Raw genomic sequence first — 56968 nt, forward strand, 5'->3', positions numbered from 1 at the left:
GAGGGTTTGGCAAAGGCGCCGCACCGGGTAATCCGTCGAGTGCTTCTTGATGAAGGCGTACTTCAGCCGCACTCCTTTGCAAAGTACGCGGCGGCCTTCTTTAAGATGTCTCGCTCTTCCGTCACGCGCTTAAGTTCGGCGCGCAGCTTGCGCAGTTCGGCTTGCTGGTCATCGTCTTGCTGACGCTGCTCTTGGGGTTTGCTGTAGAGCTTGATCCAGGCGTAGAGGCTGTGAACGGACATGCCCAAGCGCTGGGCGACATCGGCGACAGGCTTGCCTTTTTCGATCACTTGCTTGACCGCTTCGATCTTGAATTCTTCGGGATAACGCTGACGACTCATGGCACCTCCTATTTGGACCTCATTATGAGGCTTGGAGGTGTCTACGAAACCAGGGGCGATTCAGTGGGAACATCTTCCCAAGAATAGGATTTAAGCTCAAAACCCGCTTCCAGCGCACCTTTGTAACTCCAGCCTCGCAGTGAACTTCCGTCGGGTATTTCATACGTTTCGTCCATTGCCTGCCTCCGTGATTGGTCTGCTTATAGAAGCTGTGCACCGACATTCCCATGGGGGGGGTGACTGCCGCCAAACGAATTGGATGAACTTCACAATGCCCGACCGATACAGGAAGACGAGGCAGGACCGGATGCCAGAGACTCACAGTTAACGCTTACCATAGAACCCTGCGATCTCAACAATCTGGGAAAAAACACCACGAAACCCTGAAAAATCAATGTTTGAATACGGCGGGGCACCACTCACGATGTAATCGGCAAACTTATTTTTTGGAAGAGCAACGTTTCGTCGCTCGACCATGTCAATCACGTTATCATCATATATAAGCGACTGTTTATTAATTCGGCAAAAGAGATGTGCCTCCCCTTTGAAGCAGCCGAGCGAGTCGAACTCATCCTTTGAATATAAACGCCGACCTTGAGCGTCGGGAATATATAGCTGTGAGTCATTATAGAGATGCTCGATGCAAATAATATCAGAGTCTCTGAAATCTGGCACCGGGATGATTAGGCTAAAAACGTTGTTGGTGTGATCGCGATAATTTCCAGGAGACCCACCCATTTCGGTTATGATTGGGCGCTCGTCGCGGTCGAATATACAGATTGTCAGATGCTTTTGAGGAGCCTCACTTAAATGCTCGCAGAGCGCTTTAAGCACAGAGCTCCCAGGCTTACGAGTATTCCTAAAAGTAAGATTAAGATTAGTGAACTCGCCACGTGCCTTAAAAAATTTTAGCGCTGTTTCAAGATGCTTACAGTCTGTTATCCCTTCCGTGTATACGTGAATTTCATCAGTGAGCGACCGGAGAATCTTTCTTTCATCAAGACGATAAGTGGGGTCCAGAGACTGAAGCTTCTTCGCCAAGGTCAAGAATACCGGATCGTTGTAACCCTTGACGTGGCCAATGTGATTGATTTTTCCTCTAATTACCCAGCTTAGCCTCGGCAAGGAATCACCCCACCTGTTGCGATCATCTATGCGTTCACGCCAATATTCTTCAGCTTGCTTTAAATCGTATTTATCCCACGCATAAAGGGCTGCTCGGACTGACTTAATATACTCTTTGGGTACATTGAGCTTACGATTTACAATCACGCCAGTAGCCAATTGCCTTTCAGCTCGGTTGCGTAAAATCGTCTTACCGTGGTTTAGCTGAAACCCAGCGCCCCCAATTATCTCAAGGACCTCATCGCTGAGTTTCACTACTCCATTGGAACCGCGCTCAGCGATGGCTGATGGAAATAAGCTACCATTATTTGAGATGAAAACATCGTCGGCATAACGTGTGTAATAGCATTTATTCTGCGACGCAAGCTCTTTCAGTTTATAATCAAGGCCGCGACACAAAATATTACTGATTATCGGACTGGTTGGGGCGCCTTGGGTTAACCTGCCGGCATTGGTACAAAGCCGAGCGATTGTCTCCGCTACAGGTTTGGAAAAATTGAAAGGAGGATGACGAAAAAGGCCGGCTACCCGTACTGCGGAGATAGTATGAAAAAAATCTTTGAGATCAAATCGCAATAACCATCGCTGGTTGGTGTGAACTGCGGCGTGCTCAACGATACCCCTGCCTTTTACATAGGCAAAAACGCAACTGCGCGCCTTATAATTAGGCTCGATAAGCTTTACAATACTTTTTTGGATATCTTTGAGACCCTTTACAGGAGCCTCAATCACCCTTACTCCGCCATTCCGCTTAGAGATATTGAAGGTTTTATATTTGCTTTCTTCAGCAAGATAATAAGCATAATAAGTGAGTTTATTCACCGAAATGCCCAATAAGGCCGCTAATTCTTTATTCGAAGAAATACTGATCTTAGGAAACTGACCGAAAGGTAGCGATGCGTCCATTGCAAAAGCCTGAATAGGGGGTGGGTTACTCAGGACTCCAACATCCGCCAAAGTGCACGGCGGCGCGACGCGAAGCGTCAAAGGTAAAAGCGCTACAAGCTGAGACGTATACATCTCAGAAATGCGAGTCCTGAGCCCCGGCTAAATACTATCGAGAAGGGATTGATAGGGCAAGCTGCTCGTTCCGAGGCATAACCTGCGACAGAGCGGCAGGCTTCGACATTGCTTTAACCTTGATCGAGCGCGAGGCCAGCGGCCTCGCGTTTGAAACCAGCGGAAAAAGAACGACGCTGCTTGGTAAGCAGGCACCTCAATCTAGCGACCATTCTCGCCTAACCGAGTGTCCGGAATCGTTAGACCACGACAGTCTCAGCCTGTGTCAGTAAAGGATACTGCTCTCGGATATCGCTGATTGAGGCATCGTGCTCAAGTACAGTTAGGTAATCTCGCTCTGCATTGGACAGCAGGTGGTGTGTGCGGTGAATTTTGACTCCCGCGATCATGTGAGAGACACCCTTCGATTTGATCTCCCACACTTTGATCCATGGCTTATAGGAGTCTCTGACTCCACATCCACGACCCGATTGAATTTTTTTATCTATTTTTGCCTGGGTCATCAGCTTGCGATGCGCAGCCTTGACCGGAGCTAGTGGCATGGATGCCATAGGTCGAGTCGCTCAAAAATGGGCGACCCGCTCGACGGGGACGAGGACAAGTGTCGTGCACAGGGGACACCCCCAGAGAGCGGGCTGAGCCAGGACAACAGTCACAGCGGTGAGTAGAGGATTGTCACCCGAATCTTCGAGGCCTGGCTCCGGCCCGATGTGCGGTCAGAGCCTGCCTTGTGACAACCTTTATTACGTTGTGACAACCTTTATTGTTATGTGACAACCTTTATTATTCAAAAACACCACCATCTGCTCAGCGCAACCGCTTACTCCACCGTCACCGACTTCGCCAGGTTACGCGGCTGGTCGACGTCAGTGCCTTTGAGCACGGCCACGTAGTACGACAGCAGCTGCAGCGGGATGGTGTACAGGATCGGTGCCAAGGCATCGATGATGTGCGGCACCTTGATCACGTGGGTGCCTTCGCCGTTGCCCATGCCCGACTGCTCATCGGCGAACACCACCAGCTCGCCGCCACGCGCGCGGACTTCCTGCAGGTTCGACTTGAGCTTTTCCAGCAGCTCGTTGTTCGGCGCAACAGTGACCACCGGCATGTCGGCATCGACCAGCGCCAGCGGGCCGTGCTTGAGCTCGCCAGCGGGGTACGCCTCGGCGTGGATGTAGGAGATCTCCTTGAGCTTGAGCGCACCTTCCATCGCCACCGGGTACTGGGCGCCACGGCCGAGGAACAGGGTGTGGTGCTTGTCGGCGAACAGTTCGGCGGTCTTCTCGACCACGCTGTCCATCGCCAGGGCTTCGCCCAGACGCGTCGGCAGGCGGCGCAGTTCCTCGACCAGCTCGGCTTCGACGCCCGCTTCGAGGCTACCGCGTACCTGACCCAAGGCAAGGGTCAGCAGCATCAGCGAGACCAGCTGGGTGGTGAAGGCCTTGGTCGAAGCAACGCCGATTTCCGGGCCGGCCAGGGTCAGCAGGGTCAGGTCGGATTCACGCACCAGCGAGCTGATGCCAACGTTGCAGATCGCCAGGCTGCCAAGGAAACCCAGCTCCTTGGCGTTGCGCAGCGCGGCCAGGGTGTCGGCGGTTTCGCCCGACTGGGAGATGGAAACGAACAAGGTGTCCGGCTGCACCACCACCTTGCGATAGCGGAACTCACTGGCGACTTCGACCTGGCACGGAATACCCGCCAGGCTTTCCAGCCAGTAACGGGCGACCATGCCCGCATGATAGCTGGTGCCGCAGGCGACGATCTGTACATTGCGCACCTTGGCGAACAGCTCGGCAGCCTGTGGACCGAACGCCTGGACCATCACGTGATCCTTGCCCAGACGGCCTTCGAGGGTACGCTGCACCACCGACGGCTGCTCGTGGATTTCCTTGAGCATGAAGTGGCGATAGGCGCCCTTGTCGGCCGCCTCGGCGCCTTCGTGGTACTGCACGGTCTCGCGTTGCACCTTGCTGCCGGCCTGGTCCCAGATGCTCACCTGGTCGCGGCGGATTTCGGCGATATCGCCTTCTTCCAGGTACATGAAACGGTCGGTGACCTGGCGCAGGGCCAACTGGTCGGAGGCGAGGAAGTTCTCGCCATGGCCAAGACCGATCACCAACGGGCTGCCGCTGCGCGCGGCCACCAGGCGGTCGGGCTGCTTGACGCTGATCACCGACAAGCCATAGGCACCGTGCAGGCGCTTGACCACCGCCTTGAACGCGTCGGTCAGGTCGGGAATGCTCTTGAGGGTGTGGTGGATCAGGTGAACGATCACCTCGGTGTCGGTCTGCGAGGTGAATACATAGCCCAGGCCCTTGAGCTCTTCACGCAGTTCCTCGTGGTTCTCGATGATGCCGTTGTGCACCACGGCCACTTCCTGGCCGGAGAAATGCGGGTGGGCATTGTGCTCGGTCGGCGCGCCGTGGGTTGCCCAGCGGGTGTGGGCGATGCCCAGGTGACCGTTGAGTGGCTCGGCAGTCACCGCGGCTTCCAGCTCGCTCACCTTGCCGATGCGGCGACGACGATCGAGCTCGCCCTGCTGGGTGATGACGGCCAGGCCCGCGCTGTCGTAACCGCGGTATTCCAGGCGCTTGAGGCCCTCGATGAGGATGGAGGTGATATTGCGCTCGGCGACTGCACCGACGATTCCACACATGGTCATTGCTCCTGGCTGATCGCGGCGCAGATCAGGTTGATGCCGCGGGCTTGAATCTGTTCGCGTGCCGCTGCGGGCAGGCGATCATCTGTAATAAGGGTGGTAACGCTGCTCCAGGGCAGCTCGAGGTTGGGGATCTTGCGTCCGACCTTGTCCGATTCGACCATCACGATCACTTCCCGGGCCACTTCCGCCATCACCCGGCTCAGGCCGAGCAGTTCGTTGAAAGTGGTGGTGCCGCGGTTCAGGTCGATGCCGTCGGCACCGATGAACAACTGGTCGAAATCGTATGAGCGTAGTACCTGCTCGGCGACCTGGCCCTGGAACGACTCGGAATGCGGGTCCCAGGTGCCGCCGGTCATCAGCAGCACCGGTTCGTGCTCGAGCTCACTGATGGCACGGGCCACGTTCAGGGAGTTGGTCATCACGACCAGACCGGGCTGGCGGCCCAGTTCCGGGATCATCGCGGCGGTGGTACTGCCACTGTCGATGATGATGCGTGCGTGCTCACGGATGCGTCCGACAGCGGCTCGGGCGATGGCTTTCTTGTAGCTGGAAACGGGCTGAGCGGATTCGCCAAGCATCTCCTGCGGGACGGGCACCGCGCCGCCGTAGCGACGCAGCAGCAGGCCGTTGGCTTCCAGTGCGGCGAGATCCTTGCGGATGGTCACTTCCGAAGTTTCGAAACGCTTGGCCAACGCGTCCACACTCACCTCGCCCTGCTCGGCGAGCAAGGCCAGGATATTGTGGCGGCGCTGGGGGGTATTTCGTTTCGACATAAGCTTGTAAGTTTCGGTTCGAAAGATAATGGTTGCAATCAAAACCTAAGATGAAGGATTCGTCAAGCAGCGAATAGACTTACCTGGCAACGCTACTCCCTGTGGGAGCGGGCTTGTCCGGCAATAAAAAAGCCGACTTACTCACATAAGTCGGCTTTCGATCGAAACGTCTGTGGATAACTCAGCTTTTCTTGATCTTCTCTGGCCGTTTCCAGCCATCGATGTTGCGCTGACGCGCGCGGGCTACTGCCAACTGAGCGGCTTCGACCGACTGGTTGATGGTCGAGCCCGCCGCAGTGGTGGCGCCATCCTTGATTTCCACAGGCGCAACCAGCGAGTTGTTCGAGCCGATGAACACATCTTCGCCTAGGACGGTCTTGAACTTGTTCGCGCCATCGTAGTTGCAGGTGATGGTACCCGCGCCGATATTGGTGCGCGCACCGATCTCGGCGTCGCCCAGATAAGTCAGGTGACCGGCCTTGGCGCCTTCGCCCAGACGGGCGTTCTTCAGCTCGACGAAGTTACCCACATGGGCCTTGGCTTCCAGTACGCTGCCTGGGCGAAGGCGAGCGAACGGGCCGGCATCGCTGCCCTCGCCCATCACCGCACCTTCGATGTGGCTGTTGGCCTTGATCACGGCGCCCTTGCGCAGGGTGCTGTTCTTGATCACGCAGTTCGGGCCGATCTGCACATCGTCTTCGATGACCACCTTGCCTTCGAGAATGACGTTGATGTCGATCAGCACATCGCGCCCCACGATCACCTCGCCACGCACGTCGAAGCGCGCGGGATCACGCAGGGTCACGCCCTGGGCCATCAGTCGGCGTCCTTCGCGCAACTGGTAATGACGCTCGAGCTCGGACAGTTGCAGACGGTCGTTGGCGCCCTGCACTTCCATCGCGTCATGGGGCTGTTCGGTGGCAACCACCAGGCCATCGGCCACGGCCATGGCGATCACGTCGGTGAGGTAGTACTCGCCCTGGGCGTTGTTGTTGGACAGACGCCCCATCCAGTCTGCCAGACGCGCGGCCGGCATCGCGAGGATGCCCGTGTTGCCTTCCTTGATCGCTCGCTGTGCATCACTGGCGTCCTTGTGCTCGACGATGGCCGCAACCTGACCTTGGGCATCACGCACGATGCGGCCGTAACCGGTTGGATCCTGCAGGGTGACGGTCAGCAGGCCGAGTTGCTGTTCATTGACCTTGGCCAGAAGCCGCTCGAGCGTGCCCACCTCGATCAATGGCACGTCGCCATAGAGCACCAGCACGGTATCGGCGGTGATCGCCGGCAGTGCCTGGGCGACGGCATGGCCGGTGCCAAGCTGCTTGTCCTGCATGACGAAATTCAGGTCGTCAGCCGCCAAGCGTTCACGCACCAGCTCTGCACCATGGCCGATGACCACATGGATGCCCTTTGGCTGCAACTGTCGCGCGCTGTGGATAACATGGCCAAGCATGGAATTACCAGCAACCGGGTGCAGCACCTTGGGCAGCGAGGAGCGCATACGGGTGCCTTGGCCTGCGGCGAGAATAACGATATCGAGGGACATTGACTGGCTACCAATCCTGGGTGGTCAGGGATGTGACCGAAGGCGAAAATTCGGAAAAGAAAAAGGGTAGCCGAGGCTACCCTTTAACTCAATCGCAACGCAGGTTACCGGGAGGACCGGATCACTTGCCCTTGCGCAATTGCTGGACAGTACGCAGCTGAGCTGCAGCCTCGGCCAGACGTGCGGCAGCAGCGCCGTAGTCGAAGTCCGAGCCTTTAGTGTTCAGCGCGTTCTCGGCAGCCTTGAGGGCTTCCTGAGCCTGAGCTTCGTCCAGGTCGGCAGCACGTTGCACGGTGTCGGCGAGAACCTTGACCATGTTCGGCTGCACTTCGAGGAAGCCACCGGAGATGTAGAACACCTCTTGAGTGCCACCCTGCTTGGTCAGCGTGATCGGACCCGGCTTGAGATTGGTGATCAGCGGCGCGTGGCCTGGAGCGATACCCAGATCGCCCAGGTTGCCGTGCGCTACTACCATCTCGACCAGGCCGGAGAAGATCTCTCCCTCTGCGCTGACGATGTCGCAATGGACTGTCATAGCCATCTGCTTGCCTCAACCTGATTAGCGCCCCTTGCGGGGCGCCGGGATTACAGTTTCTTGGCTTTCTCGATCGCTTCGTCGATGCTGCCGACCATGTAGAACGCTTGTTCTGGCAGGTGGTCGTAGTCACCTTTGAGGATGCCGCTGAAGCCAGCGATGGTGTCCTTGAGCGGAACGTACTTGCCTGGCGAGCCGGTGAAGACTTCGGCCACGAAGAACGGCTGCGACAGGAAGCGCTGGATCTTACGAGCGCGGGCAACCAGTTGCTTGTCGGCTTCGGACAGTTCGTCCATACCCAGGATCGCGATGATGTCCTTCAGCTCTTTGTAGCGCTGCAGAACATACTGAACGCCACGAGCGGTCTCGTAGTGCTCGGTGCCGATCACGTTCGGGTCCAGCTGGCGCGAAGTCGAATCCAGTGGGTCTACCGCTGGGTAGATACCCAGGGAGGCGATGTCACGGGACAGAACGACGGTGGCGTCCAAGTGGGCGAAGGTGGTCGCTGGCGACGGGTCGGTCAGGTCGTCCGCAGGTACGTATACGGCCTGAACGGAGGTGATCGAACCTTCCTTGGTCGAAGTGATGCGCTCTTGCAGAACGCCCATCTCTTCAGCCAGGGTCGGCTGGTAACCTACTGCCGAAGGCATACGGCCCAGCAGTGCGGATACTTCAGTACCGGCCAGGGTGTAACGATAGATGTTGTCGACGAACAGCAGAACGTCGTTACCTTCGTCACGGAACTTCTCAGCCATGGTCAGGCCGGTCAGCGCAACGCGCAGACGGTTTCCTGGTGGCTCGTTCATCTGACCGTAGACCAGCGCTACCTTGTCGAGAACGTTGGAGTCCTTCATCTCGTGGTAGAAGTCGTTACCCTCACGAGTACGCTCACCCACACCAGCGAACACGGAGTAACCGCTGTGTTCCATGGCGATGTTACGGATCAGTTCCATCATGTTTACGGTCTTGCCGACACCGGCACCACCGAACAGACCAACCTTACCACCCTTGGCGAACGGGCAAACCAGGTCGATAACCTTGATGCCGGTTTCCAGCAGGTCGTTGCCGCCTGCCTGGTCAGCGAAGGAAGGCGCTGGCTGGTGGATACCGCGACGCTCTTCTTCGCCGATCGGGCCGGCTTCGTCGATCGGGTTGCCGAGGACGTCCATGATACGGCCCAGAGTGGCCTTACCAACTGGAACGGAGATGGCCGCGCCGGTATCGACGACGTCCAGACCGCGCTTCAGGCCTTCGGTCGAGCCCATCGCAATGGTACGAACCACGCCGTCGCCCAGCTGCTGCTGAACTTCCAGGGTGGTTTCCGCGCCTTGTACTTTCAGCGCGTTGTAAACACTCGGCACGACGTCACGTGGGAATTCCACGTCGATGACGGCGCCGATGATTTGAACGATACGTCCGCTACTCATAGCTGGATCCTCTGAATTTTTGAACCGTTAAACCGCGGCAGCGCCGCCGACGATTTCCGAGATCTCCTGGGTGATCGCAGCCTGACGCGCCTTGTTGTAGATCAATTGCAGCTCTTTGATCAAATCACCGGCGTTGTCTGTGGCGTTCTTCATGGCGATCATCCGGGCCGCTTGTTCAGCAGCGTTGTTCTCGACCACCGCCTGGTACACCTGCGACTCCACGTAACGCACCATCAAGCCGTCCAGCAGCTCTTTTGCGTCGGGTTCGTACAGGTAATCCCAGTGATGCTTGAGATCCTGATCCGGGGTTGCCACCAACGGTACCAATTGCTCGACCGTCGGTTTTTGGGTCATGGTGTTGATGAACTTGTTCGAAACCACCGAGAGGCGATCGATACGGCCATCGAGGTAGGCGTCCAGCATCACTTTGACGGAGCCGATCAGATCGTTGATCGATGGCTCTTCGCCCAGGTGGCTGATCGCGGCTACGACGTTGCCGCCAAAGATGCGGAAGAAAGTCGCACCCTTGCTGCCGATCACGCACAGGTCGATTTCCACGCCCTGTTCGCGGTTTGCGCTCATGTCCTTGACCAGGGCCTTGAACAGGTTGGTATTCAAGCCACCGCACAGACCACGGTCACTGCTCACCACGATATAACCGGCGCGCTTTACAGGGCGCTCGATCATGAACGGGTGGCGGTATTCCGGGTTGGCGTTGGCCAGATGACCGATCACCTGGCGGATACGCTCCGCGTAAGGACGGCTAGCAGCCATGCGCATTTGTGCCTTGCGCATTTTGCTGACCGCCACTTTCTCCATGGCGCTGGTAATTTTTTGCGTGCTTTTGATGCTCGCAATCTTACTGCGAATCTCTTTTGCGCCTGCCATGTATCACCTATCAGGTTAGCAAGCGGGGGCCGGAGCCCCCGCTGCGGCTTACCAGGTCTGGGTGGCCTTGAACTTCTCGATACCGGCTTTCATGCCAGCGTCGATTTCGTCGTTGAAGTCACCTTTCACGTTGATCTTGGCCAACAGCTCGGCGTGATCACGGTGGAAGTAGGCGATCAGCGCTTGCTCGAAGCTGCCGACCTTGGAGACTTCTACGTCAGTCAGGAAACCACGCTCAGCGGCGTACAGCGACAGAGCCATGTCAGCGATCGACATTGGCGCGTACTGCTTCTGCTTCATCAGCTCGGTAACGCGCTGACCATGCTCCAGCTGCTTGCGGGTAGCCTCGTCCAGATCCGAAGCGAACTGGGCGAATGCAGCCAGTTCACGGTACTGAGCCAGTGCGGTACGGATACCGCCGGACAGCTTCTTGATGATCTTGGTCTGAGCGGCACCACCTACACGGGATACCGAAACACCGGCGTTCACTGCTGGGCGGATGCCCGAGTTGAACATGGCCGATTCCAGGAAGATCTGACCGTCGGTGATCGAGATCACGTTGGTCGGAACGAACGCGGAAACGTCGCCAGCCTGGGTTTCGATGATCGGCAGGGCGGTCAGGGAACCGGTCTTGCCAGTCACTGCGCCGTTGGTGAACTTCTCGACATACTCTTCCGAAACGCGCGATGCACGCTCCAGCAGACGGGAGTGGAGATAGAACACGTCGCCTGGGTACGCTTCACGTCCTGGTGGACGGCGCAGCAGCAGGGAGATCTGACGGTAGGCAACAGCCTGCTTGGACAGGTCATCGTAGACGATCAGGGCGTCTTCACCGCGGTCACGGAAGAACTCGCCCATGGTGCAGCCGGCGTATGGCGCCAGGAACTGCAGTGCGGCGGATTCCGAAGCACTGGCAACGACCACGATGGTGTTGGCCAGGGCGCCGGCTTCTTCCAGCTTGCGAACGATGTTGGCAACGGTGGAACGCTTTTGGCCGACAGCAACATAAACACAGAAAATACCGGAGTCTTTCTGGTTGATGATGGCGTCGATGGCCATGGCGGTCTTGCCGATCTGGCGGTCACCGATGATCAGCTCACGCTGGCCACGGCCGACTGGGATCATGGCGTCGACGGACTTGTAGCCAGTCTGTACAGGCTGGTCTACCGACTTACGCCAGATCACGCCTGGGGCCACTTTCTCGACCGCGTCGGTCTGAGTGTTGCCCAGAGGACCTTTACCGTCGATCGGGTTGCCCAGTGCGTCAACGACGCGACCCAGCAGTTCCTTACCAACCGGAACTTCCAGGATGCGGCCGGTGCACTTGGCGCTCATGCCTTCGGCGAGGGTGTCATAGGCACCCAGGATCACTGCACCTACGGAGTCTTGCTCCAGGTTCAGTGCCATGCCGAATACGCTGCCAGGGAACTCGATCATTTCGCCGTACATGACGTCGGCCAGACCGTGGATCCGCACGATACCGTCGGATACCGAAACAACGGTACCTTCGTTACGGGCTTGGGAGCCGACATCGAGTTTCTCGATGCGACCCTTGATGATTTCACTAATTTCGGAAGGATTGAGTTGCTGCATTGCTCTGCTGCCCCTTCAAACTCAAGATTTCAATGCTTCGGCCAGTTTCGCGATCTTGCCGCGAACCGAGCCATCGATTACCAGGTCGCCGGCGCGGATGACGACGCCGCCGATCAGGCTGGCATCCTCCGACGCGTGCAGGCGCACTTCCCGGCTGAGCCGTGCACTGAGAACCTTGGCGAGTTTGTCTTGCTGTTCTTGGTTCAACGCAAAAGCACTGGTGACTTCCACGTCCACGGATTTCTCTTGCTCGGCCTTGTACAGGTCGAACAGAGCGGCGATCTCCGGCAGAAGCAGGAGACGGTCGTTTTCCGCGGCAACATGAATGAAATTCTGTGCCTGTACATCGAACTTGTCACCGCACACTTCAATGAATGCGGCGGCCTTTTCTGCGCTAGTCAGTTGCGGGGCCTTGAGCAGGCGCTGCATGGTGCCGTCTTCCGACACCGCAGCAGCCAGGCCGAGCATGGCTGACCAATTGGCCAGTTGCTGCTGGGCCTGGGCGTGCTCGAAAGCTGCCTTAGCGTAAGGTCGGGCCAACGTGGTCAGTTCTGCCATGATCGCCCTCGCTTAAATTTCAGCGGCCAGTTTGTTAACCAGCTCCGCATGCGCGTTTTGATCGATTGTGGCGCCAAGGATCTTTTCAGCGCCGCCAACGGCCAGGGCACCCACTTGGGCACGCAGGGCGTCTTTGATGCTGTTGAGTTCCTGTTCGATCTCGGCTTGAGCCTGAGCCTTCACACGGTCAGCTTCGACGCGAGCCTGATCACGGGCTTCCTCGACAAGCTGAGCAGCGCGTTTCTTGCTTTGCTCAATGATTTCGGCTGCCTGTGCTTTTGCTTCACGCAGTTGCTGACCCGCTTTCTCTTGGGCCAGCTCCAGGTCGCGAGCTGCGCGGTTGGCAGCGTCCAAGCCGTCGGCAATCTTCTTTTGGCGCTCGTGCAGAGCAGTGATGACCGGAGGCCATACATACTTCATGCAGAACAGCACAAAAATCAGAAAAGCAACGGATTGGCCAATCAGGGTTGCATTAATGTTCACGCCAACACCTCGCTCGGTCTTTGTCCATCACACCAATCAACTCGTAGGAACGAGTGATTAGCCGGCGATCTGACCAACGAAGGGATTCGCGAAGGTGAAGAACAGAGCGATACCAACACCGATCATGGTTACGGCGTCGAGCAGACCGGCAACGATGAACATTTTGACCTGCAGCATCGGAACCATCTCAGGCTGACGAGCAGCGCCTTCCAGGAACTTGCCGCCCAGCAGGCCGAAACCAATGGCGGTACCCAGAGCACCCAGGCCGATCAGCAGAGCAACAGCGATAGCGGTCAGACCAACTACAGTTTCCATCTTTCCTCCCGACTTTTACGTCGTATTGGTTAGGTTTTTTAATTGAAGCGGTAAAACAAATCGTTTGAAACAACTGCCCTTGCGGACTTTTTCAGTCTTCCCCCCGAACAGGCGGGGAAGACTATCAGACACGCCAGGCGGTCTTAATGGTTATCTTCGTGCGCCATCGACAGGTAGACGATGGTGAGCATCATGAAGATGAATGCTTGCAGAGTGATGATCAGGATGTGGAACACGGCCCACGCCCACTGCAGCACCACACCTAGGCCGCTCAGCCAGAGGATGCCGGTGCCGAACATCACGGCGATCAGGATGAACACCAGCTCGCCGGCATACATGTTGCCGAACAGTCGCAGTGCCAGGGAGATCGGTTTGGCGATCAGGGTGACGAATTCCAGCAGGAAGTTCACCGGGATCAGCAGGATCTGCACGAAGATGTTCTTGCTACCGAACGGGTGGAGCGTGAGCTCGCCGATGAAGCCGCCGATGCCCTTGACCTTGATGCTGTAGAAGATGATCAGCGCGAACACGCTCAGGGCCATGCCCAGGGTGGCGTTCGGGTCGGTGGTCGATACGGCGCGGAACGGAATGTGCGGATCGCCCGAGATCAGGATCGCCAGCTGCGGAATCCAGTCGACCGGTACCAGGTCGATGGCGTTCATCAGGAACACCCAGACGAAGATGGTCAGGGCCAGCGGTGCGATGACCGGGCTACGACCGTGGAACGAGTCTTTCACGCTGCCGTGAACGAAGTCGACCAGTACTTCGACGAAGTTCTGCAGGGCACCAGGCTGACCGGAGGTCGCCTTCTTGGCCGCCATGCGGAAGATGAACAGGAAGATCAGACCCAGTGCAACGGACCAGCCCAGGGTGTCCAGGTGGAATGCCCAGAAGCCCATTGCCTTGGCTTCGGCAGCCGAATGGGCCAGGCCCCAGCTGCCGTCTGGTAGTTGACCGTAGGTCAGGTTCTGCAAGTGGTGCTGGATATAGCCCGAAGCGGTTTCTGCTGCCATGGTTGCCTCAAACGCCCTAAGGTCTCGAAAGTCTTTTATTCATCAGCAGTGGCGCGAACCAGCTGACCGTGAGAGTCAGCAGGAAGACGCCGAATACTGCTAACGGCGCCAGTGGCTTCACTCCTGCAAAGGTCAGTGCGAACAGCACTGCCGTCAAAATCAATTTGCCTGCCTCGCCTGCGTAGAACGACTTGACGATGGCCTGCGCCGCCCGGGCTCCGCTGAAGCGAAAAGCCTTCCAGGCGAAATACACGTTGGGCAGCCAGCCGATCAAACCTCCACAGAGGCCCGAATAACCGCTGACCTTGCCCTGCCACTGCCACAACACCAACGTTGCCAGCAATAACACCCCAAATTGAGCCAGCAGTACCGGGAAAACCGCCCAGCGATGGAAAGGCAGGCGGTTTGGCGTGCGGATTTCCATCAAAACTGCTCCTCGAAAGTCGACTGCCCAGTCAGCTATGACTTGGCATAATTTGTGCCGACAAAATGCGCGCAGAGTATAGGGGTGGATTAACCCCTATTCAACTCTTGGGTAGTGATTTCCGACTGCGCGCTACAACGGGAATTGTTTCAGCGGATGTGAGCAAGTACACCCTGAAGCTCGTCGAGGGAGTTGTAGCGGATGACCAGCTGGCCCTTGCCCTTGTCGCCATGGCGAATCTGCACCGATGAGCCCAGGCGCTCTGCCAGCCGCTGTTCCAGCCGGGCGATATCCGGATCAGGTTTGCTCGATTCCACCGGCTCAGGCTTGCCGTTGAGCCACTGACGGACCAGTGCCTCGGTTTGGCGCACGGTGAGGCCTCGTGCGACAACATGTCGCGCCCCTTCTTCCTGCCGGCTCTCCTCGAGCCCCAGCAAGGCGCGCGCATGGCCCATTTCCAGGTCGCCGTGGGCGAGCATGGTCTTGATCGCCTCAGGAAGGCTGATCAGGCGCAGCAGGTTGGCCACGGTGACACGCGACTTGCCCACGGCATCGGCCACCTGTTGCTGAGTCAGCTCGAACTCCTGCTGCAACCGCTGCAGGGCAAGGGCTTCTTCCAGCGGGTTGAGATCCTCGCGCTGGATGTTTTCGATCAGCGCCATGGCGATGGCGGCTTCGTCCGGCACCTCGCGGACCATGGCCGGGATAGTGTCCAGGCCTGCCTGCTGGGTGGCGCGCCAGCGACGCTCACCGGCGATGATTTCGTAGCGGCCTTCGCCAATCGGGCGAACCACGATCGGCTGCATCACGCCATGATTGCGGATCGAATGCGCCAGCTCCTCCAGCGCCTCCGGGTCCATGTCACGGCGAGGTTGGTACTTGCCACGCTGGATCAGTTCGACCGGCAGGCGCTGCAGTTCCTTCTGGTCGACCGTGACAGCCTGCTCTTCGAGCGCGCTGACGGAAGGACCACTGAGCAGTGCATCCAACCCACGTCCGAGACCGCGTTTCTTGATGGCCATGCGGATTCCTTAAGTTGTTTGTGCAGTGCGGGATTGACGGCGCTGACGGCGCACCAGTTCCCCAGCCAGGGCAAGGTAGGCGAGCGCACCACGTGATTGCTTGTCGTAGGCCAGCGCCGGCATACCGAAGCTTGGAGCCTCGGCCAAGCGAATGTTGCGCGGTATCACGGTGTCGTAGAGCTGATCGCCGAAATGCTCCTTGAGCTGGGCCGAAACATCGTTGTTCAGGCTCAGGCGCGGGTCGTACATGGTCCGCAGCAGGCCTTCGATCTTCAGCTCCGGGTTCAACCGGGCAGCGATGCGCTTGATGTTATCCACAAGGTCGCTCAGGCCTTCCAGCGCGTAGTACTCGCACTGCATGGGGATAATCACGCCATCGGAAGCGACCAAGGCGTTCAGCGTCAGCATCGACAACGAAGGCGGGCAGTCGATGAGGATGTAGTCGTAGTTGTCGCGGATAGGCGCCAGCGCGTTGCGCAGGCGGCTCTCCTTCATCTGCATTTCCAGCAGCACCACCTCTGCGGCGGTGAGGTCACGGTTGGCGGGCAACAGCTGGAAGCCGCCGTGCTCGGAGTACTGCATGGCCTGGGCCAGGTCGCATTCCCCGATCAACAGGTCGTACACCGAGTGCTCGAGCTCGTGCTTGTCCACACCGCTGCCCATGGTGGCATTGCCCTGTGGATCGAGGTCGATCAGCAGCACGCGACGCTTGGTCGCGGCCAGCGATGCGGCGAGATTGATGCAGGTGGTGGTCTTGCCGACACCACCCTTCTGGTTCGCGATTGCGAATACCTTAGCCATTGTTGCGTGTGTTCCCAGTCAAGCCTTGCGGCGCAGTATCAGCAGATGGCGCTGGCCCTGGCAACCTGGAACGGTCAGGGCCTGCTCGCTTTCCACTGTGAAGTCTGCGGGCAATGCTACCAGTTCATCGGCAGGATGCAGCCCCTTCATTGCAAGCCATTGCGTACGGGCGTCACCCAGGTGGCGGGTCCAGTTGGTGAAATTCTCCATGCTGCTGAACGCCCGGGAGATGATGCCGCAGAACGGTTGCTCGGGCTGAACCTCTTCCACACGGCTGTGGATAACCGTCAGGTTGTCGAGTTTCAGCTCCATCTTCACCTGCGTCAGGAAGCGGGTCTTCTTGCCGTTGCTGTCCAGTACCGTCACCTGCTTGTGCGGATGCAGGATAGCCAGCGGGATACCCGGCATGCCGCCGCCGCTGCCAACATCCAGCCAACGTTGCGTGTCGCTGTGGATAAACGGCATGACGCTGAGGCTGTCGAGCAGATGACGCGACACCATCTCGTCCGGATCGCGCACTGCGGTCAGGTTGTAGGCCTTGTTCCATTTGATCAACAGGGCCAGGTACCCAAGCAGCAGTTCGTGCTGCTGCGCACTCAGCTCGACTCCGAGCTGGCGCGCACCTGTGGACAACTCTTCGGCATGTTGCGGGGTGACCAGGGAACTCAAGCGCTTTGCTCCAATTCGCGGCCAGCGCCGCGTTTTTTCAGGTGAATCAGCAACAGAGAAATTGCCGCCGGGGTAACGCCGGGAATACGGGAAGCCTGGCCGAGGGTTTCCGGACGGGTCTGGCCGAGCTTGCTCTGGATTTCCTTGGACAACCCGGAAATGCCAGCGTAGTCGATATCCACAGGCAGACGAGTGTCTTCGCTGGCGCGCAGACGGGCGATCTCGTCCTGCTGGCGATCGATGTAGCCGGCGTACTTGGTCTTGATCTCGACCTGTTCGGCCACCTGGGGATCGATGACATCACCGCCCGTGGCTTCGATCAGCCCCGCGTAGTCGATCTCGGGGCGCGCCAGCAGGTTGAGCAGGTTGTACTCGTGGGCCAGCGGTGTACCGAACTTATCCACAACGGCTTGGCCTTGCGGTGTGCCCGGGCGGATCCAGGTGCTCCTCATGCGCTGTTCTTCGCGCTCGATGCCTTCGCGCTTGGCGGTGAAGGCGGCCCAGCGCTCATCGTCGACCAACCCCAGCTCGCGGCCTTTCTCGGTCAGGCGCAGATCAGCGTTGTCTTCGCGCAGGATCAGCCGGTATTCGGCACGCGAGGTGAACATGCGGTAAGGCTCCTGGGTGCCCAGGGTAATCAGGTCGTCGACCAGTACGCCGATGTACGCCTCGTCACGGCGCGGGCACCAGCTTTCGCGGCCCTGCGCACGCAGTGCGGCGTTGGTACCGGCCAGCAGGCCCTGGGCGCCGGCTTCTTCGTAGCCGGTGGTGCCGTTGATCTGGCCAGCGAAGAACAGGCCGCCGATGACCTTGGTCTCGAGGCTGTACTTGAGGTCACGCGGGTCGAAGTAGTCGTACTCGATGGCGTAACCCGGACGCACGATGTGCGCGTTCTCCATGCCGCGGATCGAACGGACGATCTGCAACTGCACATCGAATGGCAGCGAAGTCGAGATGCCGTTGGGATACAGCTCATGGGTATTCAGGCCTTCCGGCTCGATGAATACCTGATGGCTTTCCTTGTCGGCGAAGCGATGGATCTTGTCCTCGATCGACGGGCAGTAGCGCGGGCCGATGCCTTCGATCACACCGGAGTACATCGGCGAGCGGTCGAGGTTCGAGGCGATGATCTCGTGGGTGCGGGCGTTGGTGTGGGTAATCCAGCAGCTGACCTGGCGCGGGTGCATCTGCGCATTGCCCATGAACGACATCACCGGGATCGGGGTATCGCCGGGTTGTTCGCCCATCACCGAGAAGTCTACCGAGCGGCCATCGATACGGGGCGGCGTGCCGGTTTTCAAACGGCCAACGCGCAGCGGCAGTTCACGCAGACGATGAGCCAGGGCAATGGCGGGAGGATCACCGGCGCGACCACCGGAGTAGTTCTGCAGGCCGATGTGGATAAGTCCACCGAGGAAGGTGCCGGTAGTCAACACCACAGAGTCGGCGAAGAAGCGCAGGCCCATCTGTGTCACCACGCCCTTGACCTGGTCCTGCTCGACGATCAGGTCATCGCAGGACTGTTGGAATATCCACAGGTTCGGCTGGTTTTCCAGGATCTCGCGGACCACGGCCTTGTAGATGGCGCGGTCAGCCTGTGCACGGGTGGCGCGCACAGCCGGGCCCTTGCGGTTGTTCAGGATGCGGAACTGGATGCCGCTCTTGTCGGTGGCAAGCGCCATGGCGCCGCCGAGTGCATCGATTTCCTTGACCAGGTGGCTCTTGCCGATACCACCGATGGCCGGGTTGCAACTCATGTGACCGAGGGTTTCCACGTTATGGGTCAGCAGCAGGGTTTTCACACCCATGCGTGCGGACGCAAGCGCAGCCTCGGTACCGGCATGGCCGCCGCCGATGACGATCACTTCAAAACGGGAAGGGAAATCCACCACGCACCTCGTGCCTGTTTTGCGAATAGAGAAGGTAAGCCGACAAGTATAGGGACTTCACCCGCTCTAGTGAAACCGTCTGAGCAAATTTTGACCAGTCTGTGGATGAATGGCGGCAATAGAAATCAAAAAGGAAAAATTTATAAAAGCTTTGTTTTTATGTTTATTCTTAGGCGGCTATCCACATGTGGATAAGTGAATTGAGGCCAGTATCCATGCTGCCTTCAGAGAATCATAACCCTGTGTCGAAGGGGGGATGAGGGTTCTGGATAACGGCGTTTAACCTGTGGATTAAAGTACGTGTTACCCACAGGCGGGATTGTCCTCAGAAAAAAAGCCTGGTTATCAACGGACCTGAAGGCCAGTTTTCCACAGGGCTCCTGGTGATGGTTTTCGGTCTGTGGATGAGATCTACAGTGGGTAATCGATTCGCGGGCAAGCCCACGTTTCTGACAGGCAAAAAAAAGCCGCTCCTGGCTGGAGCGGCCTTGGTGTTGCCGAGCTGTGGATTATTTACCGATACAGAAGCTCGAGAAGATCCTTCCCAACAAGTCATCCGAGCTGAATGCGCCGGTGATCTCTCCCAGGGCCTGTTGAGCATGGCGCAGGTCCTCTGCCAGCAACTCACCGGCACCAGCGAGCGTCAGTTGGGCATGACCATGATCGAGGTGGGCGCTGGCCTGGCGCAGTGCATCCAGATGCCGCCTGCGCGCACTGAAGCTGCTTTCCGCAGTCTGTTCGTAACCCATGCAGGCCTTGAGGTGATCACGCAGCAGATCCAGGCCTGTGGCGTCGCCCTTCGCACTGAGGGTGATCGTCACGTGGCCATCATCACTCTGCTCGATACCGACGCTCTCGCCGCTCAGGTCGGCCTTGTTGCGAATCAGCGTGACCTTGGCAGGGTCCGGCCGCTGATCGAGGAACTCCGGCCACAAGGCGAACGGATCGTTTGCCTCGGGCGCAGTGGAATCCACCACCAGCAGTACCCGGTCTGCCTCGCCAATCGCCTTGAGTGCGCGTTCCACGCCAATCTTTTCCACATGATCGTCGGTATCGCGCAGACCTGCGGTATCCACCACGTGCAACGGCATGCCATCGATGTGGATATGTTCGCGCAGGATGTCCCGGGTGGTGCCAGCGATGTCGGTGACGATCGCCGCCTCGCGTCCGGCCAACTGGTTCAGCAGGCTCGATTTGCCGGCATTCGGACGGCCTGCAATCACCACCGTCATGCCGTCACGCAGCAACGCCCCCTGCCCCGCCTCACGCTGAACTGTGGACAAGTCGTCCCGGACGGCTTCCAGCATCTTCAGCACATGGCCATCGGCGAGAAAGTCGATTTCCTCCTCCGGGAAGTCGATCGCCGCTTCAACGTAGATGCGCAGGGCGATCAGCGCTTCGGTCAATGCATGCACCCGCTTGGAAAACTCCCCCTGCAGAGAGCGCAACGCATTGCGTGCGGCTTGGGTGGAACTGGCTTCGATCAGGTCGGCGATCGCTTCGGCCTGGGCCAGGTCGAGTTTATCGTTGAGGAACGCCCGCTCGCTGAACTCGCCAGGACGGGCGAGACGACAACCCAACTCGACACAGCGCTGCAACAGCATGTCGAGCACCACCGGCCCTCCATGCCCCTGCAGTTCCAGGACGTCTTCACCAGTGAACGAGTTGGGGCCAGGGAAGAACAGCGCAATGCCTTCATCCAGGACCAAACCACCGTCGGCACGAAATGGCCCGTAGTGGGCATGGCGCGGAGTCAGTGTGCGGCCGGTGATGGCCTGCCCGGCCTGGCTGGCCAGTGGCCCGGACAAGCGGACGATACCGACGCCACCGCGGCCCTGGGCGGTGGCGATGGCGGCAATGGTTTCACGCACGGTGTTCATGCTCGAAAGCCTCTACGACAAAACGACGGATAGCAAAAACGCCCCACGAAGGGGCGTTTTTATTCACAGGCTAACGGGTCAACCTGTCAAGCAGCCGCTTTTTTCGTGGCTGCTTCGATACGGCGGGTGATGTACCACTGCTGAGTGATCGACAGGCAGTTGTTCACAACCCAGTACAGCACCAGACCTGCCGGGAACCACAGGAAGAAGAAGGTGAAGATGATTGGCATCATTTTCATGACCTTCGCCTGCATCGGATCCGGTGGGGTCGGATTCAGACGCTGCTGGATGAACATGGTGGCGCCCATGATGATCGGCAGGATGAAGAATGGATCCTTGATCGACAGGTCGGTAATCCACAGCATCCAAGGGGCCTGGCGCATCTCGACGCTTTCCAGCAGTACCCAGTACAGGGCCAGGAACACTGGCATCTGCACCAGGATCGGCAGGCAGCCGCCCAGCGGGTTGATCTTCTCTTTCTTGTACAGCTCCATCATCGCCTGGGACATCTTCTGGCGATCGTCACCGAAGCGTTCCTTGAGCTGGGCCAGTTTCGGCGCCACGGCACGCATGCGCGCCATCGAGCGGTAGCTGGCAGCCGACAGCGGGAAGAACAGACCCTTGATGAGCATGGTCAGGACGATGATCGACCAGCCCCAGTTACCCAGCAGGCTGTGGATATGTTGCAGCAGCCAGAAGATCGGCTGAGCGATGAACCACAGGAAGCCGTAGTCGACGGTCAGCTCCAGGCCTGGGGACAACTCCTTGAGCTTGGACTGGATCTTCGGACCTGCGTACAGCATGGCGCTGGTCTCGACCTTGCCGCCGGCAGGCACGTTCAGCGCCGGGCCGGTGTAGCCGATGATGTAGTTGCCCTGGCTGTCCTTGCGGGTCTGGACCACGTTGTTGTCCGACTTGGCCGGAATCCACGCGGTCACGAAGTAGTGCTGCAGCCATGCTACCCAGCCGCCAGACACATTTTCTTTCAAATTACCTTTGTCGATGTCCTTCATCGACACCTTCTTGTACGGCTCCGAACTTGTCCACAGGGCAGCGCCCAGGTAAGTCGCGGTACCGGTCGCGGTGCTCGAGGAAGGATCGGAGCTGGCGTCACGCTTGAGCTGGGCAAACATGTTGCCGGTCCAGGCTGCACCGCTCTGGTTGTCGATCAGGTAGCTGACGGTCAGGTCGTACTCACCGCGCTTGAAGCTGAAGCGCTTGATGTAGTTGACGCCGTTATCGCTGAACTTGAGGTCGACCACCAGTTGGTCCTGACCGTCGGTCAGCTGGAAGCTCTTCTGGTCGGCAGCGTACAGGGGACGACCGCTCGAACGGGCGTCCGGGCCATTCGCGCCGGTCAGGCCGCTCTGCGCCAGATAGACACGCTCGCCGCCGTTGTCGAACAACTGGAAGGCGATGTCCGGATGATCCTGACGGCGTGGGTACTTGGGCAAGGTCAGCTGGACGATGTCACCGCCGACCGGGTCGATAGCCAGGTCCAGGACATCGGTCTTGACCCGGATCAGGTCCTTGCTGAGCGCGACTGGCGCGATTTCAGCGGGGCTGGCTTCGGCATTGGCGCTCGGCACATCGGCGCTGGCGCCGTTATTGCCGGCCGGCACGGTGTCCGGCAGAGCCGGTGCAGCGTTGCTGGCAGCAGTATGCTGAGTCGGCAGGGCTGCCTGACCATAGTCCTGGTTCCACTTGAGGACCAGAACGTAGGACACGATTGCCAGGGCGACGATCAGGATCGTGCGTTTAATATCCATGATTACTCGGCTATCGAAGAAGTTCGGGAGGAAGGAGCAGGCGGGACGGGATCGAAGCCGCCATCATTCCACGGATGACAACGACCCAGGCGACGAACGGCAAGCCACCCGCCACGCAAGAGGCCATGGTTTTCTATGGCTTCATACGCGTAACAGGAGCAACTGGGGTAGAAACGACAGTGACTGGCCATCAGAGGACTAATGGCGTAACGGTAGAACTGGATCGGAACGAGGGCCAGCTTACGCATCGTGACTGTCTACCCGTGCGGAATCGGCAGGTACCGCTGGAGAGGGCCGACTGCGGGCCAGGCGCTTCCAGAGTTTGCCAAAGTGTTGGTGCAATTCTGGGTTTTCTATCTCACCCAACCCCTTGCGCGCGACGATCACGATATCCAGCCCGGCCAGACTTTGCTGGTTCAGACGGAATGAGTCGCGCATCAGGCGTTTGAGGCGGTTGCGTTGAACGGCGAGCTTGACGCTCTTCTTGCCGATCACCAGGCCGAGGCGTGGATGATCGAGGCCGTTCTCGCGGGCAAGGATGAGCAGGCTTTTCCCTGGAACCTTGCCGGTTGGGGAGTCGAAGACTGCTTTGAAATGCCGGGGTGTAAGCAGTCGCTTATCCCGACTGAAGTCCTGACTCACCACCTGTGCCGAAAAATCAAATTGCCAGACGCTTACGGCCTTTGGCACGACGACGCGACAGAACAGCGCGGCCGTTCTTGGTGGCCATACGGGCACGGAAACCGTGGGTGCGCGCGCGCTTGATGGTGCTTGGTTGGAAAGTACGTTTCATGGCGTGTTACCTGGGTTGTCGACAACGGGCCGGGATGGCCCCCTTTTTAAGAGACCGGCGATTCTAGAGAAAGCAAGCCGATAGGTCAATTTCCAACCAGCATTCCTTATAGACGGCCTTTCCCCTCTGCCAGCCTGAGGACCGGTTGATTCGTACGGAACAGATGCTCAACATGTAAAAAAAGAGAGACATATAGAAAGCTTTTTTGAAGAACTTATAGATCTTAAGTGGATAAGTATCTGTGGATAACCTATTGCAGGCCACAATCCATCGACTGTACAGAGAATCATAAGTATGTCGGTAACAGGTGCTCTGGCTGTGCCGGACCCGCGGAAAAGCTGTGGATGGAACAGGCATTTATCCACAGATGAATTATCCACAGGGCTGAGCCCAGGGTTGTGCATAGCCCTCATGTGCGGTTATCCACAGGGCTTATTTTCCGCTTGAAAGGTCGTTTTTGCCGCTAAATGACTGATTTGGCACAGCTCAACACACCACGACATGTGGATAAGTGACTGCTCGCCCGGTACAATGGCGGTTTGTTTTTGCCTCATCCGGCTTTCAACTCAGGGGATATCCGTGTCAGTGGAACTTTGGCAGCAGTGCGTGGAGCTTCTGCGCGACGAACTGCCTGCCCAGCAATTCAACACCTGGATCCGTCCGCTACAGGTCGAAGCCGAAGGCGACGAGTTGCGCGTCTATGCGCCTAACCGTTTCGTTCTCGATTGGGTCAATGAAAAGTACCTCGGCCGCCTGCTCGAACTGCTGGGTGAACAAGGAAACGGCCTTGCACCTGCCCTCTCCTTATTAATAGGCAGCCGCCGCAGCTCCGCTCCACGAGCGGCACCTAACGCACCGGTCAGTGCTGCGGTCGCCGCATCGCTGGCCCAGAGCCAGGCCAAGCCGGCTGTTCAGCCAACAGCGGTTGCCAGTGCACCGGTCACGGCGCTCGAGCCTGAGTTGGTCAGTGAGGTGCAGGAATCTACGTCCCACGACGGTTTCGATGGGGTGGGTGATTCGACGCCTGCGCCTGCGGCAACCACGCGTACCGAGCAACGGACCGTCCAGGTCGAAGGTGCGCTCAAGCACACCAGCTACCTGAACCGAACCTTCACCTTCGAGACCTTCGTGGAGGGTAAGTCCAACCAGCTGGCGCGCGCTGCGGCCTGGCAGGTTGCCGACAACCCCAAGCATGGTTACAACCCGCTCTTCCTTTATGGGGGCGTGGGCCTGGGTAAGACGCACTTGATGCACGCTGTGGGTAACCACCTGCTGAAGAAGAACCCGAATGCCAAGGTCGTCTACCTGCACTCGGAGCGCTTCGTCGCCGATATGGTCAAGGCGTTGCAGTTGAACGCAATCAACGAATTCAAGCGCTTCTACCGTTCGGTGGACGCGCTGTTGATCGACGATATCCAGTTCTTCGCCCGCAAAGAGCGTTCCCAGGAAGAGTTCTTCCACACCTTCAATGCCCTGCTTGAGGGTGGACAGCAGGTCATCCTCACCAGTGACCGCTACCCTAAAGAGATCGAAGGCCTGGAAGAGCGCCTGAAGTCGCGTTTCGGTTGGGGCCTGACGGTGGCTGTCGAGCCACCGGAGCTGGAAACCCGCGTGGCGATCCTCATGAAGAAGGCCGACCAGGCCAAAGTCGAACTGCCGCACGATGCTGCGTTCTTCATTGCCCAGCGCATCCGCTCCAACGTGCGTGAACTGGAAGGTGCGTTGAAGCGGGTCATTGCTCACTCGCACTTCATGGGGCGAGATATCACCATCGAGTTGATTCGCGAATCGCTCAAGGATCTGCTGGCGCTGCAAGACAAACTGGTCAGTGTGGATAACATCCAGCGCACGGTCGCCGAGTACTACAAGATCAAGATCTCCGATCTGTTGTCCAAGCGCCGCTCGCGCTCTGTCGCGCGCCCGCGGCAGGTGGCCATGGCGTTGTCCAAGGAGCTGACCAACCACAGTCTGCCGGAAATCGGCGACATGTTCGGCGGTCGGGACCACACCACCGTGCTGCACGCTTGCCGCAAGATCAACGAATTGAAGGAATCCGACGCGGACATCCGCGAGGACTACAAGAACCTGCTGCGCACGCTGACCACCTGATGGGTGTCGGCGCAGCTCTTTGAAGGCAAGGGACTAGACCATGCATTTCACCATTCAACGCGAAGCCCTGTTGAAACCCCTGCAACTGGTCGCAGGCGTCGTCGAGCGCCGCCAGACCTTGCCGGTCCTGTCCAACGTACTGCTGGTCGTGCAAGGCCAGCAGCTGTCGTTGACCGGTACCGACCTGGAAGTCGAGCTGGTTGGCCGCGTGCAACTGGAAGAGCCGGCTGAGCCTGGCGAGATCACCGTCCCGGCGCGCAAGCTGATGGACATCTGCAAGAGCCTGCCCAGCGATGTGCTTATCGATATCAAGGTCGATGAGCAGAAGCTGCTGGTCAAGGCTGGTCGTAGCCGCTTCACCCTGTCGACCTTGCCGGCCAACGACTTCCCCACCGTGGAAGAAGGCCCAGGTTCGCTCACCTGCAACCTGGAGCAGAGCAAGCTGCGTCGCCTGATCGAGCGCACCAGCTTCGCCATGGCCCAGCAGGACGTTCGCTACTACCTCAACGGCATGCTGCTGGAGGTCTCCACCGACACGCTGCGTGCTGTCGCCACTGACGGTCACCGTCTGGCACTGTGCGCCATGCAGGCGCCCATTGGCCAGGCCGAGCGTCACCAGGTCATTGTGCCGCGCAAAGGTATCCTGGAACTGGCGCGCCTGCTGACCGATCCGGAAGGCATGGTCAGCATTGTCCTGGGCCAGCACCACATTCGCGCCACCACCGGTGAGTTCACCTTTACCTCGAAACTGGTCGACGGCAAGTTCCCGGATTACGAGCGCGTATTGCCCAAGGGTGGTGACAAGCTGGTGATCGGTGACCGTCAGGCGCTGCGTGAAGCGTTCAGCCGTACTGCGATCCTGTCCAACGAGAAGTACCGTGGCATTCGTCTACAACTGGCCTCCGGTCAGCTGAAGATTCAGGCCAACAACCCCGAGCAGGAAGAAGCTGAAGAAGAGATCAGCGTCGACTACGAAGGCAGTTCGCTGGAGATCGGCTTCAACGTCAGCTACTTGCTGGACGTTCTTGGGGTCATGACCACTGAGCAGGTTCGTCTGATTCTTGCCGACTCCAACAGCAGCGCCTTGCTGCAGGAAGCCGGCAATGACGACTCGTCCTACGTTGTCATGCCGATGCGTCTGTAACCCGTAGCAGGCCAAATGTCCCTTCGACGTCTTTCGGTCACCGCGGTGCGCAATCTGCACCCGGTGACCCTCTCCCCCTCCCCTCGTATCAACATCCTCTACGGCGCTAACGGCAGCGGCAAGACCAGTGTGCTCGAGGCCGTGCATCTTCTGGGGCTGGCACGCTCATTTCGCAGTACCCGATTGAACCCCGTCATCCAGTACGAACAGCCAACCTGTACTGTATTCGGCCAGGTTGAAATCAACGATGGCGCGACGAGCAACCTCGGAGTTTCGCGCGAGCGACAAGGGGATTTCACCATTCGCATTGACGGTCAGAATGCGCGCAGCGCTGCGCAACTGGCGGAGATGCTGCCGTTGCAGTTGATCAACCCTGACAGCTTCCGTCTGCTCGAAGGTGCTCCCAAGGTGCGTCGCCAGTTCCTGGATTGGGGAGTGTTCCACGTGGAACCTCGATTCATGGCGACGTGGCAACGCTTGCAGAAGGCCCTGCGGCAGCGGAACTCATGGCTGCGACATGGTACACTTGACGCTGCTTCGCAAGCCGCCTGGGACCGGGAACTGTGTCTCGCCAGCGCGGAAATAGATGAATACCGTCGCAACTATATCAAGGCCTTGAAGCCCGTCTTCGAGCGAACCCTGAGCGAACTGGTCGAGCTGGACGGATTGACCCTTAGCTACTATCGAGGCTGGGACAAGGATCGGGACCTCAGTGAAGTCCTCGCCACCTCTCTCCTTCGCGATCAGCAGATGGGCCATACCCAGGCCGGTCCGCAGCGTGCTGACCTACGCCTGAGATTGGGCGCCAATAACGCGGCCGATATCCTGTCTCGTGGTCAGCAAAAGCTGGTCGTTTGTGCCCTGCGAATTGCCCAAGGGCACCTCGTCAGTCAGGTTCGTCGCGGTCAGTGTATTTATCTGGTGGATGACTTGCCGTCCGAGTTGGACGAGCAGCATCGACGCGCGCTGTGTCGCTTGCTTGAAGAATTACACTGCCAGGTTTTTATCACCTGTGTAGATCACGAATTACTGAGGGAAGGCTGGCAGACGGATACGCCAGTTGCTTTGTTCCACGTGGAACAAGGCCGTATCACCCAGACCCACGACCATCGGGAGTGAAGGCATGAGCGAAAATCAAACGTACGACTCCTCCAGCATCAAGGTGCTGAAAGGGCTGGATGCCGTGCGCAAGCGTCCCGGCATGTACATTGGCGACACCGATGATGGTAGCGGCCTGCACCACATGGTCTTCGAAGTGGTCGACAACTCGATCGACGAAGCGCTCGCCGGTCATTGCGATGACATTACCGTCATCATCCATCCGGACGAATCCATCAGTGTTCGCGACAACGGTCGTGGCATTCCCGTCGACGTGCATAAAGAGGAAGGCGTTTCCGCCGCCGAGGTCATCATGACCGTACTGCACGCTGGCGGTAAGTTCGATGACAACTCCTACAAGGTTTCTGGCGGTCTGCACGGCGTCGGCGTCTCGGTGGTAAACGCCCTCTCGGAGAAGCTGGTTCTGACCGTTCGCCGTAGCGGCAAAATCTGGGAACAAACCTACGTCCACGGTGTGCCACAAGCTCCGATGGCTGTGGTCGGTGAAAGCGAAACCACCGGTACCCACATTCACTTCAAGCCTTCCGCCGAGACCTTCAAGAATATCCACTTCAGCTGGGACATCCTGGCCAAGCGGATTCGTGAGCTGTCGTTCCTCAACTCGGGCGTTGGCATCCTGCTGAAGGACGAGCGCTCCGGCAAGGAAGAGTTCTTCAAGTATGAAGGTGGTCTGCGTGCTTTCGTCGAGTACCTGAACACCAACAAGACCCCGGTGAACTCCCAGGTCTTCCACTTCAACGTCCAGCGTGACGATGGCGTGGGTGTCGAAGTCGCCCTGCAATGGAACGACAGCTTCAACGAAAACCTGCTGTGCTTCACCAACAACATTCCGCAGCGCGACGGTGGTACTCACCTGGTGGGCTTCCGCTCCTCGCTGACTCGTAGCCTTAACAGCTACATCGAGCAAGAAGGCCTGGCCAAGAAGAACAAGGTCGCGACCACGGGCGACGATGCCCGTGAAGGCCTGACCGCGATCATCTCGGTGAAGGTGCCGGATCCAAAGTTCAGCTCGCAGACCAAGGACAAGCTGGTTTCCTCGGAGGTGAAGACCGCCGTGGAGCAGGAGATGAACAAGTACTTCGCCGACTTCCTGTTGGAAAACCCCAACGAAGCCAAGGCGGTTGTTGGCAAGATGATCGACGCTGCGCGTGCTCGTGAAGCAGCGCGCAAGGCGCGGGAAATGACCCGCCGCAAAGGTGCTCTGGATATCGCTGGTCTGCCGGGCAAGCTTGCCGACTGCCAGGAAAAAGACCCTGCCCTTTCCGAACTGTACCTGGTGGAGGGTGACTCCGCCGGTGGTTCGGCCAAGCAAGGTCGTAACCGCCGCACCCAGGCAATCCTGCCGTTGAAGGGCAAGATCCTCAACGTCGAGAAAGCGCGTTTCGACAAGATGATCTCGTCCCAGGAAGTCGGCACGCTGATTACCGCCTTGGGCTGCGGCATCGGCCGTGAAGAGTACAACATCGACAAGCTGCGCTATCACAACATCATCATCATGACCGATGCTGACGTTGACGGTTCGCACATCCGTACCCTGCTGCTGACCTTCTTCTTCCGTCAGTTGCCGGAGCTGGTCGAGCGCGGTTACATCTACATTGCCCAGCCGCCGCTGTACAAAGTGAAGAAAGGCAAGCAGGAGCAGTACATCAAGGACGACGAGGCCATGGAAGAGTACATGACCCAGTCGGCCCTGGAAGATGCCAGCCTGCACCTGGACGAATCGGCGCCTCCCGTGTCGGGTGTTCAGCTTGAGGCACTGGTCAATGAGTTCCGCGGTGTGATGAAGACGCTCAAGCGTCTGTCGCGCCTGTACCCGGAAGAGCTGACCGAGCACTTCATCTACTTGCCGGAAGTCACTCAGGCGCAGTTGGCCGATCACACGACCATGCAAGCCTGGTTGGGCAAATTCCAGGAGCGCCTGAACAACAGCCAGAAGTCTGGGCTTACCTACCGGGCCAGCCTGCGCGAAGACAAGGAACGCAACATCTGGTTGCCGGAAGTCGAAGTTACTTCCCACGGTCTGGCCAGTTACGTGACCTTCAACCGCGAGTTCTTCGGCAGCAACGACTACCGTTCGGTGGTCGTGCTGGGCGCCAAGTTGGCGACCCTGCTTGGCGAGGGTGCCTATGTTCAGCGTGGTGAGCGTCGCAAGGCAGTCACCGAGTTCAAAGAAGCCCTCGATTGGCTGATGAACGAAACCACCAAGCGCCACACCATCCAGCGATACAAAGGACTGGGTGAGATGAACCCGGATCAGCTGTGGGAAACCACCATGGACCCGACCGTGCGCCGCATGCTCAAAGTCACCATCGAGGATGCGATTGCGGCCGACCAGCTGTTCAACACCTTGATGGGGGACGCGGTAGAACCGCGTCGTGACTTCATCGAAAGCAACGCGTTGTCGGTGTCCAACCTGGACTTCTGATTACGAGCTTCAGCTACGAAAAGCCAAGGTCTAGACCTTGGCTTTTTCGTTTTCTGGGGCACGAAAAACGAATGTTCCACGTGAAACACTGTTCAACGGGCGTCAGGATTCGAGGTCCTTGAGCCTTCTGTACAAGGTGCGTTCACTCATCCCCAGCTGCTTGGCCAGCTCGCGTCGCGATCCCTGGAAGCTGTCCAGTGCTTGAGCGAGCGCCTTCAGTTCATGCTGCTCGCGTGACTGATGTCTCGCCGCTGAGTCCGGATCGGTGCCTTCGACCAGATGTTCACTGCGAATCAAACCATCATCGGCAAACAGCCAGGCCCGCTCCAGCATGTTCCGCAACTCACGAATATTTCCCGGAAACGGATGCAGGTTGAGACGCTCGAGTGCGTCATGGCTGATTCGAGGTGCGCCTTTGCCCGCCATACGTTGCAGCAGGCTTTCGATCAGTAGCGGCAAATCTTCGACACGCTCACGCAGCGCCGGCAGACGAATCGGAAATCCACTGATGCGGTAATACAGGTCTTCACGGAAGGCGCCCTGCGCGACCATCGCCTTGAGCGGCTTGTGTGTCGCCGACACCAGGCGGAAATCCGAGTGCACGGTGCGCAGGCTGCCCACCGGGCGAAAACTGCCGGTCTCGATCAGGCGCAGCAGTTTGACCTGCATGGCCAGCGGCACTTCACCGATCTCGTCCAGGAACAGGGTGCCGCCATGCGCCGCCTCGGCCAAGCCGATCTTGCGTTGTGTCGCGCCTGTGAACGCGCCTTTCTCGTAACCAAACAGCTCACTCTCGAACAGTGATTCGGTGAGACCGGTGCAATCGACCACCACCAGCGGGCCGTTGGCCCGGGGGCTACCCAGGTGCAGGGCGCGTGCGAACAGCTCCTTGCCTGTTCCAGACTCACCTTGGAGCAACACCGGAATCTGAGCCGGAGCGGCCCGTCGAAGGCTGGCGAGTGCCGACTTGAACGCCGGTGACTGTCCGACCAGCCCCTGCTGCTGCGGTTGTGCGGACGCCAGGGTGATGCTGGTCAGCCGTTCGACGAATGCCACCACCCTGCCCTGCTCGTCGAGGATCGGCCGCAGTTCGACGTCCACATGTTCCGGCCCGCGCGGGGTGTGATGAATGTGCAACACGCGCTCCGGCATCTTGCTGCCCCATGCCTTGCGCAGCGGACAGTGCTCCCCAGCCTGATCGCAGGGCACGGCGTAATGGTGCGAAACCCTGTGACACTTTTCTCCCAGAGGGGCGCGATCCTGCGTGGCGAACTGGCGTCGATACGCCGCGTTGGCCGCAAGAATGTTGTAGTCGGTATCGAGCACGATGGCGGGCAACACATCGTGTTCGAGGTAGGACACCAGGGCGAGGATGGCAGGATGGTTTGCAGCAGGAAGCTCGGACATGGGGGCACCGGCAAAAACTACCCGGCGAGGTTAACAAGGACTGCCAATCACTGCCAGCAGCTGACAGATGACTGCCAGTCTTCTTGGCAGTCTTTAACTATCGTGTTGATACAACACCTGCAAATGCAGGACATATCCGCCGGAAATGACCTGGCATGCATCTTGATAAAGCGTCTGTTCCTGCCGCCGCCTCTATTCAGGTGCGGCAGCGCTTTGGAGACTGTGATGATCATTGGCAACAACCTTCATGTGGAAGCCCTGTTCGACCCGGCGACCTCGACCATCAGCTACCTGCTCATGGACCGCGAAACAAAGCACTGCGCATTGATCGACAGCGTGCTGGATTACGATCCGAAGTCAGGCCGTACCAGCCACGCCTCTGCCGACCGGCTGATCGCGCAGGTCGAGGCATTGGGTGCCAAGGTGCAGTGGATTCTTGAAACCCACGTGCATGCGGACCACCTCTCGGCAGCGGCCTACCTCAAGCAACGGCTGGGCGGCCAGATTGCCATTGGCGCCCACATCACCCAGGTGCAGAAAACCTTCGGTTCGCTGTTCAACGCCGAGCCTGGTTTTGCCCGGGATGGTAGTCAGTTCGATGTGCTGTTCGTGGACGAGGAAGGTTTCCGTATCGGCAACCTGCATGCCCGCGCGCTGCACACGCCAGGGCATACCCCCGCGTGCATGAGCTACATGATCGAGGATGCGGGCGAGATTGCCGTGTTTGTCGGCGACACCTTGTTCATGCCCGACTACGGCACCGCCCGTTGCGATTTCCCCGGCGCCAGCGCTCGCACGCTGTATCGCTCGATCCGTCGCCTGCTGGCCTTCCCTGACCAGACCCGGCTGTTCATGTGCCATGACTACCTGCCCGGTGGCCGTGAGTTGCGCTACGTGACCACGGTGGCCGAGCAGCGCGCCAGCAACATCCATATTCACCAGGGTGTCAGCGAAGACAGCTTCGTCGAGATGCGCGAAGCCCGTGACAAGACCCTCGACATGCCGGTGCTGATCCTGCCTTCGGTGCAAGTCAACATGCGCAGCGGGCAGTTGCCCGAGCCGGAAGACAATGGCGTGCGCTACCTGAAGATCCCGCTGAACGCGATTTGAGCGGCTCAGCACACCTGATAAGTATTCAAAGGAAACACCATGCCTGCCTTGCAGTCCCCTGCCGTTGCGCCCAGTACCGAACACCACAAGGTGTTGATCGTGGGCGCCGGTGCCGCTGGCATCGCCACGGCATCCAGCCTGATCAAACGTGATCCGTCGCTGGACATCGCCCTGATCGATCCGTCGGACGTTCATTACTACCAGCCCGGCTGGACCATGGTCGGCGCCGGGGTGTTTAGCGCCTCCTCAACTGCGCGATCCACAGCCGCGACCCTGCCAAGCGGCGCACGCTGGATTCAGGCACGGGTGACGAGTTTCGAGCCTCATGCCCAATTGGTCATGCTCGAAGACGGGCGCGCCATCAGCTACGAGCAGTTGGTGGTCTGCCCCGGCCTCAAGCTGGACTGGGCAGCCATCGATGGCTTGGAAGATACGCTTGGGCGCAACGGCGTGACCTCCAACTACCGCTACGACCTGGCACCCTACACCTGGAAGCTGGTACAGACGCTCAAGCAGGGCCGCGCGCTGTTCAGCCAACCGCCGATGCCGATCAAATGTGCCGGCGCCCCACAGAAAGCCTTGTACCTGTCCTGCGATCACTGGCTGCGTGAAGGCCGGCTGGGCGCGATAAAGCCCGCGTTCTTCAACGCCGGTGCCGTGCTGTTCGGTGTTGCAGACTATGTGCCGGCCCTGATGAGCTACATCGACAAGTACGGTGTCGACCTCAACTACAGCCAGCGCCTGGTGGCGGTCGATGGCCCGAATCAACGGGCGACCTTCGTACGAACCCTCGCCGACGGTAGCAACGAAACACGTACCGAAGTGTTCGACATGCTGCACGTGGTGCCGCCCCAGGTTGCCCCGGACTTCATCCGGCAAAGCCCATTGGCTGATGCTTGCGGATGGGTGGATGTCGATCCGCACAGCTTGCGCCACCGTCAGTTCGCCAACGTTCATGCCCTGGGTGACGTGATCAACACCAGCAATGCCAAGACCGCAGCGGCCGCACGCAAGCAGGCACCGGTTGTGGCCAACAATGTGCTGGTGGCGCTCGGGCGCTTGCCGACACAGGTCGCCTACGACGGCTACGGCTCCTGCCCGCTGACCGTGGAGCGCGGCAAGATCGTGCTGGCCGAGTTCACCTATGGCGGCAAGCTGGCACCAAGTTTTCCGCGTTGGTTGCTCGATGGACGCAAGCCTACGCGGCTGGCCTGGTTGCTCAAGGCTCGGGTACTGCCGCCGCTTTACTGGCAGGCGATGCTCAAGGGGCGGGAGTGGCTGGCGCGGCCGCAGCCTATGGCCGTCGAGGCGTCGAAGTGATCGAGCATCAGCTTCTTGGCGCCGGACTGGGCGCGATCATTGGTGCGGTGCTGGCGCTGACCGGGGCTGGAGGCGGGATCGTCGCGGTGCCGTTGCTGGTCTTCGGCCTGGGGCTGTCGATGGTCGAGGCGGCGCCGATCGGGTTGCTGGCGGTCGGCCTGGCCGCTGCCGTGGGCGCCGGGCTGGGCCTGCGGCAAGGGCTTGTGCGTTATCGCGCAGCGTTGTTCATTGCGGCAATCGGTATCGCCTGCGCACCTTTCGGTCTGATGCTGGCGCACCGTTTACCGAACACACCGCTGGCGTTGGTCTTCGCCTGCGTGCTGGTGTATGCCTGCCTGCGCATCTGGCGCAAGGCAGCTCGCGAGCTACGCGGCGAATCGCCATGCGGTGAGCGGCAGATCATGCCCTGCGTGCTCAATCCCTTGCAGGGACGTCTGCGCTGGACCCTCCCCTGCGCCCGCGCGCTGGCGTTCACCGGCATGTTGTCCGGCCTGCTATCCGGCCTGTTGGGCGTCGGCGGCGGCTTCGTCATCATTCCGGCCTTGAACCGCTATACCAACCTGGACATGAAAAGCATCGTCGCCACGTCCCTGGCGGTGATCGCACTGGTTTCCACTGGCAGTGTGGTGAGTGCGAGCCTTGGTGGGGTCATGCACTGGCAGGTTGGCGCGCCCTTCGCCTTTGGTGCGGTGCTGGGCTTGCTGGTGGCCCGCCCGCTGGCCGCTAAGCTGGCCGGGCCACGCCTGCAGCAACTGTTCGTGGTGGTGGGAATCGGGGCTGCGGTCTCGCTGGCAGGCAAGGCGCTACTCGGCTAGCAACTCGTGCTGCTGCTCGGCGCAGAGCTTGAGCAGGTAGTCCCAGACCACCCGCAGGCGTACTGACTTGTGCAGCTCGCGACGCGTACAGATCCAGTAGCTGCGCTGGATGGTTTCGCTGGGCAGCACGCGCACCAGGCTCGGGTCGTGGCGGCCCATGTAGTTGGGCAACACGGCGATGCCCAGGCCCGCGCGTGCGGCCTGCTGCTGGGCGATCACGCTGGTGCTGCGGAATATCACGTTCGGCGCGCGGCAGAAGCTGTTGAGGAACAACAGCTCCTGGCTGAAGATCAGGTCGTCCACGTAGCCGATCCAACTGTGCCGGGCCAGATCGTCGCGGTTGCGCAGCGGCGGTGCGCGGTCGAGATAGTCCTGGCTGGCGTAGAGGGCCAGGCGGTAGTCGGTGAGTTTGCGGGTGATCAGCAGGTCGGCATTGGGGCGTTCCAGGTGAATGCTGATTTCGGCTTCGCGGTTGAGGATGCTGACGAAGCGCGGCACCGCGACCAGTTCGACTTCAAGCCCGGGGTAGCGCTCGAACAGGGCCCCCAGGCGCGGGGTGAAGAACATGATGCCGATGCCTTCGGTGACCCCCAGGCGGATCTTGCCCAATGGCGTGATGGCCTGGGTGATTTCCTCCTGCGCCAGCAGGGCGACGTTCTCCATGGCTTCGGCGTGCTTGAGCAGCGCCTGGCCCGAAGGTGTCAGCTCGTACCCCTGGGCATGCTGGACGAACAGCGCGGTGCCCAGGTTCTTCTCGATATTCTCGATATGGCGGGCGACGGTGCTGTGTGTGGTGTTGAGGCGCTTGGCCGCCGTGAGCAGACGGCCGCTGCGCTGCAACTCGAGGAAAAACCGCAGATCGTTCCAGTCGAACATGCTGATCCCTGTGAATATCCTTTCCGGCCCGTGCAGGAGCCGTTGTGAAAAAACGCACAACGGCTGCGCAAAATCTCGTGTTTCCTCGGCGAAATTAATCAATAAGATGGGTGGGGACAAGAATAATAATCAGGCGCGAGGTTGCACATGCCATCAGCCGATTCTGTCTTCGACTACGTGGTCGTAGGGGCCGGTCCCGCCGGATGCCTGCTGGCCAATCGATTGTCCGCAGACCCTGCCTGCCGCGTCCTGCTGCTCGAGGCGGGCGGGCGCGACAACTACCCGTGGATTCACGTCCCCGTCGGTTACCTCTACTGCATCGGCAACCCCCGCACCGACTGGTGCTTCAAGACCGAAGCCCAGCCTGGGCTGGACGGTCGCAGCCTCGGCTATCCGCGGGGCAAGGTGCTGGGCGGCTGTTCCTCCATCAACGGCATGATCTACATGCGCGGCCAGGCCGCAGACTACGACCGCTGGGCCGAACAAGGCAACGACGGCTGGAGCTGGAACGATGTACTGCCGTTGTTCAAGGCCAGTGAAAACCACTTCGCTGGCGCCAGCCAAAGCCATGGCGCCGATGGTGAGTGGCGGGTAGAGCAGCAACGCTACAGCTGGCCGATCCTCGATGCGTTCCGCGATGCCGCCGAGCAAAGCGGTATCGGCAAGGTCGGAGACTTCAACACCGGCGACAACCAGGGCTGTGGATACTTTCAGGTCAACCAGCGCAGCGGTGTGCGCTGGAATGCCTCGAAGGCCTTCTTGCGGCCCGTCCAGTCCCGCCCGAACCTTACCGTGCTCACCGATGTGCAGGTTGATCAGGTCGTGCTGGACAACGCCCGTGCCGCTGCGGTGAAGGCGCGCTGGCAAGGGGCCTGGCATGAGTTTCGTGCCCGCCGCGAGATCGTCCTGTGCGCAGGCTCCGTCGGTTCGCCTGGCATCCTGCAGCGTTCAGGCATTGGGCCGCGCAAGCTGCTCGAAGACCTGGGGATAACGGTGCGTCACGAATTACCGGGCGTGGGCGGCAATCTGCAGGACCACCTGCAACTGCGCCTGATCTACCAGATCCAGAACACCCGCACGCTCAACCAGATGGCCAACAGCCTGTGGGGCAAGCTGGGCATGGGCCTGCGCTACCTCTACGACCGCAGCGGGCCGCTGGCCATGGCGCCGAGCCAGTTGGGCGCATTCGTGCGCTCGAGCCCGGAGCAGGCCACCGCCAACCTGCAGTATCATGTGCAGCCGCTGTCGCTCGAGCGTTTCGGCGAACCGTTGCACCGCTTCCCTGCCTTCACGGCTTCGGTGTGCAACCTGCGCCCGGCCAGCCGTGGACGCATCGACATCCGCTCGGCAGACATGAACGCAGCGCCGCTGATCGACCCCAACTACCTCAGCGACCCACAGGACCTGCAGGTCGCCGCTGATGCTATCCGCCTCACCCGGCGCATCGTCCAGGCCCCTGCCCTGGCTGCGTTCGATCCCAAGGAGTATCTGCCAGGCCCCGCGCTGCAAACCGAGGAGCAACTGCACGAGGCCGCCGGCAAGATCGGCACCACCATCTTCCATCCGGTCGGCACCTGCCGTATGGGCAATGGGCCGCTGGACGTTGTGGATAACCAGCTGCGCGTCCATGGCATACCTGGCCTGCGCGTCGCCGATGCCTCGATCATGCCGCAGATCGTCTCCGGCAATACCTGTTCACCGACATTGATGATCGCCGAGAAGGCGGCACAACTGATTCTCAAGGGGGCCCCAAGCCACAGCAACCTCAGCGATACCAGCGCGATACCGACGCCCTGACCGGGTGCGTGCAACACCGGCAGCTTGCGGTCGATGGCTGCCGACAGTGGAACAAGAAAAATAATCACTGTGGCCTGCGGGCCGAGGACAGCAACGATGTCGGATTACATTCAAGAGCAGGGCGCGGCGGCCACCAGCGGCAGCCGACGTGAGGAACGCAAGATCATTTTCGCGTCATCCCTCGGGACGGTGTTCGAGTGGTATGACTTCTTTCTCTATGGCGCGCTGGCAGCGGTGATCAGCAAGCAGTTCTTTGCCGGCGTCAACGACACCACCGCTTTCATCTTCGCCTTGATGGCCTTTGCCGCAGGCTTCCTCGTGCGGCCTTTCGGTGCATTGGTATTCGGACGCCTGGGCGACATGATCGGGCGCAAGTACACCTTCCTGGTGACCATCGTGCTGATGGGCCTGTCGACCTTCGCGGTCGGCCTGTTGCCCACCTACGCCAGTATCGGCATCGCCGCACCGATCATCCTGGTGATCTTGCGCATGCTCCAGGGCCTGGCCTTGGGCGGCGAATACGGTGGGGCGGCCACCTACGTGGCCGAGCATGCCCCGCCCGGCAAGCGCGGGTTCCACACCGGCTTCATCCAGTCCACTGCCACCCTCGGTCTGCTACTGTCGCTGATCGTGGTGCTGGGCAGCCGGTACATCAGTGGCGACCAGTTCGAGACCTGGGGCTGGCGCCTGCCGTTCCTGCTGTCGATCGTGCTGTTGGGCATCTCCACCTGGATTCGCATGAGCATGCACGAGTCGCCAGCCTTCGTGAAAATGAAGGCCCAGGGCAAGATCAGCAAGTCGCCGATCCGCGAGTCGTTCACCTCCTGGCCCAACCTCAAGGTGGTGCTCACCGCCCTGTTCAGCATCAACGCCGGCCAGGCCGTGACCTTCTACACCGCGCAGTTCTACGTGCTGTTCTTCATGACTCAGATGCTCAAGATGGACCCGGCCCAGGCCAATACCCTGCTGATCATCAGCGTGGTGATAGGTGCGCCGTTCTTCGTGTTCTTTGGTTGGCTGTCGGATCGCGTGGGGCGCAAACCGATCCTGATGATTGGCCTGCTGCTGGCGACCCTGTGCTACTTCCCGATGTTCAAGGCGCTCAGCCACTACGCCAATCCGCAGATCGACGCCGCCAGCCGGCAGTCGCCGATCGTGGTCAGTGCCGACCCGCAAGGCTGCACCTTCCAGTTCGACCCGGTGGGCAAGGCACGCTTCGACAGCCCTTGTGACAAGGTCAAGACCTTCCTGGTCAAGCAGGGCCTGCCTTACAGCTCGGTTGCGGCGACGGGCAGCGACGTTTCGGTGAGCATCGGTGACAAGACCATCAACGGTTTCGATGAAGTGGCGATGCGCACGGCTATCGAGCAGGCGGGCTATCCGGCCAAGGCCGACCCTGCCCATGTGAACCAGGTGATGGTGGTGGTGCTGATCGTGGCGATGATCCTGATCGCGACCATGACCTACGGGCCACTGGCAGCGGTGATGGTCGAGCTGTTCCCCACACGTATCCGCTACACCTCGATGTCGCTGCCCTATCACATCGGCAACGGCTGGTTTGGTGGCTTCCTGCCGACGGTATCGTTCGCGCTGGTGGTGTATACCGGGGATATCTTCTATGGGTTGTGGTACCCGGTATTGATCACCGGGATCAGCCTGGTGGTGGGAATCTTCTGCCTGAAAGAGACCAAGGATGTGGACATCGACAAGGTGTAGGAGCGGGTTAACCCGCGACGCAGACACCTGGGTTGCCCAGGCATGAAAAAACCGGCGTAAAAGCCGGTTTTTTTATGCCTCGAAAAAACTTATGCACGATTTTCGAAAAAACGTCATACAGAGAAATAAATAGCTAATTCAACTACTTAGATACGATCCGAAAGCATTAATCCAAAAATTGCTAACACGTTATCCACAGATCGTCAGGCGATTGATTCGGTGACGTTTTCTTCTGCCGGCGGCAGCGACCCCATGGCCCGCTGTGTCGCCTCGTTCCACGCCTGGGCACGATCGTTGAGCTCGGCGATGGCACGTGGCCCGGTGCCGTTGGCGTACATCGGCTCGCCAATCACCACCTCGATGGTGCCAGAGCGCTTGCCCCAGCCAGTCTTTGGCCAGAACTTGCCAGCGTTGTGCGCGATCGGCAGCACCGGCAGGCCGGCGTTCACCGCCAGGGCGGTGCCACCGCGGGAGAACTTGCCGACCTGACCATAGGGCACGCGCGTACCCTCGGGGAAAATCAGCACCCAGACGCCCTGCTTGAGCAGTTCGTCGCCCTTGCTCGCCACATGGCGCAGGGCTTCCTTGGGGTTGTTGCGGTCGATGGCGATCGGCCGCAGCATCGCCATTGCCCAGCCGAAGAACGGCACGTACAACAGCTCACGCTTGAGCACCTGGCTCATGGGCGAGAAGTATGCCGAGAGGAAGAAGGTTTCCCAGGTGCTCTGGTGGTTGGACAGAATCACGCAGGGCTCTTTTGGCACGTTCTCGGCGCCGATGATCTTGTAGTCGATACCCAGGATCACCCGTGTCAGGAACACCGCGCAGCGGCACCAGTAGACGTTGATGAAGCGATAGCGCCGCGGAAACGACAAGAAGGGCGCGATGAAGAAGCTCAGCGAGCACCACAGCAGCGAACTGGTGCCCAACAGCAGGTAAAAAAGAAAGATTCTGATCGCCTGCAGGATCGACATAGTGGCATGTACCGTTGCGGGGCTCGCCCGCCTGAGGAAGTGCGCCGAACAGGCGCACTCTTTAAATAAGTTCTCTGGCGATGGCTGCCAGATCGTCGAAAATCAATGTGTTTTCAGGGATGCCCTTTTTCAGGGTCTTCTCCCCTTTGCCGGTTTTCACCAGCACCGGTTGTGCTCCGACGGCCAGGGCGGCCTCCAGGTCACCTGTGCTATCGCCGACGAACCATACACCGCGCAGGTCGACTTGGTAATACTCGGCAATCGCCCGCAGCATTCCGGGCTTGGGCTTGCGGCACTCGCAGCCTTCGTCCGGCCCATGCGGGCAATACACGATATGCCCGACCTCGCCGCCCTGCTCGGCGACCAGCTCGCGCAGACGCGCGTGCATGGCCTCCAGCGTGGACAGCGGGTAGTAGCCACGGGCAATGCCGGACTGGTTGGTGGCCACTGCCACCGTCCAGCCCGCCTTGCTCAACTGCGCAATGGCCTCGATCGAGCCGGGAATGGGGATCCACTCCTCCAGCGACTTGATGTAGGCGTCGGAGTCGTGATTGATCACCCCGTCTCGATCGAGAATCAGCAGTTTCAAGGCTTACCCCAGCAGCGAGATGTCGGCCACGCCCAGGAACAGACCGCGCAGGCGGCTGAGCAGGGCATAACGGTTGGCGCGTACCTTGGCGTCTTCGGCGTTGACCATGACCGCCTCGAAGAACGCATCGACCGGATCGCGCAGCGCAGCCAGGCGTGCCAGCGATTCGCTGTACTGGCGTGCGGCAGCCATTGGCTGCACAGCCTGGTCGGCCTGCTGGATCGCCGAGTACAGGGAGAACTCGTTGGCGTTGTCGAAGTACTTCGGCTCGACCTGGTCGGCGATGGCGCCTTCGGCCTTGCTCAGCAGGTTCGAAACGCGCTTGTTCACCGCGGCCAGGGCCTCGGCTTCCGGCAGCTTGCGGAAGGCCTGCACGGCCTGCACGCGCTGATCGAAATCCAGGGCCGAAGCCGGCTTCAGGGCACGTACCGACAGGTAGGTGGCCACATCGACGCCTTCGTCTTCGTAGCGTGCACGCAGTCGATCGAAGATGAACTCCAGCACCTGGTCAGCCAGGCCTGCAGCCTTGACCTTGGCGCCGTACTGCTTGACCGCGAACTCGACCGCAGCGGTCAGGTCCAGGTCCAGCTGCTTCTCGATCAGGATGCGCAGCACGCCGAGGGCGGCGCGACGCAGGGCGTAGGGATCCTTGCTGCCGGTTGGCAGCATGCCGATGCCGAAGATGCCGACCAGGGTGTCGAGCTTGTCGGCGATGGCCACGGCGGCGCCGGTGAGGGTTTCCGGCAACTCAGCGCCAGCACCGCGCGGCATGTACTGCTCGTTCAGTGCCAGGGCGACATCTTGTGGCTCGCCATCGTTGACGGCGTAGTAGTAGCCCGCGATGCCCTGCATTTCAGGGAATTCGCCGACCATTTCGGTGGCCAAATCGCACTTGGACAGCAGGCCGGCGCGGCCGGCGTTGGCTGCACTGCCGCCGATGAACGGGGCGATGTAGGCGGCCAGCCTGGAGACACGCTCGGCCTTGTCGAACACCGTACCCAGCTGGGCCTGGAACACCACGTTCTTCAGGCGTTCGTTGAAGGTTTCCAGAGGCTGCTTCTTGTCTTGCTTGAAGAAGAACTCGGCGTCGGTCAGGCGCGGACGCACGACCTTCTCGTTACCCTCGACGATTTGCTTCGGATCGAGGCTCTCGACGTTGGCCACGGTGATGAAGCGCGGCAGCAACTTGCCTTCGCTGTCGAGCAGGCAGAAGTACTTCTGGTTGTCCTGCATGGTGGTGATCAGGGCTTCCTGCGGCACTTCCAGGAAGCGCTCCTCGAACGAGCACACCAGCGGCACCGGCCATTCGACCAGCGCAGTCACTTCGTCCAGCAGCGCCGGCGGTACGATGGCGCTGCCTTCCTGCTGCAGGGCCAGCTCTGCGGTGCGCTTGGCGATCAGCTCGCGGCGTTCGGCGAAGTCGGCCAGTACGTGGGCCTTGCGCAGGTCCTCGACGTAGTTGGCCGGGGTGGTGATCAGCACGTTTTCCGGGTGGTGGAAGCGGTGCCCGCGCGATTCGCGACCGGCTTTCTGCGAGAGGATGGTGCAGTCGACGACTTGGTCGCCCAGCAGCATCACCAGCCACTGAGTGGGGCGCACGAACTCTTCACGGCTGGCCGCCCAGCGCATGCGCTTGGGGATCGGCAGGTCGTTGAGCGAGTCTTCGACGATGGTTGGCAGCAGGCTGGCAGTGGCTTTGCCCGGGATGTGCTGGGAGAAGCGCAGCTTGGCACCGCTCTGGTCGATCTCGGACAGCTCGACGCCGCACTTCTTGGCGAAGCCGAGGGCGGCCTGGGTCGGATTGCCGTCGGCATCGAAGGCGGCCTGGCGGGGCGGGCCGTCGATATTGATGCTGCGATCAGGTTGCTGTACGTCCAGTTGGCGGATCAGTACGGCCAGGCGGCGTGGCGCGGCATAGACCGACTTGCCGGCGTAGTTCAGGCCGGCGGCCTGCAGGCCTTTCTCGATACCGGCCAGGAATGCGTCGCCCAGCGAGGCCAGGGCTTTTGGGGGCAGCTCTTCGGTGCCCAGTTCAACCAGGAAATCTTGCGCACTCATTGTGCAGCCTCCAGCTTGGCCAGTACTTCATCACGCAGTTCGGGGGTGGCCATCGGGAAGCCCAGGCGTGCGCGGGCTTGCAGATAGCTTTGCGCCACGTCGCGGGCCAGGGTGCGCACGCGCAGGATGTAGCGCTGGCGCTCGGTCACCGAGATGGCGCGGCGGGCGTCGAGCAGGTTGAAGGTGTGCGAAGCCTTCAGGACCATTTCGTAGGTCGGCAGCGGCAGGTCCAGCTTGATCAGGCGGTTGGCTTCGCTTTCGTAGAAGTCGAACAGCTCGAACAGTTTCTCGACGTTGGCGTGCTCGAAGTTGTAGGTCGATTGCTCCACTTCGTTCTGGTGGAACACATCGCCATAGGTGACCTTGCCGAACGGGCCGTCGGCCCAGACCAGGTCGTACACCGAATCGACACCCTGGATGTACATGGCCAGACGCTCCAGACCATAGGTGATCTCGCCGGTGACCGGATAGCACTCGATGCCACCGACCTGCTGGAAGTAGGTGAACTGGGTCACTTCCATGCCGTTCAGCCAGATTTCCCAACCCAGGCCCCAGGCACCCAGGGTCGGCGATTCCCAGTTGTCTTCGACGAAGCGGATGTCGTGGACCAGCGGGTCCAGGCCGATGGCCTTCAGCGAGCCCAGGTACAGCTCCTGGAAGTTGGCCGGGTTCGGCTTGAGTACCACCTGGAACTGGTAGTAGTGCTGCAGGCGGTTGGGGTTTTCGCCATACCGTCCGTCGGCGGGGCGACGGCTAGGCTGCACGTAGGCAGCGTTCCAGGTCTCCGGGCCGACGGCGCGCAGGAAGGTGGCGGTGTGGAAAGTGCCGGCGCCTACTTCCATATCGTAGGGCTGAAGTACCACACAACCTTGCTCGGCCCAGTAGTTCTGCAGGGCGAGGATCAGGTCTTGGAAGGTACGCACGGCTGGCGTAGGCTGGCTCACGAAATTCACCTGTATCTGGGGATGCGGATGTAAAGAGCGGGAGTATAACCCGATTCGCCTCGCCCTCTACGTAATTGGAGCCTTATGCCACGCTGCTTTTGGTGTACCGACGATCCCTTGTACCAGGCCTACCATGACCAGGAATGGGGAACCCCGCAGCGCGACCCGGCGTTGCTCTTCGAGATGCTTTTGCTCGAAGGGTTCCAGGCGGGCCTTTCGTGGATCACCGTGCTGAAGAAACGCGAGCGCTATCGCCAGGTGCTGCAAGGCTTCGACCCAGTGCAACTGGCCGAGATGAGCGACGAGCGGATAGAAGAACTGATGCTCGATCCAGGCATCATCCGCAACCGCCTCAAGCTCAATGCCGTGCGCCGCAATGCGCGGGCCTGGCTGGCGCTGGAAAACCCCGGCGAGTGGCTGTGGTCGTTCGTTGGCGGCGAGCCGAAGATCAACCATTACCAGGGGCGCGCCGACATCCCGGCGATCACCGACGAAGCCAAGGCGATGAGCAAAGCCCTGCAGAAAAAGGGCTTCACCTTCGTCGGTCCGACCATTTGCTACGCCTTCATGCAGGCCACCGGCATGGTCATGGACCACACCACCGATTGCGATCGCTACGCCGCGCTGGTGCGCTGAGGCGTTACAATGCGCGCCTTGCAGAAATAAGGAATTGGCCTGTGGAAAAGTTCAAGGGCGCCCTGATGGTCGGGGTGCTGCGCCTGTTCGCCAAACTGCCCTGGGGCGCGGTGCAGCGCGTCGGTGCCGGTATCGGCTGGCTGATGTGGAAAATCCCCAACGGTTCGCGCAACGTGGTGCGCATCAACCTTGCCAAGTGCTTCCCCGAGATGAACCCTGCCGAGCGTGAGCAGTTGGTGGGGCGTGCGCTGAAGGATATCGGCAAGTCCTTCGTCGAAAGCGCCTGGGCCTGGATCCGCCCGCCTCAGCAGTCGCTGGAGCTGGTCAAGGAAGTGCACGGCCTGGAAGTGCTCGAGCAAGCCCTGGCCTCAGGCAAAGGGGTGGTCGGCATCACCAGCCACCTGGGCAACTGGGAGGTGCTGAACCACTTCTATTGCAACCAGTGCAAGCCGATCATCTTCTACCGTCCGCCCAAGCTGAAGGCGGTGGATGACCTGCTGCGCGAGCAGCGGGTGCAGATGGGCAACCGCGTGGCGCCTTCGACCAAGGAAGGCATTCTCAGCGTGATCAAGGAAGTGCGTCGCGGCGGGCAGGTGGGCATTCCTGCCGACCCTGAGCCGGCCGAGTCGGCGGGGGTATTCGTGCCTTTCCTCGGCACCCAGGCGCTGACCAGCAAGTTCGTGCCGAACATGCTGGCTGGCGGCAAGGCGGTGGGGGTGTTCCTGCATGCCCTGCGCCTGCCGGACGGGTCCGGGTTCAAGGTGTTCCTCGAAGCGGCGCCCGAAGCGATGTACAGCGAGGATGTGGCGGTGGCTGCGGCAGCCATGAGCAAGGTGGTCGAGCGCTATGTGCGCGAGTATCCGAGCCAGTACATGTGGAGCATGAAGCGCTTCAAGAAGCGTCCGGCCGGCGAGCCGCGCTGGTACTGAGTTATCCACAAACTGTAGGAGCGGGCTTGTCCCGCGATCGGGCGCGAAGCGGCCGTAAAACCAGACGCCGAGATCTATCAGGAAAATCTCGGTTGCCGAGTTTGCGGCCGCTTCGCGCCCGATCGCGGGACAAGTCGCAGCGGCGAACCGCCGCTCCTACAAGGACCGTGGCGTCTGTCAGGCTTTGTTCAGCTTTTTCAGGAACACGGCCATTTCTTTCTCGGCCTGCTTGTCGCCATGGGCCTGCGCCGCAACGATCCCCTCCTCCCACGCCTTGCGCGCCGCAGCGATGTCGCCTTCGAGCTGATACGCCTTGCCCAACAGTTTCCACGCTGCCGAGTACTTCGGGTCCTGCTCGACGCAACTCGCCAGGTGCACCGCTGCTTCGGCGCCCTTGCCCTCATCCAGCCAGGCCTTGCCCAGGCCGAATCTCAGCAGCGGGTTATCCACACCCTTGGCCAGCATCTTTTCCAGCGATTCGCGCATGCCGTCTTCTCCTAGAAGAAACTCAAGCCGACGTGGAACAGCTTCTCCACATCGCGAATGTGCTTTTTATCCACAACGAACAGGATCACATGGTCTCCCGCCTCGATCACCGTGTCGTCGTGGGCGATCAGCACCTCTTCGTCGCGAATGATCGCGCCGATGGTGGTGCCGGGCGGCAGGGCGATGTCTTCGATGGCCTTGCCGATCACCTTGCTCGACTTCGAATCACCATGGGCGACTGCCTCGATGGCTTCCGCTGCACCGCGACGCAGCGAGTGCACGCTGACGATATCGCCACGGCGCACATGGGCCAGCAGCGTGCCTATGGTTGCCAACTGCGGGCTGATGGCGATGTCGATGTCGCCGCCCTGCACCAGGTCGACGTAGGCCGGGTTGTTGATCAGCGTCATCACCTTGCGGGCACCCAGGCGCTTGGCCAGCAGCGACGACATGATGTTGGCCTCGTCGTCGTTGGTCAGGGCCAGGAAGATGTCGGCCTCGGCGATGTTTTCTTCGAGCATCAGGTCTTTGTCCGATGCGCTGCCCTGCAGGACCACGGTGCTTTCGAGGTTGTCCGAAAGATGCCGGCAGCGTGCCGGGCTCATCTCGATGATCTTCACCTGGTAGCGGCTTTCGATGGCTTCGGCCAGGCGTTCGCCGATCTGCCCGCCACCGGCGATGACCACCCGCTTGTTGGTCTCGTCGATACGCCGCAGCTCGCCCATCACTGCACGAATGTCCTTCTTCGCGGCGATGAAGAACACTTCGTCGTCGGCCTCGATCACCGTGTCGCCATGGGGCTTGATCGGCCGGTCGCGGCGGAAGATCGCAGCCACGCGGGTATCGACATTGGGCATGTGCGCGCGGATCTGGCGCAGTTGCTGACCCACCAGCGGGCCGCCGTAGTAGGCCTTGACCGCCACCAACTGGGCCTTGCCCTCGGCGAAGTCGATCACCTGCAGGGCGCCGGGGTGCTCGATCAGACGCTTGATGTAGTTGGTCACCACCTGCTCGGGGCTGATCAGCACGTCCACCGGAATGTGGTCGTTGTCGAACAGCTCCTCGCGGCTGAGGTAGGAGGATTCGCGCACCCGGGCGATCTTGGTCGGGGTGTGGAACAGCGAATAGGCCACCTGGCAGGCGACCATGTTGGTCTCGTCGCTGTTGGTCACTGCCACCAGCATGTCGGCATCATCGGCGCCCGCCTGGCGCAGTACCGTGGGCAGCGAGGCGCGGCCCTGCACGGTGCGGATGTCGAGGCGGTCGCCCAGGTCACGCAAGCGCTCGCCATCGGTGTCGACCACCGTGATGTCGTTGGCTTCGCTCGCCAGGTGTTCGGCCAGCGTACCGCCTACCTGGCCTGCGCCGAGGATGATGATCTTCATCCGCTACTCCCTACCTTTTGTTCTTATCCGCGCGAGGCGGCGATCTTGATCAGCTTGGCATAGTAAAAGCCGTCGTGGCCGCCTTCCTGGGCCAGTAGCTGGCGGCCGTGGGGCTGGCGCAGGCCGGCCTCGGTCGCCAGGTCGAGCTCACGGGCACCGGGGGTGCGGGCGAGGAAGGCGTCTATCACGTCGGTGTTCTCGGTCGGTAGGCTCGAGCAGGTGGCGTAGAGCAGCATGCCGCCGACTTCGAGCGTCGGCCACAGCGCATCGAGCAGCTCTCCCTGCAGTGCGGCCAGGGCCGGGATGTCCTCGGCCTGACGGGTCAGCTTGATGTCCGGGTGGCGGCGGATCACGCCTGTGGCCGAGCACGGCGCATCGAGCAGGATGCGCTGGAACGGCTTGCCGTCCCACCAGCTGGCGGTATCGCGGGCATCACAGGCGATCAGCTCGGCATCGAGCTGCAGCCGGTCGAGGTTTTCGCGCACCCGCGCCAGGCGCTTGGCCTCCAGGTCGATGGCGACCATCTGCGCCAGGCCCGGCTCGGCTTCGAGCAGGTGGCAGGTCTTGCCGCCCGGGGCGCAGCAGGCATCGAGCACACGTTGGCCGGGGGCCAGCTCCAGCAAGTCGGCCGACAGCTGTGCGGCTTCGTCCTGCACGCTGATCCAGCCGTCGGCGAAGCCCGGCAGCCCGCGCACGTCGCAGGCTTCGGCCAGCACGATGCCATCGCGGCTGAACGGGCAAGCGCTGGCGCCGATGCCAGCATCAGCCAGCAGCGCCAGGTACGCATCACGGCTGTGATGACGGCGGTTGACCCGCAGGATCATCGGCGGGTGGGCGTTGTTGGCGGCGCAGATGGCTTCCCATTGCTCCGGCCAGAACGCCTTGAGCGACTTCTGCAGCCAGCGCGGGTGCGCGGTGCGGACCACCGGGTCGCGCTCCAGGCTGGCGAGCAGTTCCTCGCCCTCACGCTGGGCGCGGCGCAGCACGGCGTTGAGCAGGCCCTTTGCCCAAGGCTTCTTGAGCTTGTCGGCGCAGCCGACGGTTTCGCCGATGGCGGCGTGGGCCGGAATGCGTGTGTAGAACAGCTGGTACAGGCCGACCAGCAGCAGCGCCTGCACATCGGCGTCGGCGGCCTTGAACGGCTTCTGCAGCAGTTGTGCGGCAAGCAGGTCCAGGCGTGGTTGCCAGCGGGCGGTGCCGAAGGCCAGGTCCTGGGTCAGGCCGCGATCGCGCTCCTCGACCTTGTCCAGTTGCGCGGGCAGCGAGCTGTTCAGCGAAGCCTTGCCGCTGAGTACGGCCGCAAGGGCGCGGGCGGCAGCCAGGCGTGGGTTCATTGGCCGAGCACCTTGCCGCTTGCGAACTTCTCGCGGCGGCTGTTGAACAGGTCGCTGAAGGCCAGGGCCTTGCCACCGGGCAGTTGCAGGCGCGTCAGGCTCAGGGCGCCGTCAGCGCAGGCGACCACCAGGCCGTCCTTGCTCGCGGACAGGATCTCGCCTGGTGCACCTTTGCCTGTGGACAGGTTCGCGCCCAGCACCTTCACGGTTTCGCCGTCGAGGGTGCTGTGGCACACCGGCCAAGGGTTGAAGGCGCGGATCAGGCGCTCCAGTTCCACGGCCGGGCGATTCCAGTCCAGGCGTGCCTCATCCTTGTTCAGCTTGTGTGCATAGGTGGCCAGGGCGTCGTCCTGCACCTCGCCCTGCAAGCTGCCGTCGGCAAGGCCGGCGATGGCTTGAACCACGGCGCCCGGGCCCATCTGGGCAAGGCGATCATGCAGGCTGCCGCCGGTGTCTTCGGCGCTGATCGGCGTGGTGACCTTGAGCAGCATGGGGCCGGTGTCCAGGCCCGCTTCCATGCGCATCACCGTCACACCGCTTTCGGCGTCGCCCGCCTCCACGGCGCGCTGGATCGGCGCCGCACCGCGCCAGCGAGGCAACAGCGAGGCATGGCTGTTGATGCAGCCAAGGCGGGGAATATCCAGCACCGCCTGCGGCAGGATCAAGCCATAGGCGACCACCACCATCAGGTCAGGCGCGAGCGCGGCCAGTTCGGCCTGGGCTTCGGCGTTGCGTAGGGTCGGCGGTTGCAGCACCGGGATGTCGTGGGCCACGGCCAACGCCTTGACCGCGCTCGGCATGAGCTTCTGACCCCGGCCGGCGGGACGGTCAGGCTGGGTGTAGACGGCCACGATTTCGTACGGGCTGTCGAGCAGGGCCTTGAGGTGTTCGGCGGCAAACTCTGGGGTGCCTGCGAAGACGATGCGCATGGAGTTCTCGCTTCAAAAAAGAAAAAGGCTTGCCGGAGCAAGCCTTCTGGAAGGTGGGGATCAGGCTTGCTGGCGGTGCTGCTTTTCCAGCTTCTTCTTGATCCGGTCGCGTTTGAGCTGAGACAGGTAGTCGACGAACAGCTTGCCGTTGAGGTGATCGAACTCGTGCTGCACGCACACCGCCAGCAGGCCTTCGGCCTCGAGCTCGAAGGGCTTGCCATCGCGATCCTGAGCCTTGACCCGTACGCGCAGCGGGCGGTCGACGTTCTCGTAGAAGCCTGGCACCGACAGGCAGCCTTCCTGGTACTGGCCCATGTCGTGGGTCAGCTCTTCGACGCTGGGGTTGATGAACACCCGCGGCTCGCTGCGATCTTCGGAAAGATCCATCACCACGACCTGCTTGTGCACGTTGACCTGGGTCGCGGCCAGGCCGATGCCGGGCGCTTCGTACATGGTTTCAAACATGTCGTCGATCAGCTGGTGCAGGGCGTCGTCGAACTCCGTTACCGGTTTGGCGAGGGTGCGCAGGCGCGGGTCGGGGAATTCGAGGATGTTCAAGATGGCCATAGGGTCAGGCAGTCACTGTGCGTTTGGTTGAAAACTGAGCACACATAATAAAGGGAAATGGAGCGTTCGGCACCTGGGAAGCTTGGCTAGGGTCTCTATGAGCTTGATAGCTGGCGTTTCAGTCGACAGCTTTTCAAAGTGTTACCCACAAAGTTATCCACAGGAAGTGCCCGCTTATTGGCCTCCTGCCGATCAAGGATGATCCACCATGAACCCATCCCGTTCGTCGCCTTGCACTCCAGCGGAACTGGAGGCGCGGCTGCGTCTGCATCGCCTTCCCGATATTGGCTTGCGTCGTTTCCATACCCTCATCGAAGCATTCGGCAGTGCCTCTTCGGCACTCAGTGCGCCGGCTAGCGCCTGGCGTGCTCTGGGCCTGAAGGCTTCCAGTATAGACGCCCGGCGCAGTGCGCAAGTACGCGATGGCGCATTGGCTGCAATGGCCTGGCTAGAGCGTCCGGGCCAGTGTTTACTGATGTGGGACGGCCCTGGATACCCGGCATTGCTGGCCGAGATAGATGATCCGCCGCCTTTGCTTTTCGTCGCCGGCGACCCTGCCTTGCTCGAACGGCCGCAGTTGGCGATCGTCGGCAGCAGGCGTGCGTCACCCCCGGCGCTGGATACGGCCGGTGCGTTTTCCCGTTGCCTGGCTCAGGCCGGGTTCACCATCACCAGCGGCTTGGCACTGGGTGTCGACGGCGCCGCTCATCGGGCTGCGTTGAACGCCGGCGGCCACACGATCGGGGTGCTCGGCACGGGGTTGCAAAAACTTTATCCACAGCGCCATCGCGACTTGGCACGGGCCATGATCGACAACGGCAGCGCGCTGGTTTCGGAGTACCCGCTGGACGCCGGGCCACTGGCCGGCAACTTCCCCCGCCGCAACCGGATCATCAGTGGCCTGTCGCTCGGCGTGCTGGTCGTGGAGGCCAGCCTGGCCAGCGGCTCGTTGATCACCGCCCGGCTGGCAGCCGAACAGGGTCGGGAGGTGTACGCGATTCCCGGCTCCATTCACCACCCTGGCGCCAAGGGCTGCCATCAACTGATTCGCGATGGTGCGCTGCTGGTGGAGAGTGTCGGGCAGATCCTCGACAGCCTGCGCGGTTGGCAGAACCTGCCTCCTGCGTCTGTGGAGAAACCGGGTCATCCACTGCTGGCGTTGCTGCATGCCGCTCCACAGACCAGCGAGGGCCTGGCCCACAGCAGCGGGCTGCCACTGGCCCAGGTACTGGCCAGTCTGACCGAGCTCGAACTCGAAGGGCGGGTCAGCAGCGAAGCCGGACGTTGGTTTGCCCGTTCCGCCTAAGTACACTGCGCATCAGGCTTAAAGCGGAGAGACAGCAATGGTGAGCAGTTGGCGTGTGCAACAAGCCGCGCGTGAGGTGAAGGCGGGTGCGGTGATCGCCTATCCGACGGAAGCGGTCTGGGGCCTGGGCTGCGACCCGTGGAACGAAGACGCGGTGTACCGCCTGTTGGCGCTCAAGTCGCGCCCTGTGGATAAAGGCCTGATCCTGGTCGCCGACAACATCCGTCAGTTCGACTTCCTGTTCGAGGAATTCCCCCAGGACTGGATCGATCGCATGGGCAGCACCTGGCCGGGCCCGAACACCTGGCTGGTGCCGCACCAGGACCTGTTGCCCGAGTGGGTGACTGGCCAGCACGATACGGTGGCGCTGCGGGTCAGCGATCATCCCCAGGTGCGTGAGCTGTGCGCGCTGGTGGGGCCGCTGATCTCCACCTCCGCCAATCCTGCCGGGCGGCCGGCGGCCAAGAGCCGGTTGCGGGTGGAGCAGTATTTCCACAACGAGCTGGACCTGGTGCTCGGCGGCGCGCTGGGCGGACGCAGGAATCCGAGTGTGATTCGCGATCTGGTCACGGGCGAAGTAGTGCGGCCGGGCTGATTGTTCACACCTTGTAGGAGCGGGCTTGCCCGCGAAAGTAACACCGCGATGCATGGCACCGGCTATGCCGGTGATCGCGGGACAAGCCCGCTCCCACAGGGATGGACTGCCCCCAAGAAGTTGGACACAAATCCAACCCTTGGGGGCAGTCTAGGGATTGGGCTGGCCTTTAGATTTTGAACAAGACAGTTGCTCCTACAACGTGCGCAGTAGCGGTGTGATCTTTCTGATTCTGATCCTTGAGGCTGCACATTTCTGATTTAGGGAAATATCCTACGCGGCCTGTCGATCGCCATTACCTTCTCAGTGGGAACGTCTACCTCTAGGCTCCAGACCGTCGCCGAACAACTTGGCGATCGGGTGTGGTAACCCGAAGAGGATGATCTCCGCAGTCATGGTGGCTGTGCGCGGGAGGCTTACGCCTGCCGGGTCTGAGGTCTCCTCCCGGTTTACCACCCCGCGTGCAGCCGCCACCCATTCGCGTGGTAACGGATGGGGTTGGTCTATTCAGGAGATCAAAAGTGAAGAAGATAGTCCCCGACCCACCCCTCCCAAAAACCACCGCCCACCCCTTCGGCCGCTGCGACGCCGGCCATCCCCCGCTCTTCACCGTCAACCCCGACATCGAACCCCACGACGCCTTGGTCCACGTCGCGCTCTACCTGCGCTGCGCCTACGAAACTGGCATCAAAGCCATTGACCACTTGAGTGACGAAGGTCGCGGCATGTTCTGGTCGAGCCTGCATGCCATCGAGCTGGCAGAGGGCCTGGTTGAAGCGATGCTGGATGGGATCGAGTCGACAGTGAAACCTGGTGAGTCCTCTTAACGGGTTCGGAAAACAACTACGCGCTTCGCTGAATGCATGAAGTTTTCTGCACAGCCCTTGGACAATAAGCTTCTCGGGCTTTGCGAAGCATTCCATCCTGAACAAGCGACGAAGACGCCGATGGTAGGTCATTGAGATGTGTACGTTACATTGTACAATGTTCGCTCAGCTCTCCTTTGTTATCCGGGAAGGATTGGACAATGCACGTAATTACCTTTAGCCAAGCTCGCGCCGATCTGAAACAAACGATGGATGACGTATGTCGTGACCACGAGCCGGCAATCATCACGCGCCAACGTGGCGAGCCCGTGGTGATGCTTTCTCTTGAGGACTACAACGGCATGCAGGAAACCCTGTACTTGCTGAGCTCTTCAGCCAATGCCAAGCGCTTGCGCTCATCTGTCGAACAGCATAGGTCGGGTAAGCCCGCTGCCCATGAGCTGATCATCAATGAACATGAAGTCAAAGCACCGCAACAAGATTGAGGTGCGAAATTCTGTGAGCGTTGCGTTCACTGCTGAGGGATGGGAAGACTATCACCACTGGCGAGCAGTCGATTCGGCGATTTTCGAGGTGATCAATGCACTCATTCGTGAGTGCTGTCGTACGCCTTTCAAGGGAACTGGCAAGCCTGAACCACTCAAGGGAGACCTTTCTGGATACTGGTCACGGCGTATTACCCGAGAGCATCGCCTCGTCTATTTCTATGAGGGTGGGCAGCTAACGGTATTGCAATGCCGTTTTCATTACGATTGATAAGCAAAGCCTACGGTACAAGCCGAATTACCCAGCTTTGACTTGTACCGTCATGACCTCAGGGCAACAGCACCGTCGACCCCACCGTCCGCCGCGCCGACAACTCGGCCTGCGCCTTCGCAGCCTCCGCCAGCGGATATCGCTGCTGGATATCCACCACCAACTTGCCGCTGGCAATCATCGCGAACAGGTCATCGGCCATGGCCTGGGTGTTCTCGGCGTTGTTGGCGTAGCTGGCCAGGGTCGGCCGGGTCACGTACAGCGAGCCCTTCTGCGACAGAATTCCCAGATTCACGCCACTCACCGCGCCGGAGGCATTGCCGAAGCTCACCATCAAGCCACGCGGGCGCAGGCAGTCGAGGGAGGTCAGCCAGGTGTCGGCACCGACGCCGTCGTACACCACCGCGCACTTCTGGCCTTCGGTCAGCTCCAGCACACGCTTGGCCACGTCTTCACGGCTGTAATCGATGGTCGCCCAGGCCCCGAGCGCCTTGGCGCGCTCGGCTTTTTCTGCGGAACTGACAGTGCCGATCAGCTTGGCACCCAAGGCCTTGGCCCATTGGCAGGCCAGCGAGCCGACGCCACCTGCGGCGGCGTGGAACAGAATGAAGTCGCCGGGCTGCACCGCGTAGGTCTGCTTGAGCAGGTACTGGGTGGTCAGGCCCTTGAGCATCACGGCCGCAGCCTGCTCGAAGCTGATGCTGTCGGGCAGCTTCACCAGGTTCGCTTCCGGCAGGGTGTGGTATTCGCCATAGGCGCCCAGCGGCCCGCCGCCGTAGCCTACGCGGTCGCCGACCTTCAAGCGGGTGACGCCCTCGCCCACCGCATCGACCACCCCCGCACCTTCGGTGCCCAGGCCAGAAGGCAGTGATGGCGGCGCGTAGAGCCCGCCACGGAAATAGGTATCGATGAAGTTCAGACCGATCGCATGGTTGCGCACGCGCACCTGCTGCGGGCCGGGCGGTGTCGGTTCGAATTCCACGAGCTGCAGGACTTCCGGGCCGCCATGCTGGCTGAACTGAATACGCTTGGCCATCACACACTCCTGTTGTCGTCATCGCAAAGGCCCTCTATCGGACGCCTTTGCTTGACTGCCGTCAACTGCGGCGCGGCGCTGGCCGGTGGTATGCTACGCGGCGAATTCCTCCCTGCCCCTCCCAGGTGACCCGATGACCAGCCGCACCGAGGCCGTGAAGGCCTATCTGCTCGACCTGCAAGACCGCATCTGCGCCGCCCTCGAAACCGAGGACGGCGGCGCCCGCTTCGTCGAGGACGCTTGGGTTCGCGATGCTGGCGGCGGCGGTCGTACCCGGGTGATCGGCGAGGGCAAGCTGATCGAGAAAGGCGGGGTCAACTTCTCCCATGTGTTCGGCGCCGGCCTGCCACCGTCGGCCAGTGCGCACCGCCCGGAGCTGGCCGGCCGTGGCTTCGAGGCGCTGGGCGTGTCGCTGGTGATCCACCCGCACAACCCGCATGTGCCAACGTCCCACGCCAATGTGCGGTTCTTCATCGCCGAGAAAGAGGGCGAAGAAGCGGTGTGGTGGTTCGGCGGCGGCTTCGACCTGACCCCGTACTACGGCAACGAGGAAGACTGCATCCACTGGCACCGCGTCGCCGAACAGGCCTGTGCCCCCTTCGGTGCCGACGTATACCCGCGCTACAAGGCCTGGTGCGACCGCTACTTCCACCTCAAGCATCGCGGCGAACCCCGTGGCATTGGCGGGCTGTTCTTCGATGACCTGAACGAGTGGGATTTCGACACCTGCTTCGCCTTCATCCGTGCCATCGGCGATGCCTACATCGACGCCTACCTGCCGATCGTGCAGCGGCGCAAGGACACCCCCTACACCGCGCAGCAGCGCGAATTCCAGGAATATCGCCGCGGGCGCTATGTCGAATTCAACCTGGTCTACGACCGCGGCACGCTGTTCGGCCTGCAATCCGGCGGGCGTACCGAGTCGATCCTCATGTCGTTGCCGCCGCAGGTTCGTTGGGGCTACGACTGGAAGGCCGCGCCTGGCAGCGAGGAAGCGCGCCTGACCGAGTATTTCCTGCAGGACCGCGACTGGCTCGGCCAGTAAGCCTGTGGATAACCGAGGATTCCCCATGGACCAGTACGTCGTTTTCGGTAACCCCATCGGCCACAGCAAGTCGCCGCTGATCCACCGCCTGTTCGCCGAGCAGACCGGCCAGGATCTGGAATACAACACCCTGCTGGCGCCGCTGGACGAGTTCAGCGACTGCGCCCGCGGCTTCTTCAAGCAGGGCAGCGGCGCCAACGTGACCGTGCCATTCAAGGAAGAAGCCTACCGCCTGTGCGACAGCCTCACGCCACGGGCGCAACGCGCGGGCGCGGTCAACACCCTGACCCTGTTGGCCGATGGCACGTTGCAGGGCGACAACACCGATGGCGCAGGCCTGGTGCGCGACCTGACGGTGAATGCCGGGGTCACGCTGGCGGGCAAGCGCATCCTGATTCTCGGCGCCGGTGGTGCGGTGCGTGGCGTGCTGCAGCCGATCCTGGCGCATAAGCCGCAATCGCTGGTGATCGCCAATCGCACAGTGGAAAAGGCCGAGCAGTTGGCGCGCGAGTTCGATGAACTCGGGCCGGTGGTCGCCAGCGGCTTTGCCTGGTTGCAGGAGCCGGTGGACGTGATCATCAACGCTACTTCGGCAAGCCTGTCGGGTGAGCTGCCGCCGATTGCCGAGAGCCTGGTCGAGGCTGGTCGCACCGTGTGCTACGACATGATGTATGGCAAGGAGCCGACGCCGTTCTGCCAGTGGGCGACGAAGCTTGGGGCGGCGAAAGTGCTGGATGGGCTGGGAATGCTCGCCGAGCAGGCGGCCGAGGCGTTTTATGTCTGGCGTGGGGTTCGGCCTGAGACCGGGCCAGTGCTGGATGAGCTGCGGCGGCAGTTGGCGCGGGGGTAGGGCTTACTCCTCGAACCTGATCGGACACCCGTCGATCCCCTCCAGCTTCTGCAATTCCTCCACCACCTGGGGCCTGGCCCGATGCAGGGTCAGGCTGCCGCCATTCCGTAACAGCCGCCGCGCCTCGCGGTGCAACATATCCACACCCGAATAGTCGATGAAGTTGATCTGTCGCGCGTCGATCACCACATGCGGCCCTTGGCAGCGCTGCAGGCGTACCTGCAGATAATGCGCTGCACCGAAGAAGATCGAGCCACCGACCCGCAGCACGTCCGCCTCCCCTTCACGGCTCTGCTGCACCCGCGGCCGCGAGGTGCGCTTGAGGTAGAAGAACAGCGACGCCAGCACTCCCGCG

53 protein-coding genes and 1 pseudogene (1 of these 54 cut by a window edge) are annotated in these 56968 nt (G+C 60.7%); 18 read left to right on the forward strand and 36 right to left on the reverse strand.

The annotated features are described in order from the left end of the window. The 23 genes and pseudogenes from AC2CGW_RS10380 to rpmH all read right to left on the reverse strand — a co-directional run. Positions 1 to 341, reverse strand: a pseudogene (locus AC2CGW_RS10380) (transposase); the annotation flags it as partial. A 324-nt stretch (positions 342 to 665) separates the two neighbouring features. Then, a complete protein-coding gene (locus tag AC2CGW_RS10385) occupies positions 666 to 2372 on the reverse strand; it encodes a reverse transcriptase domain-containing protein (RefSeq protein WP_484574022.1) in 1707 nt (568 codons plus the stop codon). A 934-nt stretch (positions 2373 to 3306) separates the two neighbouring features. Next, entirely contained in the window at positions 3307 to 5142 is a 1836-nt protein-coding gene (gene glmS, locus AC2CGW_RS10390; protein ID WP_186670171.1) for a glutamine--fructose-6-phosphate transaminase (isomerizing), read from the reverse strand. Between the two features lie 2 nt (positions 5143 to 5144). Then, on the reverse strand, positions 5145 to 5921 hold the full coding sequence (locus AC2CGW_RS10395; RefSeq protein WP_288377688.1) for a DeoR/GlpR family DNA-binding transcription regulator: 777 nt from the start codon (positions 5919 to 5921) through the stop codon (positions 5145 to 5147). Positions 5922 to 6102: 181 nt separating this feature from the next. After that, positions 6103 to 7470, reverse strand: coding sequence for a bifunctional UDP-N-acetylglucosamine diphosphorylase/glucosamine-1-phosphate N-acetyltransferase GlmU (gene glmU / locus AC2CGW_RS10400; protein ID WP_186670173.1), 1368 nt, complete (start codon positions 7468 to 7470; stop codon positions 6103 to 6105). Positions 7471 to 7591: 121 nt separating this feature from the next. Beyond that, complete coding sequence (locus tag AC2CGW_RS10405) at positions 7592 to 8011, reverse strand: F0F1 ATP synthase subunit epsilon (protein ID WP_054893003.1); 420 nt, start codon at positions 8009 to 8011, stop codon at positions 7592 to 7594. A 44-nt stretch (positions 8012 to 8055) separates the two neighbouring features. Then, on the reverse strand, positions 8056 to 9432 hold the full coding sequence (gene atpD / locus AC2CGW_RS10410) for a F0F1 ATP synthase subunit beta (RefSeq protein ID WP_186670175.1): 1377 nt from the start codon (positions 9430 to 9432) through the stop codon (positions 8056 to 8058). 27 nt (positions 9433 to 9459) lie between these two features. After that, on the reverse strand, positions 9460 to 10320 hold the full coding sequence (gene atpG, locus AC2CGW_RS10415) for a F0F1 ATP synthase subunit gamma (RefSeq protein WP_003253195.1): 861 nt from the start codon (positions 10318 to 10320) through the stop codon (positions 9460 to 9462). 48 nt (positions 10321 to 10368) lie between these two features. Beyond that, complete coding sequence (atpA, locus tag AC2CGW_RS10420; protein ID WP_054893006.1) at positions 10369 to 11913, reverse strand: F0F1 ATP synthase subunit alpha; 1545 nt, start codon at positions 11911 to 11913, stop codon at positions 10369 to 10371. A gap of 21 nt (positions 11914 to 11934) precedes the next feature. Then, on the reverse strand, positions 11935 to 12471 hold the full coding sequence (locus AC2CGW_RS10425) for a F0F1 ATP synthase subunit delta (protein WP_054893007.1): 537 nt from the start codon (positions 12469 to 12471) through the stop codon (positions 11935 to 11937). Positions 12472 to 12483: 12 nt separating this feature from the next. After that, positions 12484 to 12954: a F0F1 ATP synthase subunit B gene (locus AC2CGW_RS10430; protein WP_054893008.1), complete on the reverse strand. Its 471-nt coding sequence runs from the start codon at positions 12952 to 12954 to the stop codon at positions 12484 to 12486. A gap of 57 nt (positions 12955 to 13011) precedes the next feature. Next, on the reverse strand, positions 13012 to 13269 hold the full coding sequence (gene atpE, locus AC2CGW_RS10435) for a F0F1 ATP synthase subunit C (RefSeq protein ID WP_003097235.1): 258 nt from the start codon (positions 13267 to 13269) through the stop codon (positions 13012 to 13014). A gap of 143 nt (positions 13270 to 13412) precedes the next feature. Continuing rightward, a complete protein-coding gene (gene atpB, locus AC2CGW_RS10440; protein WP_054893009.1) occupies positions 13413 to 14282 on the reverse strand; it encodes a F0F1 ATP synthase subunit A in 870 nt (289 codons plus the stop codon). A gap of 16 nt (positions 14283 to 14298) precedes the next feature. Beyond that, positions 14299 to 14706 (reverse strand): F0F1 ATP synthase subunit I, encoded by a 408-nt coding sequence (locus AC2CGW_RS10445; RefSeq protein WP_054893010.1) that lies wholly within the window; start codon positions 14704 to 14706, stop codon positions 14299 to 14301. A gap of 149 nt (positions 14707 to 14855) precedes the next feature. Then, positions 14856 to 15728 (reverse strand): ParB/RepB/Spo0J family partition protein, encoded by an 873-nt coding sequence (locus tag AC2CGW_RS10450; protein WP_054893011.1) that lies wholly within the window; start codon positions 15726 to 15728, stop codon positions 14856 to 14858. 9 nt (positions 15729 to 15737) lie between these two features. Beyond that, a complete protein-coding gene (locus tag AC2CGW_RS10455; RefSeq protein ID WP_063541904.1) occupies positions 15738 to 16529 on the reverse strand; it encodes a ParA family protein in 792 nt (263 codons plus the stop codon). Between the two features lie 18 nt (positions 16530 to 16547). Continuing rightward, positions 16548 to 17198 carry a 16S rRNA (guanine(527)-N(7))-methyltransferase RsmG gene (gene rsmG / locus AC2CGW_RS10460; protein WP_186670178.1) on the reverse strand — a complete coding sequence of 217 codons (651 nt, stop codon included), beginning with the start codon at positions 17196 to 17198 and terminating at the stop codon, positions 16548 to 16550. Continuing rightward, a complete protein-coding gene (gene mnmG, locus AC2CGW_RS10465; RefSeq protein ID WP_186670180.1) occupies positions 17195 to 19087 on the reverse strand; it encodes a tRNA uridine-5-carboxymethylaminomethyl(34) synthesis enzyme MnmG in 1893 nt (630 codons plus the stop codon). Before mnmG ends, rsmG begins: the two co-directional genes overlap by 4 nt. A gap of 509 nt (positions 19088 to 19596) precedes the next feature. Further along, the gene (gene mnmE, locus AC2CGW_RS10470; RefSeq protein WP_484574023.1) at positions 19597 to 20967 is read right to left on the reverse strand and encodes a tRNA uridine-5-carboxymethylaminomethyl(34) synthesis GTPase MnmE; all 1371 of its coding nucleotides are present in this window, start codon (positions 20965 to 20967) and stop codon (positions 19597 to 19599) included. A gap of 86 nt (positions 20968 to 21053) precedes the next feature. After that, on the reverse strand, positions 21054 to 22736 hold the full coding sequence (gene yidC / locus AC2CGW_RS10475; RefSeq protein WP_186670184.1) for a membrane protein insertase YidC: 1683 nt from the start codon (positions 22734 to 22736) through the stop codon (positions 21054 to 21056). A gap of 2 nt (positions 22737 to 22738) precedes the next feature. Further along, positions 22739 to 22984 (reverse strand): membrane protein insertion efficiency factor YidD, encoded by a 246-nt coding sequence (gene yidD, locus AC2CGW_RS10480; RefSeq protein ID WP_011536514.1) that lies wholly within the window; start codon positions 22982 to 22984, stop codon positions 22739 to 22741. Continuing rightward, positions 22977 to 23381 carry a ribonuclease P protein component gene (gene rnpA / locus AC2CGW_RS10485; protein ID WP_081255180.1) on the reverse strand — a complete coding sequence of 135 codons (405 nt, stop codon included), beginning with the start codon at positions 23379 to 23381 and terminating at the stop codon, positions 22977 to 22979. The genes yidD and rnpA overlap by 8 nt, the downstream gene beginning before the upstream one ends. A 13-nt stretch (positions 23382 to 23394) precedes the next feature. After that, complete coding sequence (gene rpmH / locus AC2CGW_RS10490) at positions 23395 to 23529, reverse strand: 50S ribosomal protein L34 (protein ID WP_003253163.1); 135 nt, start codon at positions 23527 to 23529, stop codon at positions 23395 to 23397. 579 nt (positions 23530 to 24108) lie between these two features. Here rpmH and dnaA point away from each other — a divergent pair. The 4 genes from dnaA to gyrB are packed head-to-tail and all read left to right on the forward strand — an operon-like array spanning position 24109 to position 30326. Continuing rightward, a complete protein-coding gene (dnaA, locus tag AC2CGW_RS10495; protein WP_186670186.1) occupies positions 24109 to 25638 on the forward strand; it encodes a chromosomal replication initiator protein DnaA in 1530 nt (509 codons plus the stop codon). Positions 25639 to 25678: 40 nt separating this feature from the next. Next, positions 25679 to 26782 carry a DNA polymerase III subunit beta gene (gene dnaN, locus AC2CGW_RS10500; protein WP_186709464.1) on the forward strand — a complete coding sequence of 368 codons (1104 nt, stop codon included), beginning with the start codon at positions 25679 to 25681 and terminating at the stop codon, positions 26780 to 26782. Between the two features lie 15 nt (positions 26783 to 26797). Next, the gene (gene recF / locus AC2CGW_RS10505; RefSeq protein ID WP_186670190.1) at positions 26798 to 27901 is read left to right on the forward strand and encodes a DNA replication/repair protein RecF; all 1104 of its coding nucleotides are present in this window, start codon (positions 26798 to 26800) and stop codon (positions 27899 to 27901) included. 4 nt (positions 27902 to 27905) lie between these two features. Further along, positions 27906 to 30326 carry a DNA topoisomerase (ATP-hydrolyzing) subunit B gene (gene gyrB / locus AC2CGW_RS10510; RefSeq protein ID WP_186670192.1) on the forward strand — a complete coding sequence of 807 codons (2421 nt, stop codon included), beginning with the start codon at positions 27906 to 27908 and terminating at the stop codon, positions 30324 to 30326. A gap of 102 nt (positions 30327 to 30428) precedes the next feature. Here the strand turns inward: gyrB and AC2CGW_RS10515 are convergent, their stop codons facing one another. After that, on the reverse strand, positions 30429 to 31733 hold the full coding sequence (locus AC2CGW_RS10515) for a sigma-54 interaction domain-containing protein (protein ID WP_484574024.1): 1305 nt from the start codon (positions 31731 to 31733) through the stop codon (positions 30429 to 30431). A 225-nt stretch (positions 31734 to 31958) separates the two neighbouring features. On the opposite strand from AC2CGW_RS10515, the gene AC2CGW_RS10520 reads away from it, so the two are divergent. The 3 genes from AC2CGW_RS10520 to AC2CGW_RS10530 are packed head-to-tail and all read left to right on the forward strand — an operon-like array spanning position 31959 to position 34978. After that, a complete protein-coding gene (locus AC2CGW_RS10520; protein WP_186670196.1) occupies positions 31959 to 32843 on the forward strand; it encodes an MBL fold metallo-hydrolase in 885 nt (294 codons plus the stop codon). Positions 32844 to 32882: 39 nt separating this feature from the next. Next, the gene (locus AC2CGW_RS10525; RefSeq protein WP_186721130.1) at positions 32883 to 34163 is read left to right on the forward strand and encodes an NAD(P)/FAD-dependent oxidoreductase; all 1281 of its coding nucleotides are present in this window, start codon (positions 32883 to 32885) and stop codon (positions 34161 to 34163) included. Next, positions 34160 to 34978 carry a sulfite exporter TauE/SafE family protein gene (locus tag AC2CGW_RS10530; RefSeq protein ID WP_484574111.1) on the forward strand — a complete coding sequence of 273 codons (819 nt, stop codon included), beginning with the start codon at positions 34160 to 34162 and terminating at the stop codon, positions 34976 to 34978. Before AC2CGW_RS10525 ends, AC2CGW_RS10530 begins: the two co-directional genes overlap by 4 nt. Here the strand turns inward: AC2CGW_RS10530 and AC2CGW_RS10535 are convergent. Then, positions 34967 to 35854 (reverse strand): LysR family transcriptional regulator, encoded by an 888-nt coding sequence (locus tag AC2CGW_RS10535; RefSeq protein ID WP_186670202.1) that lies wholly within the window; start codon positions 35852 to 35854, stop codon positions 34967 to 34969. The two genes, AC2CGW_RS10530 and AC2CGW_RS10535, sit on opposite strands and share 12 nt — an antisense overlap. Positions 35855 to 36001: 147 nt before the next feature. Here AC2CGW_RS10535 and AC2CGW_RS10540 point away from each other — a divergent pair, with 147 nt between their 5' ends. Both AC2CGW_RS10540 and AC2CGW_RS10545 read left to right on the forward strand, forming a co-directional pair. Then, the gene (locus AC2CGW_RS10540) at positions 36002 to 37651 is read left to right on the forward strand and encodes a GMC family oxidoreductase (RefSeq protein WP_484574025.1); all 1650 of its coding nucleotides are present in this window, start codon (positions 36002 to 36004) and stop codon (positions 37649 to 37651) included. Positions 37652 to 37747: 96 nt separating this feature from the next. Beyond that, positions 37748 to 39367, forward strand: a complete 1620-nt coding sequence (locus AC2CGW_RS10545) for an MFS transporter (RefSeq protein WP_186670206.1) — start codon at positions 37748 to 37750, stop codon at positions 39365 to 39367. A 203-nt stretch (positions 39368 to 39570) separates the two neighbouring features. On the opposite strand, the gene AC2CGW_RS10550 is transcribed toward AC2CGW_RS10545, so the two are convergent. From AC2CGW_RS10550 to glyQ, 4 genes are all read right to left on the reverse strand, one after another. Then, on the reverse strand, positions 39571 to 40341 hold the full coding sequence (locus AC2CGW_RS10550) for a lysophospholipid acyltransferase family protein (RefSeq protein WP_186721128.1): 771 nt from the start codon (positions 40339 to 40341) through the stop codon (positions 39571 to 39573). Positions 40342 to 40402: 61 nt separating this feature from the next. After that, positions 40403 to 40930: a D-glycero-beta-D-manno-heptose 1,7-bisphosphate 7-phosphatase gene (gene gmhB, locus AC2CGW_RS10555; RefSeq protein ID WP_186721127.1), complete on the reverse strand. Its 528-nt coding sequence runs from the start codon at positions 40928 to 40930 to the stop codon at positions 40403 to 40405. Positions 40931 to 40933: 3 nt separating this feature from the next. Beyond that, entirely contained in the window at positions 40934 to 42988 is a 2055-nt protein-coding gene (gene glyS, locus AC2CGW_RS10560) for a glycine--tRNA ligase subunit beta (RefSeq protein WP_186670212.1), read from the reverse strand. Beyond that, positions 42985 to 43932, reverse strand: coding sequence for a glycine--tRNA ligase subunit alpha (gene glyQ / locus AC2CGW_RS10565; protein ID WP_025337182.1), 948 nt, complete (start codon positions 43930 to 43932; stop codon positions 42985 to 42987). The genes glyS and glyQ overlap by 4 nt, the downstream gene beginning before the upstream one ends. An 84-nt stretch (positions 43933 to 44016) precedes the next feature. On the opposite strand from glyQ, the gene AC2CGW_RS10570 reads away from it, so the two are divergent. Then, positions 44017 to 44568: a DNA-3-methyladenine glycosylase I gene (locus AC2CGW_RS10570; RefSeq protein ID WP_054893031.1), complete on the forward strand. Its 552-nt coding sequence runs from the start codon at positions 44017 to 44019 to the stop codon at positions 44566 to 44568. Positions 44569 to 44609: 41 nt separating this feature from the next. Then, entirely contained in the window at positions 44610 to 45497 is an 888-nt protein-coding gene (locus AC2CGW_RS10575; RefSeq protein ID WP_186670214.1) for a lysophospholipid acyltransferase, read from the forward strand. A 177-nt stretch (positions 45498 to 45674) separates the two neighbouring features. Here the strand turns inward: AC2CGW_RS10575 and AC2CGW_RS10580 are convergent, their stop codons facing one another. The 5 genes from AC2CGW_RS10580 to def are packed head-to-tail and all read right to left on the reverse strand — an operon-like array spanning position 45675 to position 50198. Beyond that, on the reverse strand, positions 45675 to 45983 hold the full coding sequence (locus AC2CGW_RS10580) for a tetratricopeptide repeat protein (RefSeq protein WP_186670216.1): 309 nt from the start codon (positions 45981 to 45983) through the stop codon (positions 45675 to 45677). A gap of 11 nt (positions 45984 to 45994) precedes the next feature. Continuing rightward, positions 45995 to 47368 (reverse strand): Trk system potassium transporter TrkA, encoded by a 1374-nt coding sequence (trkA, locus tag AC2CGW_RS10585; protein WP_186670218.1) that lies wholly within the window; start codon positions 47366 to 47368, stop codon positions 45995 to 45997. Positions 47369 to 47391: 23 nt separating this feature from the next. Next, complete coding sequence (gene rsmB, locus AC2CGW_RS10590) at positions 47392 to 48702, reverse strand: 16S rRNA (cytosine(967)-C(5))-methyltransferase RsmB (RefSeq protein WP_186721123.1); 1311 nt, start codon at positions 48700 to 48702, stop codon at positions 47392 to 47394. Then, a complete protein-coding gene (fmt, locus tag AC2CGW_RS10595) occupies positions 48699 to 49631 on the reverse strand; it encodes a methionyl-tRNA formyltransferase (protein ID WP_484574026.1) in 933 nt (310 codons plus the stop codon). The genes rsmB and fmt overlap by 4 nt, the downstream gene beginning before the upstream one ends. A gap of 60 nt (positions 49632 to 49691) precedes the next feature. After that, the gene (def, locus tag AC2CGW_RS10600; RefSeq protein ID WP_186721119.1) at positions 49692 to 50198 is read right to left on the reverse strand and encodes a peptide deformylase; all 507 of its coding nucleotides are present in this window, start codon (positions 50196 to 50198) and stop codon (positions 49692 to 49694) included. A 208-nt stretch (positions 50199 to 50406) separates the two neighbouring features. Here def and dprA point away from each other — a divergent pair, with 208 nt between their 5' ends. The 5 genes from dprA to AC2CGW_RS10625 all read left to right on the forward strand — a co-directional run bounded on the left by dprA (position 50407) and on the right by AC2CGW_RS10625 (position 53682). After that, a complete protein-coding gene (gene dprA / locus AC2CGW_RS10605; protein ID WP_186670230.1) occupies positions 50407 to 51504 on the forward strand; it encodes a DNA-processing protein DprA in 1098 nt (365 codons plus the stop codon). Between the two features lie 37 nt (positions 51505 to 51541). Continuing rightward, positions 51542 to 52099, forward strand: coding sequence for an L-threonylcarbamoyladenylate synthase type 1 TsaC (gene tsaC, locus AC2CGW_RS10610; RefSeq protein ID WP_426352765.1), 558 nt, complete (start codon positions 51542 to 51544; stop codon positions 52097 to 52099). 521 nt (positions 52100 to 52620) lie between these two features. Further along, the gene (locus AC2CGW_RS10615; RefSeq protein WP_484574027.1) at positions 52621 to 52926 is read left to right on the forward strand and encodes a hypothetical protein; all 306 of its coding nucleotides are present in this window, start codon (positions 52621 to 52623) and stop codon (positions 52924 to 52926) included. Positions 52927 to 53126: 200 nt separating this feature from the next. After that, the gene (locus tag AC2CGW_RS10620) at positions 53127 to 53411 is read left to right on the forward strand and encodes a type II toxin-antitoxin system Phd/YefM family antitoxin (protein WP_186670021.1); all 285 of its coding nucleotides are present in this window, start codon (positions 53127 to 53129) and stop codon (positions 53409 to 53411) included. After that, positions 53377 to 53682 (forward strand): Txe/YoeB family addiction module toxin, encoded by a 306-nt coding sequence (locus tag AC2CGW_RS10625; RefSeq protein ID WP_186670019.1) that lies wholly within the window; start codon positions 53377 to 53379, stop codon positions 53680 to 53682. The genes AC2CGW_RS10620 and AC2CGW_RS10625 overlap by 35 nt, the downstream gene beginning before the upstream one ends. A gap of 58 nt (positions 53683 to 53740) precedes the next feature. Here the strand turns inward: AC2CGW_RS10625 and AC2CGW_RS10630 are convergent, their stop codons facing one another. Next, positions 53741 to 54718 carry an NADPH:quinone reductase gene (locus AC2CGW_RS10630; RefSeq protein WP_186670017.1) on the reverse strand — a complete coding sequence of 326 codons (978 nt, stop codon included), beginning with the start codon at positions 54716 to 54718 and terminating at the stop codon, positions 53741 to 53743. A gap of 133 nt (positions 54719 to 54851) precedes the next feature. Between AC2CGW_RS10630 and hemF the strand changes: the two genes are divergently transcribed. Beyond that, on the forward strand, positions 54852 to 55763 hold the full coding sequence (hemF, locus tag AC2CGW_RS10635; RefSeq protein WP_426352768.1) for an oxygen-dependent coproporphyrinogen oxidase: 912 nt from the start codon (positions 54852 to 54854) through the stop codon (positions 55761 to 55763). Positions 55764 to 55788: 25 nt separating this feature from the next. After that, on the forward strand, positions 55789 to 56613 hold the full coding sequence (gene aroE / locus AC2CGW_RS10640) for a shikimate dehydrogenase (protein WP_288377677.1): 825 nt from the start codon (positions 55789 to 55791) through the stop codon (positions 56611 to 56613). A gap of 3 nt (positions 56614 to 56616) precedes the next feature. Here the strand turns inward: aroE and AC2CGW_RS10645 are convergent, their stop codons facing one another. Next, positions 56617 to 56968, reverse strand: the 3' portion of a protein-coding gene (locus AC2CGW_RS10645; protein WP_484574028.1) for a SulP family inorganic anion transporter. The gene runs 1214 nt beyond the window's last position; 352 of the gene's 1566 nt are visible here — the last part of the coding sequence; its start codon lies off the right edge, out of view; it ends in the stop codon at positions 56617 to 56619.

The sequence above is a fragment of the Pseudomonas sp. SYWMCR5 genome (assembly GCF_057197165.1).

Bases quoted from the DNA above. Each gene is read 5' to 3' on its own strand.
- aroE (WP_288377677.1), top strand. From the start codon at position 55,789: ATGGACCAGTACGTCGTTTTCGGTAACCCCATCGGCCACAGCAAGTCG.
- AC2CGW_RS10625 (WP_186670019.1), top strand. From the start codon at position 53,377: ATGAACATGAAGTCAAAGCACCGCAACAAGATTGAGGTGCGAAATTCT.
- AC2CGW_RS10580 (WP_186670216.1), bottom strand. From the start codon at position 45,983: ATGCGCGAATCGCTGGAAAAGATGCTGGCCAAGGGTGTGGATAACCCG.
- AC2CGW_RS10570 (WP_054893031.1), top strand. From the start codon at position 44,017: ATGCCACGCTGCTTTTGGTGTACCGACGATCCCTTGTACCAGGCCTAC.
- AC2CGW_RS10535 (WP_186670202.1), bottom strand. From the start codon at position 35,854: ATGTTCGACTGGAACGATCTGCGGTTTTTCCTCGAGTTGCAGCGCAGC.
- atpA (WP_054893006.1), bottom strand. From the start codon at position 11,913: ATGCAGCAACTCAATCCTTCCGAAATTAGTGAAATCATCAAGGGTCGC.
- trkA (WP_186670218.1), bottom strand. From the start codon at position 47,368: ATGAAGATCATCATCCTCGGCGCAGGCCAGGTAGGCGGTACGCTGGCC.
- yidC (WP_186670184.1), bottom strand. From the start codon at position 22,736: ATGGATATTAAACGCACGATCCTGATCGTCGCCCTGGCAATCGTGTCC.
- AC2CGW_RS10545 (WP_186670206.1), top strand. From the start codon at position 37,748: ATGTCGGATTACATTCAAGAGCAGGGCGCGGCGGCCACCAGCGGCAGC.
- AC2CGW_RS10525 (WP_186721130.1), top strand. From the start codon at position 32,883: ATGCCTGCCTTGCAGTCCCCTGCCGTTGCGCCCAGTACCGAACACCAC.
- gyrB (WP_186670192.1), top strand. From the start codon at position 27,906: ATGAGCGAAAATCAAACGTACGACTCCTCCAGCATCAAGGTGCTGAAA.
- yidD (WP_011536514.1), bottom strand. From the start codon at position 22,984: ATGCGTAAGCTGGCCCTCGTTCCGATCCAGTTCTACCGTTACGCCATT.
- AC2CGW_RS10445 (WP_054893010.1), bottom strand. From the start codon at position 14,706: ATGGAAATCCGCACGCCAAACCGCCTGCCTTTCCATCGCTGGGCGGTT.
- glmU (WP_186670173.1), bottom strand. From the start codon at position 7,470: ATGTCCCTCGATATCGTTATTCTCGCCGCAGGCCAAGGCACCCGTATG.
- tsaC (WP_426352765.1), top strand. From the start codon at position 51,542: ATGGTGAGCAGTTGGCGTGTGCAACAAGCCGCGCGTGAGGTGAAGGCG.
- recF (WP_186670190.1), top strand. From the start codon at position 26,798: ATGTCCCTTCGACGTCTTTCGGTCACCGCGGTGCGCAATCTGCACCCG.
- AC2CGW_RS10620 (WP_186670021.1), top strand. From the start codon at position 53,127: ATGCACGTAATTACCTTTAGCCAAGCTCGCGCCGATCTGAAACAAACG.
- dprA (WP_186670230.1), top strand. From the start codon at position 50,407: ATGAACCCATCCCGTTCGTCGCCTTGCACTCCAGCGGAACTGGAGGCG.
- rsmB (WP_186721123.1), bottom strand. From the start codon at position 48,702: ATGAACCCACGCCTGGCTGCCGCCCGCGCCCTTGCGGCCGTACTCAGC.
- rpmH (WP_003253163.1), bottom strand. From the start codon at position 23,529: ATGAAACGTACTTTCCAACCAAGCACCATCAAGCGCGCGCGCACCCAC.
- atpD (WP_186670175.1), bottom strand. From the start codon at position 9,432: ATGAGTAGCGGACGTATCGTTCAAATCATCGGCGCCGTCATCGACGTG.
- AC2CGW_RS10630 (WP_186670017.1), bottom strand. From the start codon at position 54,718: ATGGCCAAGCGTATTCAGTTCAGCCAGCATGGCGGCCCGGAAGTCCTG.
- AC2CGW_RS10395 (WP_288377688.1), bottom strand. From the start codon at position 5,921: ATGTCGAAACGAAATACCCCCCAGCGCCGCCACAATATCCTGGCCTTG.
- atpE (WP_003097235.1), bottom strand. From the start codon at position 13,269: ATGGAAACTGTAGTTGGTCTGACCGCTATCGCTGTTGCTCTGCTGATC.
- AC2CGW_RS10450 (WP_054893011.1), bottom strand. From the start codon at position 15,728: ATGGCCATCAAGAAACGCGGTCTCGGACGTGGGTTGGATGCACTGCTC.
- AC2CGW_RS10385 (WP_484574022.1), bottom strand. From the start codon at position 2,372: ATGGACGCATCGCTACCTTTCGGTCAGTTTCCTAAGATCAGTATTTCT.
- mnmE (WP_484574023.1), bottom strand. From the start codon at position 20,967: ATGAACACCGTGCGTGAAACCATTGCCGCCATCGCCACCGCCCAGGGC.
- def (WP_186721119.1), bottom strand. From the start codon at position 50,198: ATGGCCATCTTGAACATCCTCGAATTCCCCGACCCGCGCCTGCGCACC.
- atpB (WP_054893009.1), bottom strand. From the start codon at position 14,282: ATGGCAGCAGAAACCGCTTCGGGCTATATCCAGCACCACTTGCAGAAC.
- AC2CGW_RS10405 (WP_054893003.1), bottom strand. From the start codon at position 8,011: ATGGCTATGACAGTCCATTGCGACATCGTCAGCGCAGAGGGAGAGATC.
- AC2CGW_RS10425 (WP_054893007.1), bottom strand. From the start codon at position 12,471: ATGGCAGAACTGACCACGTTGGCCCGACCTTACGCTAAGGCAGCTTTC.
- glmS (WP_186670171.1), bottom strand. From the start codon at position 5,142: ATGTGTGGAATCGTCGGTGCAGTCGCCGAGCGCAATATCACCTCCATC.
- glyS (WP_186670212.1), bottom strand. From the start codon at position 42,988: ATGAGTGCGCAAGATTTCCTGGTTGAACTGGGCACCGAAGAGCTGCCC.
- fmt (WP_484574026.1), bottom strand. From the start codon at position 49,631: ATGCGCATCGTCTTCGCAGGCACCCCAGAGTTTGCCGCCGAACACCTC.
- AC2CGW_RS10455 (WP_063541904.1), bottom strand. From the start codon at position 16,529: ATGGCTAAGGTATTCGCAATCGCGAACCAGAAGGGTGGTGTCGGCAAG.
- AC2CGW_RS10540 (WP_484574025.1), top strand. From the start codon at position 36,002: ATGCCATCAGCCGATTCTGTCTTCGACTACGTGGTCGTAGGGGCCGGT.
- AC2CGW_RS10550 (WP_186721128.1), bottom strand. From the start codon at position 40,341: ATGTCGATCCTGCAGGCGATCAGAATCTTTCTTTTTTACCTGCTGTTG.
- atpG (WP_003253195.1), bottom strand. From the start codon at position 10,320: ATGGCAGGCGCAAAAGAGATTCGCAGTAAGATTGCGAGCATCAAAAGC.
- hemF (WP_426352768.1), top strand. From the start codon at position 54,852: ATGACCAGCCGCACCGAGGCCGTGAAGGCCTATCTGCTCGACCTGCAA.
- AC2CGW_RS10520 (WP_186670196.1), top strand. From the start codon at position 31,959: ATGATCATTGGCAACAACCTTCATGTGGAAGCCCTGTTCGACCCGGCG.
- dnaN (WP_186709464.1), top strand. From the start codon at position 25,679: ATGCATTTCACCATTCAACGCGAAGCCCTGTTGAAACCCCTGCAACTG.
- AC2CGW_RS10515 (WP_484574024.1), bottom strand. From the start codon at position 31,733: ATGTCCGAGCTTCCTGCTGCAAACCATCCTGCCATCCTCGCCCTGGTG.